The organism is Acetatifactor muris (assembly GCF_024623325.1).
Taxonomy (GTDB): Bacteria; Bacillota; Clostridia; order Lachnospirales; family Lachnospiraceae; genus Acetatifactor; species Acetatifactor muris.
The window spans coordinates 1-47718 of record NZ_JANJZD010000036.1; the positions used below are offsets into that span (position 1 = coordinate 1).

The 47718-nt window shown below is 50.4% G+C and carries 40 protein-coding genes and 1 pseudogene; 5 read left to right on the forward strand and 36 right to left on the reverse strand.

Annotated elements, in window-relative coordinates; translation table 11 throughout:
• The first annotated feature begins 715 nt into the window (after nt 1-715).
• Nucleotides 716-3880 (forward strand): phospholipid carrier-dependent glycosyltransferase, encoded by a 3165-nt coding sequence (locus NSB25_RS23575; RefSeq protein ID WP_172455260.1) that lies wholly within the window; start codon nt 716-718, stop codon nt 3878-3880.
• Between the two features lie 59 nt (nt 3881-3939).
• On the opposite strand, the gene NSB25_RS23580 is transcribed toward NSB25_RS23575, so the two are convergent.
• The 3 genes from NSB25_RS23580 to NSB25_RS23590 all read right to left on the reverse strand — a co-directional run bounded on the left by NSB25_RS23580 (nt 3940) and on the right by NSB25_RS23590 (nt 8251).
• Nucleotides 3940-5331: an MATE family efflux transporter gene (locus NSB25_RS23580; RefSeq protein WP_103241906.1), complete on the reverse strand. Its 1392-nt coding sequence runs from the start codon at nt 5329-5331 to the stop codon at nt 3940-3942.
• A 137-nt stretch (nt 5332-5468) separates the two neighbouring features.
• Nucleotides 5469-7460, reverse strand: coding sequence for an ABC transporter permease (locus tag NSB25_RS23585; RefSeq protein WP_103241905.1), 1992 nt, complete (start codon nt 7458-7460; stop codon nt 5469-5471).
• Nucleotides 7461-7477: 17 nt separating this feature from the next.
• Entirely contained in the window at nt 7478-8251 is a 774-nt protein-coding gene (locus tag NSB25_RS23590; protein WP_103241904.1) for an ABC transporter ATP-binding protein, read from the reverse strand.
• Nucleotides 8252-8610: 359 nt separating this feature from the next.
• Here NSB25_RS23590 and NSB25_RS23595 point away from each other — a divergent pair, with 359 nt between their 5' ends.
• Nucleotides 8611-8799: a hypothetical protein gene (locus tag NSB25_RS23595; protein ID WP_103241913.1), complete on the forward strand. Its 189-nt coding sequence runs from the start codon at nt 8611-8613 to the stop codon at nt 8797-8799.
• Nucleotides 8800-9052: 253 nt separating this feature from the next.
• Here NSB25_RS23595 and NSB25_RS23600 read toward each other — a convergent pair whose 3' ends face one another.
• The 4 genes from NSB25_RS23600 to nifS are packed head-to-tail and all read right to left on the reverse strand — an operon-like array spanning nt 9053 to nt 13315.
• Nucleotides 9053-10288 carry a tetratricopeptide repeat protein gene (locus NSB25_RS23600; protein ID WP_103241903.1) on the reverse strand — a complete coding sequence of 412 codons (1236 nt, stop codon included), beginning with the start codon at nt 10286-10288 and terminating at the stop codon, nt 9053-9055.
• 41 nt (nt 10289-10329) lie between these two features.
• Nucleotides 10330-11385, reverse strand: a complete 1056-nt coding sequence (locus NSB25_RS23605; RefSeq protein ID WP_103241902.1) for a sensor histidine kinase — start codon at nt 11383-11385, stop codon at nt 10330-10332.
• Entirely contained in the window at nt 11386-12105 is a 720-nt protein-coding gene (locus NSB25_RS23610; protein ID WP_103241901.1) for a response regulator transcription factor, read from the reverse strand.
• Between the two features lie 25 nt (nt 12106-12130).
• Nucleotides 12131-13315, reverse strand: a complete 1185-nt coding sequence (gene nifS, locus NSB25_RS23615; protein ID WP_103241900.1) for a cysteine desulfurase NifS — start codon at nt 13313-13315, stop codon at nt 12131-12133.
• A 173-nt stretch (nt 13316-13488) separates the two neighbouring features.
• On the opposite strand from nifS, the gene NSB25_RS23620 reads away from it, so the two are divergent.
• Nucleotides 13489-14874, forward strand: coding sequence for a putative polysaccharide biosynthesis protein (locus NSB25_RS23620; protein ID WP_103241899.1), 1386 nt, complete (start codon nt 13489-13491; stop codon nt 14872-14874).
• Nucleotides 14875-14963: 89 nt separating this feature from the next.
• Here NSB25_RS23620 and nrdR read toward each other — a convergent pair whose 3' ends face one another.
• Together nrdR and NSB25_RS23630 are read right to left on the reverse strand one after the other, a co-directional pair.
• Nucleotides 14964-15413: a transcriptional regulator NrdR gene (gene nrdR / locus NSB25_RS23625; RefSeq protein ID WP_103241898.1), complete on the reverse strand. Its 450-nt coding sequence runs from the start codon at nt 15411-15413 to the stop codon at nt 14964-14966.
• A gap of 111 nt (nt 15414-15524) precedes the next feature.
• Nucleotides 15525-15758, reverse strand: coding sequence for a PRC-barrel domain-containing protein (locus tag NSB25_RS23630; protein WP_103241897.1), 234 nt, complete (start codon nt 15756-15758; stop codon nt 15525-15527).
• A 230-nt stretch (nt 15759-15988) separates the two neighbouring features.
• Here NSB25_RS23630 and sigG point away from each other — a divergent pair, with 230 nt between their 5' ends.
• Complete coding sequence (sigG, locus tag NSB25_RS23635; RefSeq protein ID WP_103241896.1) at nt 15989-16768, forward strand: RNA polymerase sporulation sigma factor SigG; 780 nt, start codon at nt 15989-15991, stop codon at nt 16766-16768.
• Nucleotides 16769-16771: 3 nt separating this feature from the next.
• Here the strand turns inward: sigG and NSB25_RS23640 are convergent, their stop codons facing one another.
• From NSB25_RS23640 to priA, 27 genes are all read right to left on the reverse strand, one after another.
• Complete coding sequence (locus tag NSB25_RS23640; protein WP_146040170.1) at nt 16772-17293, reverse strand: VanZ family protein; 522 nt, start codon at nt 17291-17293, stop codon at nt 16772-16774.
• A 73-nt stretch (nt 17294-17366) separates the two neighbouring features.
• Nucleotides 17367-17711: a hypothetical protein gene (locus NSB25_RS23645; RefSeq protein WP_146040169.1), complete on the reverse strand. Its 345-nt coding sequence runs from the start codon at nt 17709-17711 to the stop codon at nt 17367-17369.
• A 35-nt stretch (nt 17712-17746) separates the two neighbouring features.
• Complete coding sequence (gene sigE / locus NSB25_RS23650) at nt 17747-18484, reverse strand: RNA polymerase sporulation sigma factor SigE (protein ID WP_103241893.1); 738 nt, start codon at nt 18482-18484, stop codon at nt 17747-17749.
• Between the two features lie 8 nt (nt 18485-18492).
• Nucleotides 18493-19332, reverse strand: coding sequence for a sigma-E processing peptidase SpoIIGA (locus tag NSB25_RS23655; protein WP_172455259.1), 840 nt, complete (start codon nt 19330-19332; stop codon nt 18493-18495).
• A gap of 140 nt (nt 19333-19472) precedes the next feature.
• A complete protein-coding gene (ftsZ, locus tag NSB25_RS23660; protein WP_103241891.1) occupies nt 19473-20651 on the reverse strand; it encodes a cell division protein FtsZ in 1179 nt (392 codons plus the stop codon).
• Between the two features lie 120 nt (nt 20652-20771).
• Entirely contained in the window at nt 20772-21503 is a 732-nt protein-coding gene (locus NSB25_RS23665; RefSeq protein WP_103241890.1) for a cell division protein FtsQ/DivIB, read from the reverse strand.
• Nucleotides 21496-22746 carry a UDP-N-acetylglucosamine 1-carboxyvinyltransferase gene (murA, locus tag NSB25_RS23670; protein ID WP_103241889.1) on the reverse strand — a complete coding sequence of 417 codons (1251 nt, stop codon included), beginning with the start codon at nt 22744-22746 and terminating at the stop codon, nt 21496-21498. Before murA ends, NSB25_RS23665 begins: the two co-directional genes overlap by 8 nt.
• An 87-nt stretch (nt 22747-22833) precedes the next feature.
• On the reverse strand, nt 22834-24009 hold the full coding sequence (locus NSB25_RS23675) for an FtsW/RodA/SpoVE family cell cycle protein (protein ID WP_103241888.1): 1176 nt from the start codon (nt 24007-24009) through the stop codon (nt 22834-22836).
• Nucleotides 24010-24026: 17 nt separating this feature from the next.
• The gene (gene murD / locus NSB25_RS23680) at nt 24027-25391 is read right to left on the reverse strand and encodes a UDP-N-acetylmuramoyl-L-alanine--D-glutamate ligase (protein WP_330406202.1); all 1365 of its coding nucleotides are present in this window, start codon (nt 25389-25391) and stop codon (nt 24027-24029) included.
• A 25-nt stretch (nt 25392-25416) separates the two neighbouring features.
• Nucleotides 25417-26373, reverse strand: coding sequence for a phospho-N-acetylmuramoyl-pentapeptide-transferase (gene mraY / locus NSB25_RS23685; RefSeq protein WP_103241886.1), 957 nt, complete (start codon nt 26371-26373; stop codon nt 25417-25419).
• A gap of 48 nt (nt 26374-26421) precedes the next feature.
• The gene (locus NSB25_RS23690; RefSeq protein ID WP_103241885.1) at nt 26422-28152 is read right to left on the reverse strand and encodes a peptidoglycan D,D-transpeptidase FtsI family protein; all 1731 of its coding nucleotides are present in this window, start codon (nt 28150-28152) and stop codon (nt 26422-26424) included.
• A gap of 77 nt (nt 28153-28229) precedes the next feature.
• The gene (locus tag NSB25_RS23695; protein WP_242982589.1) at nt 28230-30467 is read right to left on the reverse strand and encodes a penicillin-binding transpeptidase domain-containing protein; all 2238 of its coding nucleotides are present in this window, start codon (nt 30465-30467) and stop codon (nt 28230-28232) included.
• A gap of 9 nt (nt 30468-30476) precedes the next feature.
• Nucleotides 30477-30980 (reverse strand): cell division protein FtsL, encoded by a 504-nt coding sequence (locus NSB25_RS23700; RefSeq protein WP_103241883.1) that lies wholly within the window; start codon nt 30978-30980, stop codon nt 30477-30479.
• A 39-nt stretch (nt 30981-31019) separates the two neighbouring features.
• Nucleotides 31020-31970, reverse strand: a complete 951-nt coding sequence (rsmH, locus tag NSB25_RS23705) for a 16S rRNA (cytosine(1402)-N(4))-methyltransferase RsmH (protein ID WP_103241882.1) — start codon at nt 31968-31970, stop codon at nt 31020-31022.
• 36 nt (nt 31971-32006) lie between these two features.
• On the reverse strand, nt 32007-32438 hold the full coding sequence (gene mraZ, locus NSB25_RS23710) for a division/cell wall cluster transcriptional repressor MraZ (RefSeq protein WP_103241881.1): 432 nt from the start codon (nt 32436-32438) through the stop codon (nt 32007-32009).
• A 450-nt stretch (nt 32439-32888) separates the two neighbouring features.
• On the reverse strand, nt 32889-33659 hold the full coding sequence (locus tag NSB25_RS23715) for a GNAT family N-acetyltransferase (protein WP_103241880.1): 771 nt from the start codon (nt 33657-33659) through the stop codon (nt 32889-32891).
• A gap of 28 nt (nt 33660-33687) precedes the next feature.
• Nucleotides 33688-34545, reverse strand: a complete 858-nt coding sequence (gene lgt, locus NSB25_RS23720) for a prolipoprotein diacylglyceryl transferase (protein WP_103241912.1) — start codon at nt 34543-34545, stop codon at nt 33688-33690.
• A gap of 71 nt (nt 34546-34616) precedes the next feature.
• Nucleotides 34617-35714 carry a redox-regulated ATPase YchF gene (gene ychF / locus NSB25_RS23725; RefSeq protein ID WP_103241879.1) on the reverse strand — a complete coding sequence of 366 codons (1098 nt, stop codon included), beginning with the start codon at nt 35712-35714 and terminating at the stop codon, nt 34617-34619.
• A 131-nt stretch (nt 35715-35845) separates the two neighbouring features.
• Nucleotides 35846-36757 carry a ribosome small subunit-dependent GTPase A gene (gene rsgA / locus NSB25_RS23730; protein ID WP_103241911.1) on the reverse strand — a complete coding sequence of 304 codons (912 nt, stop codon included), beginning with the start codon at nt 36755-36757 and terminating at the stop codon, nt 35846-35848.
• Nucleotides 36758-36767: 10 nt separating this feature from the next.
• Nucleotides 36768-38939 carry a Stk1 family PASTA domain-containing Ser/Thr kinase gene (pknB, locus tag NSB25_RS23735; protein WP_103241878.1) on the reverse strand — a complete coding sequence of 724 codons (2172 nt, stop codon included), beginning with the start codon at nt 38937-38939 and terminating at the stop codon, nt 36768-36770.
• A 39-nt stretch (nt 38940-38978) separates the two neighbouring features.
• Nucleotides 38979-39728: a Stp1/IreP family PP2C-type Ser/Thr phosphatase gene (locus tag NSB25_RS23740; protein ID WP_103241877.1), complete on the reverse strand. Its 750-nt coding sequence runs from the start codon at nt 39726-39728 to the stop codon at nt 38979-38981.
• Entirely contained in the window at nt 39722-40801 is a 1080-nt protein-coding gene (gene rlmN, locus NSB25_RS23745; protein WP_103241910.1) for a dual-specificity RNA methyltransferase RlmN, read from the reverse strand. Before rlmN ends, NSB25_RS23740 begins: the two co-directional genes overlap by 7 nt.
• Nucleotides 40802-40887: 86 nt before the next feature.
• Complete coding sequence (gene rsmB, locus NSB25_RS23750; protein ID WP_103241876.1) at nt 40888-42294, reverse strand: 16S rRNA (cytosine(967)-C(5))-methyltransferase RsmB; 1407 nt, start codon at nt 42292-42294, stop codon at nt 40888-40890.
• A gap of 13 nt (nt 42295-42307) precedes the next feature.
• Nucleotides 42308-43006, reverse strand: coding sequence for a zinc metallopeptidase (locus tag NSB25_RS23755; protein ID WP_103241875.1), 699 nt, complete (start codon nt 43004-43006; stop codon nt 42308-42310).
• 107 nt (nt 43007-43113) lie between these two features.
• Nucleotides 43114-44058, reverse strand: coding sequence for a methionyl-tRNA formyltransferase (gene fmt, locus NSB25_RS23760; RefSeq protein ID WP_103241874.1), 945 nt, complete (start codon nt 44056-44058; stop codon nt 43114-43116).
• A 3-nt stretch (nt 44059-44061) separates the two neighbouring features.
• Complete coding sequence (gene def, locus NSB25_RS23765; protein WP_103241909.1) at nt 44062-44544, reverse strand: peptide deformylase; 483 nt, start codon at nt 44542-44544, stop codon at nt 44062-44064.
• A 127-nt stretch (nt 44545-44671) separates the two neighbouring features.
• Nucleotides 44672-46987: a replication restart helicase PriA gene (priA, locus tag NSB25_RS23770; protein ID WP_103241873.1), complete on the reverse strand. Its 2316-nt coding sequence runs from the start codon at nt 46985-46987 to the stop codon at nt 44672-44674.
• 182 nt (nt 46988-47169) lie between these two features.
• On the opposite strand from priA, the pseudogene NSB25_RS23775 reads away from it, so the two are divergent.
• Nucleotides 47170-47718: pseudogene (locus NSB25_RS23775) on the forward strand (hypothetical protein); the annotation flags it as partial.

The window sequence follows — 47718 nt, forward strand, 5'->3', positions numbered from 1 at the left end:
CAGAGGTAAAATCCAGCCTCTACGCAGACTTAAGCGCGGTACTTTCGCGCTTTAGTCGAAGTTGAGGCTTAGTTTACCGGCGCGTTACCCCGCCGAGGAAAGAGCCTCCGGCCTCCTCTGCCGTCCCTTTGCTTTCCCCCTGACTTGCCGCAGGAATCTGGACATTAGCGACAGGCCCCCTGTAAGTCATTGCAGGAAGCTTGGCCTCTGGCGGCAACCCCCTGTCGGTCATCGCGGGAATCACGGCCTCTGGCGGCAACCCCCTGTCGGTCACCGCGGGAATCACGGCCTCTGGCGGCAACCCCCTGTCGGTCATCGCGGGAATCACGGCCTCTGGCGGCAACCCCCTGTCGGTCATCGCGGGAATCACGAGCTGGCTCAACATCAGTATCCCAGGATTGTGGCTTGCAGAATTTCTTCAAAATAAGGCTTGCACATCCCCCTCCACTGTGCTAGAATCAGTCCAAAGCATAACAATTTCTCACCAGGGGAATTCCTCTCTGCAGAATTCCTGTTCACCGGCCGCTTCCGGGGCACAAGTCAGTCATTTTCGTTTCTTGTCGGAAACTCTATGCTTTTAACTTCAAAACCAAAATGAAAGAGCAGCAGATTTTCGGACAGAATTTGTCCTGTTCTCCTGTGAGAAAAGGAGGACAGCGAAAGAAGAATGGATGTTATTTCAAATATATTACTTAACAGTACTGGAGGATCTATTATGCTGTTCATTCACCTGTCTGCACTTTCCGGGATTCTGGTTTTGACATTCTGTTATTGGGGAATGCGCCGGAATCGGGAATATACCATATCCAAATATCTGCTTTTTTTCTTATTCTTTGCTTCTCTGGGCGTACGGCTGCTGGCGGCTTCTCTGTCAAAAGGCTTCGGTTCCGACACGGCTTGCTTTGCCTCCTGGGCGGACAGAATCTTTCAGACCGGACCTGGCGGTTTCTATTCTCCTGATGTCTTTACGGACTATCCTCCCGGCTATATGTATGTTCTGTGGATAGTGGGAGCAGTGAGAAGTCTGTTTCGCATAGAGTATTATTCCGCAGCTCATCTCATTCTGCTGAAGCTCCCTGCCATACTGTGCGATATGGTATGTGGTCTGTTGATTTTCAGGGAGGCTGTGCACAGGGGCCGAAAGCAGCAGGCGCCTTTCCTCTGTGCTGCCTGGCTTTTCAATCCTGCTGTCATTCTGAATTCTTCCGTCTGGGGCCAGGTGGATTCCTGCTTCTCTCTGGCCGTTATTTTTCTGTGTCTGTGTCTTGTCAGAAGAAAACTGCCCTCCGCCTGTGTCGCCTTCGGCACAGGTCTCCTGATCAAGCCACAGATGCTGCTTTTTGCGCCTCTGCTGGCAGCAGGCATTTTTGATGAGCTGCTTTCCCCGAGTGTCAGAAAAATCAGCTCACCCCTCCCATGCACGGACAATGGGAAGCACTTTGCAGAGAAAGAACACTTTGCAGACAGCAAAAAGCTTTCTCTCTGCGGCACGGTCGTGCTGAAAATGATGCGTTGTCTCCTGCCTGGTCTGGCCGTAATTGTGGGTATGGTACTTTTCTGTCTTCCTTTCGGTCTGGAAAATGTGTGGAAGCAATATTTCAGCACAGTGGGTTCTTATCCCTATGCGGCAGTGAACGCCTGTAATTTCTGGGGTTTTCTGGGCTTAAACTGGGTCAGTCAGGATACCGTCTTTCTGGGGATTCCCTATCGTATACTGGGCGGAGCCGCCATTGCCGCAGTGATTGCTCTGGTACTCCTGATCAGCCTGAAGAATCGCAGAACTTCGGAAAAATATCCCTTTCTGGGCGCCCTGCTGATCGTTGGTATCTTCATGTTCTCCGTACGTATGCATGAACGTTACCTGTATTCTGCACTGCCGCTTCTGCTCCTTGCCTGGATTCAGAAGCCGTCGCAGCTTACCTTCTTCAGCTACTGTGGTTTTTCCGTTCTGCATTTTTACAATACTGCATATGTGCTCTTTTTCTATGATCCTGCCAATTATGACCGGAAAGCGCCTGTCATTCTGCTGGTTTCCGCAGGCATGCTGGTCTGCACAGGAGTCCTGTGTGCTGCAGCCCGGACGTTTTATGGGACGCCCAAAAGGCCACAGCCTTTTCAGGTTAAAACCTCCCGGAAAAGAATTCCTCTGAACAGAGCGGATATCTTTGTCATGTTCACAGTTACCTTAATCTATGGTGGTTTTGCTCTGTATGATCTGGGCGACCGAAAGGCCCCTGGCACAGCCCTTGACCTGACACAGAATCAGTCTCTGACACTGGATTTCGGCGGTGAAGTCCCTGCTGTATTATCCTATTATATTGCCCCCTGGCACGACAGAACCTTTTCTCTGGAGGGCCAATGGGAATCCTCCGGCCAATGGACATCCCTGGGAGAAATCACCCTGCAGAATGTATTCTCCTGGCAGGACATTTTACTGGAGGCCGATGTATCCCGGCTTCGGTTCACACTCACTGAGTCACAGGCTTCGCTGCTGGAATTTACTTTTCTGGATGAACAGGGAGAAATCCTTGTTCCGGTCAACGCTTCGGATTATCCTGCGCTGTTCGATGAAGCATCCCTGCATCCCGCAGAAAGCAGCTTCCGAAACAGTATGTATTTTGACGAAATCTATCATGGGCGCACTGCCTATGAGTTTCTGCACGGGCTCACCTCCTATGAGAATACCCATCCCCCCATGGGGAAAATTCTCATAGCTCTGGGCGTGGCTCTGTTTGGTATGAACCCTTTTGGCTGGCGGATTGCAGGTGCTCTGCTGGGCATTGTCATGGTGCCGGTTATCTATCTCTTTGCCCGCCGTCTCCTGAAGGATACTTTGCCTGCAGCTCTGGTCTGTGTGCTGTTTGCCTTTGACTTCATGCATTTTACACAGACCAGGATTGCCACCATTGATGTATACATTACCTTTTTCGTTCTGCTCATGTATTATTTTATGTACAACTATGCCTGCCTGAGCTTTTATGATATCCCTCTGAAGAAGACGCTGCTCCCTCTGGGAGCCTGCGGTATCTGCATGGGCCTGGGCATAGCTTCCAAGTGGACAGGAGTATATGCCGGGTGCGGACTTGCCATAATCTTTTTCTCTTCACTGTACAGAAGATATCGTGAATATTTTCACGCAAAAAAGAATCCTGACAGCAGCAGCAACGGAATTTCCCACAGACAGATAATCGACAGATTTCTTCCCTGTGCCGGGAATACCATTTTGTTCTGTCTGGTATTCTTCGTCCTTCTGCCGGCTGTCATCTACCTGCTGTCTTACCTTCCTTTTCAGGATTACGCGGAAAGAGGACTTCTGGCCAGAATGCTGCATAATCAGACTACCATGTTCGGCTACCACAGCAACCTGGAATCTGTCCATCCCTATTCCTCTGTCTGGTATGAATGGCCAATCATCAGGCGCCCCATATGGTATTATTCCCGCATTGTCTCTCAGACCGCGAACGGGGGGCTGCGGGAGGGTATCAGCGCCTTCGGGAATCCGGCGGTATGGTGGGCCGGTATTCCGGCCTTCTTCCATATGCTTTATCTGTGGGCAAAGAAAAAGGACACCACTGCCGCCTTCCTGGTTACAGGCTATCTGGCGCAGTATCTGCCCTGGTTCTTCGTGACCCGCGTCACATTTATCTACCACTATTTTCCCAGTGTGGTATTCGTGGTACTGATGATCGGCTACAGCTTTATACAATGGAAAAAGAAGGTTCCCGGACCGGCGTTTTCTGTGGCCATTATCCTGTACGGCGGGGTGGCCCTGGCTCTTTTCGGACTGTTCTATCCTGTGCTGGCGGGGCAGCCTGTGGAGGCAGCATTTGTGGCTGACTGCCTCAGATGGTTCAAAAGCTGGGTGCTGACTGCCAGCTGAAATCCGGGTCTGCCTTCCCCGGAACAGGCGGCAGACAAAGGCATGGGGCACATTGCGTATTATGTCTCATCATTTTGCCCATGCCTGATGATACGCTTTCTGCTCCATCTCCCGGTCAGAAGCCAGAGGAAGGATATGATGTAATTGATCGCCCATCCCATGGGAACCGCATACCACACGGCTTCCACCCCCCAGCTCTCCGCAAAGCGGAAGGAGACGAACACTCTGATTCCCAGATTGACCAGATTCGCCAGGGTAAATACTCCCACATCACCGGCTCCTTTGAGCACGCCGTCCGTGATGGCTTTTATCCCAATCAATACAAAGAAGAAACGGATAAAGGTCAGATAAGTATCTCCTGTGGCAAAGGCTTTGCCCTCCTCAATAAACACGGCGATAATCCGGGTGTGAAACAGGCTCAGCACAGTCAGGATCAGCAGAGCAAAGCCAAATACAATTGCATAAGCTGTTTTGTACCCTTTTTTCACCCGCTCCGGGTTCCCGGCACCAAGATTCTGAGCCGTAAAGGTGGACATGGCATTTCCCGTGGCAATCATGGGTACGATACAGATGGATTCAATCCGCATCCCCGAAGTATAACCTGCCAGAACCGAGGAGCCGAAGCCGTTTACCACAGACTGCACCAGCAGCATTCCAACAGAGACAATGGACTGCTGCAGCATGGAAGGAACAGCGATTTTCACCATGCTTCCCAACATTTCGGGGCTGTAGAGAATCTTCCTTTCTTTTTCCCCGTTTTGTTCCCGGATTTCTTCTGATTTTATCTCTTCAAACCTGCCCAGCTTCTTCATCAGCAGCAGAAAAGAAATTACCGCCGACAGACCCTGGGCAATCACTGTGGCTATGGCCACACCTGCCACACCCATATGAAAGGCAAGCACCGTGAGCAGGTCCAGAAATACATTCAATATGGAAGAAAAAATCAGCAGATACAGAGGTGTCTTCGAATCTCCCAGCGCATTGAACACCGCCGAAAGCACATTGTACATAAATAAGAAAGGCAGACCGACAAAATAGATACGCAGATACAGCACGGCATCCGCCAGTATGTTCGGCGGAGTGTTCAAAGCAGTGAGAATCTGCCTGCACATGCCGAATCCAAATATACCCAGCACCACACTCACCACCGCAAAGCTAAGCAGCGCCGTGTATACGGAAGTCCTCATTCTGCCATATTCTCCGGCCCCCAGATATTGAGACGTAATCACCGAAGCACCGATTCCCCCGCCTATGGCAATCATAATGAATACAGTGGTCAGAGAATAGGAAGCTCCCACTGCCGCCAGAGCCGCCTCGCCCACACACTGTCCCACGATCATGGAATCCACCATATTGTAAAACTGCTGGAACAGATTTCCCATAATCATGGGCAGTGCGAAGAAAAACAGAGACTTTCCCGGTGAGTCCTTAAGCATGTCGTACTTTCTCATAATCTCCCTCCCCCAGCTGCATTTACCTCTGTTTTCACAGTTTGACCGTAACAGTCCCGTCTATAATATACCAATGATAAATGCATGTCAAGGAGAAAGGCGGCACTGTCATCCGGTGCTCTGTCCTGCGGTTGTCTTCAGGCGTTATTCTCCATCTTCCTCACAATTCTGTAGTATGCCGTGGAAGTCCTCCTGTAGGACAGACTGTACACCAGCGCAAACACCAGACAGCCTCCCACAGAGCAGGCCATCAGCAGACCCGTCTCAAAGAATCCGATAGCCCCCATCAGCATATACACCATGCGCATCCCCACTGCGGTATGACACATTGCCCCCAACAGCGGCAGGCCAAACACCATGCTGATCTGCTTTCTGATGGTACGGCGGATTTCTCCGTCCCCCATTCCCACCTGCTGCATAATCTCAAAATTCTTCTGATCTTCAAAGCCTTCTGTTATCTGCTTATAGTACATGATGATCAGCAGACAAATCAGGAAAATGGCGCCGAAGAATATCCCTATAAACAGCAGGCCTCCATACATGCTCTCTTGCTCCTCCATCCACTGCCTGCGGTCCACATATTCGGCAAAATCCGGCAGAGCGGACACCTGTGTCTCAAGTTCCCGGGAAAAAGCATCTATGTCCGCTTTCCTGCCTTCCGGGCAGAAGCCATATTGATATGACATCTGTTCGAGGCTGTTTATACCAAACAGCGAACTCACCTCCTGCAGCTGCGCCTGGTCTGCAAACACAATACAATAAGTCCACTCAAACGTGTTGTTGGAATGCTTTTGCCTGATTCTGCTTTCATACAGTTCCTCTTTCACAGCATACTCCATATCTCCGAAAGAAACTGTTTCATTGGCATAATCTGCTCCGGAGGAGAAAATCATGACCTCCTTTGGCCGGAGACTTTTCTGTGCATTCTCCAGCAGATTATATTCTTCCACCGTCATCATATATAATTGTTTCCGCTTTGCATACTCATCGGGAGCTTCTGTCTGAAATGCATCTTCCTTCTGGTATGCTCTTGCCTCCACAAAGGAATACTCCATCTCTTCTTCCAGCACTACCCCATGCCTTGCGGCCAGCTCCGCCGTCTCCTGCCGCAGGGCATTTCTGTCCACTTCTCCTCTGCCGAAAAAATTCACTTCAAATTCTCTGTTAAAATTCGAGGTCACAATAGATTCCATCCCCAGATAAACTGCCACTGTGCAGACCACAGTGATGATGACCATAGTGGAAAAAACACAGATATTGGACAGACTGGCAGCATTTTTCTTCATTCGGTAAAGCATCCCTGATACCGTAATAAAATTCTCCGAACGGTAATAAAATCCCTTTCTCTTCTTAAAAAAGCGCAGCACCGCGATACTGCCTGAGGTAAACAGAAAGTAAGTCCCCAAAATAACCAGGAAAACCGCCAGAAAGAAATTTATAAATATTCCGCTGTCCAGCTTTGCCTCCATGGCCATCCGATATCCCAGTATCATGGCAGCCAGCCCCACGATACTCCAGAGTCCAATCCAGCGGGGTTCCCTCTCTCCTTTTCTGGAATCTCCCATCAGCTCCACGGGATTTGCTCTCCCCACCTGAACCAGATTCACAGACAGGTTCAGTCCCATGATGAAAGCATAGAAAATTACAGTGTCCGCGATTGCCCGGAAGCTTATGGAAAACTTCACATCCACAGACATTTTCGCCAGATTCAGAAGCAGCAGAAAAATCAGTCGTGAAAATACAAGTCCCAGCCCAATTGCACCCACAAGCACAATAGCATATATTATCAGACTCTCCCAAAACATCATGATACCGATATGCTTCTTTTCCAGTCCCAGTATGCTGTATAACCCCAGCTCTCTCTTCCGCCGTTTGATAAGAAAACTGTTGGTATAATAGAGAAAGGGAATCATAATCAGTCCAAGCAGCCCGAAGCCAATCTGTACCAGCATCAATGCATATACCCCTTTGGGAAGTGTCCGCATGACATCATTCTTCAGAATCAAATCAAATACAAAATAAGTAAACATGGCGAAAATGCCTGCTCCCATGTAAGGGAAATATACAGAACCGTTTTTCCGAATATTAGTTGCCGCCATACGAGGCAGAAGTAACATATATTTCTTCATTTTTCCTCACTCCTTCTTCAATCCTCTGCCGTGTCTGTTTTTTCCGTATGAAGAATCGTCAGCGTGTCCGATATCTTCCGATACATTTCCTCATCACTGAGTCTGCCCCGATAAATCTGATTAAACACACAGCCATCCTTGATAAACATCACTCTTCCCGCGCGGCTTGCCGCCTGAATGCTGTGAGTCACCATCAGTATGGTCTGGCCATCCTCATTTACCCGGGCAAAAATGCGCAGCAGTTTGTCGCTTGCTTTGGAATCCAGCGCCCCGGTTGGCTCGTCGGCCAGCACCAGCTGCGGCCTGGTGATCAGCGCTCTGGCCACCGCTGTGCGCTGCTTCTGACCGCCGGATACTTCATAGGGATATTTTTCCAGAAGATCCGCAATATCAAGCTTTGCCGCCAGAGGCTTCACTCTTTCCTCCATGCTGTGCCAGTCACATCCGGCCAGTACCAGCGGAAGTAAGATATTATCCTTCAGTGACAGCGTATCCAGCAGATTGAAATCCTGGAAGACAAATCCCAGATTATCCCGACGGAACGCACACAGCTCTTTCTGTCGGATATCCGCCATGTTCTTGCCTGCCAGCGTGACCACCCCGGCAGTAGGTCTGTCCAGAGACGCCATGATGTTCAGAAGCGTGGTTTTCCCCGAGCCGGACTCTCCCATGATTGCAACATATTCTCCCTGTTCCACAGTAAAATTTACGTTGTCCAGCGCCTGAACTTTATTCCCTCCCAGGCGGGTGGTATATATTTTTTTCAGATTTCTTACTTCCAGTAATGCCATTTTAAGCCTCCTCCTGCATTTTCGTTTTCTGTCGTTTTACTGCCGGCACTGGCCAGATTCTGCCTGAGCTGCCATGCCGGCGACAGCTTTGCTGTAACTGTATCTATAGCATACAGAAAAAGATACTTCCCTGCAATCGAAGTGTCTTACATTTTGTGCTTTTAAGCTTACGGTTTTGTAAGGTTGGTTATATTTCCTCTTTTCTTATAATGACAGGAGCACATTTCATGTTAAACAAATGCTTTACACTTCAGGAAACGATTGCTATAATAATAATAGCTCCTCAAAAAATATTGAGCAGCAATTATTATAATAAGAAGGATACTTGTAAACCCGATTTTCAGAAAGCAGGTGAGTATATGCCAAGTGGCGCAGACATCATAAAAGATTACATTACAGAGTTTTCCAGATTACAGGATTGGATGATACCCATCAAGGAAGTTGCTCCTGATACTTATCTGTCGATGTACAGACGGTATATCGAGCTAAAGGTCACTTTATCGAGTCTGGGTGTCAGTCTTGCCGAACTTGACAGAATAAAGGAATAAATCAAATCTTCCTGACAGGTCATAAATTCATTTCTATAATCAAAGAAGAAATCCCTCATACTCCAATAAAATCGCTTAGGCTATTTCTGAGTATGAGGGACTTTTTATATAACAATTGGGCAATCTGTCCGAATTGTCATACTTCTATTTCTTCCAAAAGCTGTCACAAGCTGGTATTCCAGTCCGGATGAAACAGACTGTCTGGAAGAATGCTTCCCGGAAATGTGCTTTTTAAGTTTGCCAATCGCCGCTTCTACCGCCGACTCCATTTTCCGAAAAAACTCTTCTTATAATGCCGAAGCTCCTCCTTCACTTCTGGGTGGTCGCCTGCCTTCTGCAGGCAGGCAATAGCTTTTGGAATATCCACAGCGACTCCCAGGCCCTGTCCATAGATCATTCCCCGCAGGTAGTCCGCTTCCCAGTAATTCCAGTTCATTTCATTCAGAAAACGAAGCGCCTGACTATAGTCCTGCCTGGTACCCCAGCCATAAAAGCTGAGCTTTGCCAGATAGAATACACCCCAATTACTGCCTCCGTCATGGGCAAAGGACATCAGCTCGTAAGCTTTCACGTAATCCTGGGGAACCCCTTTCCCATAAAAATATGCTTTTCCCAGAAGATTATATGCCCTGACATTACCGCCTGGAATGTCTTTCTCAAAGCACTTCACCGCATACGCTTCGTCTTTCTCTGCGCCGATTCCCTCGTAATAGCAGCGTCCCACATCGGTCCAGGAACCCGGATTGCCGCCCTCTGCCGCCTCCTTAAACCAATGAAGTGCCTCCTCCTTCCTTCCGGCCTCCTCCAGTTCCTCCGCATAGATGGCCTGATGAATGGGATGGCCGTACTCCGCGCCGGTTTTCCAGAGGTCTCTCGCCTTCTCCGGTCTGGGTGCAATGATATCCTCATCCCCCTGCGTGTAATAGCGATTCAGATTGTTGGCGGCAAAATAGACGCCACCGCGAAAAGCCTTCCAGAACCAGTCCTCACATTTGGAAATATTCTCCTTCAGATATGCCTTATAGGAAGCCTGGTCAGGAAAGGAACTTCTGTCCCTGTTCTGGATTCTCAGAAAATCCCACCAGAAATAGGAATTGGCCACCACATACTGGCTGAAAGCATCTCCCGATTCGGCAAGTTCCAACGCCTCCTCAAAAGCCTCTTCCAGACTGGCGAAAGGCATTTTCTTCTCCACTTCAGGCGGCAGCTCCCCTGTGCGCAGAGCCACCAGCACCCCCAGTGCACTTCCCTGCTCCACAGATTTGTGCAGCAGCTCCACAGCACGGTCGTCATCCTCGGGGAATCCGTGTCCCTTCCACACATACTGATAACCGCACAGGCATCTGGCCAGCACACAGCTGGCGTCTCCGTCCCCTTCGGCGGAAGCTCTCTCCAAAAGGGCAAATGCCGCCCTTCCTCTTCCTGTCCGCTCATTGTAATAAATGTCCTGCAGAGCCTGTTTTACTTCACTGCTTAATTGTCTGCTCATCTTATTCACGCTCCCTTTCTGCTGTTTTACGATTTTTAACTTTATCTGAGATTCCGTTTTGAAGGTCCCGGGATTCTCAGCGCCACTTCTGTGCCCTCTCCTTCCCGGCTTTCCACCCAGACGCCGATTCCCAGATGGTCGAAAATCCGACGACACAGATACAGCCCGATTCCGGTGGACCTTTTGTCCAGGCGTCCATTATACCCCGTAAACCCTTTCTCAAAAATCCTGGGCAGATCCTCGGCGCGAATGCCGATACCTGTATCTTTGATAAAAAGCCTCACACAGCCTGCCTCCGCCTCCTCCGCCCGGATGCTTATTCCTCCCGCCCCGGTATACTTGATACTGTTGGACAAAAGCTGCTCCAGGCAGAAAATGAACCACTTTTCATCTGTCACAACTCTGAAATCCATTTCTCCCAGTTCCAGTGCCAGCCCTTTATTGATGAAAAGCACAGAATATTTTTTCACAGACTGTCTCACCAGAGCGTCCAGGGCATACTCTGTCAGAACCAGGTCGGAAGAGATCCCTCCCAGCCGCTGAAAGGTCAGCACCATCTCCACATACTGCTCTATCTTGAACAGCTCTTCTTTCATCAGAAATGTATCCCTGTCCTGCAGATTCACCCGGTCAAAAAGCAGCTTCATGGCGGCAATCGGTGTCTTAATCTGGTGAGTCCACATCATATAGTAATCCCGGGATTCCGATGCGCTCTCTTCCCACCGCTGCCGTTCTGCCGCCTTGCTCTCATAAACCAGGGATAAAAATCGTTCCTGTGCCTCCTGAAAACTTTCCGCATCCTCAATCCCCTCCGACACCGAATCGAACGCCCGCATCTGCATCTTCCCGGGCAATTCCCCGGTCTCTTCAAAGTACCGGAATGCTTCCTCCAGCTTTGCGCTTCGCCGCACATACCTGATTCCCTGCCGAAGGCTGACCGCAGCCCAGATCACAAACGTCAGAAGGGCCGCGTACAGAAGCTTCTCCAGATTCTCGATATGATACAGGCTTCCCACAGTCACGAAGAAGAACACAGTAGTCAGATACACAATCACATTGTTCCTTTTTTCCCGTAAATATCGAACCCACAATCTCATCTATGTCTCTCCGATTCTGTATCCAAGTCCCTTTTTCGTCTGTATCAGCGCGCCGGCTCCTGCCCCCTCAAGCTTCTTCCGAAGTCTCGTCATATTCACGGTCAGAGTATTGTCATCCACAAAACAGTCATTATCCCAGAGACGTTTCATAATCGCTTCCCGGGATACGGTTTTCTGTATATTTTCAAATAAAATCTGTAAAATCCTGAACTCATTTTTGGTCAGCTCCACCTTCTGTCCCTGTACAAGCACAGAGGCGTCCGCCAAGTCAAGAATCAGCCCCTGATATTCCATCACACTGGTCTGTTCTCTGAACGTATAGGTACGCCGGAGCATTGCCTGGACCTTTGCCGCCAGAACTTCCGCCTCAAAAGGCTTCACCACAAAATCATCCCCGCCCATATTCACAGCCATGACAATATTCATATTGTCTCCGGCAGAAGACACAAAAATAATCGGCACCTGAGAAATCTGCCGGATCTGCGCACACCAGTAATATCCGTTAAAAAAAGGCAGACCGATATCCATCAGCACCAGCTGTGGTGCGCAGGCAGCAAACGCCCCCAGCACATTGCGGAAATCCTCCACACAATGCACTTCATATCCCCATTTTTCCAGATTCTTTTTCACTTCTTCGGCGATGACAGCGTCATCTTCCACCACCAGCAGCCGGTAATTTCCCTGTATTTCAGCTCCCGGTGTCCCTTCTCCATTCTCCATGAACTCCCGTCCTCCCAATATGATTTCACTGGTCGCTCTTTCCCATCTCTTTCAGAAACGCCTTATACCGATAATTCATCTCCCGGAGCTTCTGTACCGTTTCCTTCAGCCGGTCTGCCGCTGTCTCTATCTCCTCCCTGGTGTTCTCCTCCGAAAGTGTCATCCGCAGGGAACCTCCTGCCTCTTCATCATCCAGGCCAATCGCCCGAAGCACATGGGAAGGGTCTGTCTCTCCCGAGGTACAGGCCGAACCGCTGGAAGCGCAGATTCCCTTCAGCCCGAGAGTCAGTACAAGGGCCTCTCCCTCCACAAAGCGAAACGAAAAGTTCACATTTCCGGGCAGCCGCCTTTCTCTGTGTCCGTTCAGTCTGCAGCAGGGTATCTCCTCCTCGATGCGCTTTATCAGGTAATCCCTGAGCACACGTTCTTTCTCCGCTTTTTCCTCCATCCTCTCCATGGCCCTTCTGACTGCGGCGCCGAATCCCACAATCCCGGGAACATTTTCCGTGCCGGCTCTCCGCCTTCTCTCCTGCGCGCCGCCGTGAATCAGCGGAAGAAGCTCTGTTCTTCCGCGAATGTAAAGCATTCCCACTCCCTTTGGGCCGTTCAGCTTGTGTGCACTGGCGCTGAGCATATCCACCTTCAGCGCTTCCACGTCCAGCGGAATCTGCCCCAGAGCCTGGACGGCATCCGTGTGGAACAGTATCCCTTTCTCCCTGGCAATGGCTCCGATTTCTTCAACAGGTTCAAGGGTACCGATCTCATTGTTGGCAGCCATGACACTGATCAGAATGGTATCAGGCCGAATGGCCGCTTTCAGCTTATCCACTTTAACCATGCCTTCCCTGTCTACGTCCAGATAGGTTACCTCATACCCTTTTTCCTCCAGATACTGACAGGTATGAAGAATTGCATGATGTTCTATCTTCGTGGTAATGATATGTCTCCCTTTTGTGCGACAGCTCTCCGCAGCCGCCTTCAACGCCCAGTTGTCCGCCTCCGTCCCTCCGGCGGTAAAATAGATTTCCTCCTGACTCGCTCCTATGGCGGCGGCAATCGTCCTCCTGGCTTCGTTTACAGCCTTTTTCCCTGCGCTCCCAAGAGAATACACGGCGCTGGGATTACCGTAATTTTCCGTATAAAAGGGCAGCATGGCTTCTACCACCTCCGGCGCCGTCCTGGTGGTGGCGGCATTGTCCAGATATATCATCTTCCTTTTCTCCTTTTTAGCTTCCTCTCCGTCTGTGGCAGTGCGGCCTGACGCCCGGAAGCTTATCGTGAAAATTCAGTGCAAGTATATCACCCGCCCCATGTTCTGTCAATTGGACTTCCGGAATATAATAGGGTAAATCGACAGTTCACCGAAAAGGTACCCCGACATCCATGAAAACCAGAACGAAACATCCCCTGATTGTGGGAACTTTTATCCTCACCGTCACAGGCATCATCAGCAGACTCATCGGCTTCCTGTACCGTATCTATCTCTCCCGTCTGTTCGGCGAAGAAGGCATGGGGATTTATCAGCTGCTCAGTCCGGTGCTGTCTCTCTCCTTTTCCCTCACGGCAGCCGGCTATCAGACCGCCATTTCCAAGCTGGTGGCGGAACAGACTGCCACCCGGAAAAGGCCTTCTCTGCGGCCGCTTGCGGCAGGTTTAAGCATTTCCCTGCCTCTGTCCCTGGTCTGTAACGCCGCTCTCTTCTTTTTTGCAGATTTCATTTCCGCAAATCTGCTGCGAGAGCCCCGCACTGCTTCCATGCTGCGCATTCTATCCTTTTCCGTGCCATTTGCCGCAGTGCATTCCTGTATCAACGGTTATTTTTACGGCATCAAAAAAGCCGGAATTCCTGCCGGTGCACAACTCCTGGAGCAGGCAACCAGGGTGGGCTGTGTATACATAGTATCTGCCTGGTTCCTCGCCCAGGGCAGAGCACTTTCCATCAATGTGGCCGTACTGGGCCTGACCGTGGGAGAATTGTTCTCCATGTTCCTGACAATCGCCGCCATATCCCCCTATGGTTTTCCTCTCTGGAAAAAAGGGGCTCTCCTGCGTCAGGCACAGGGTTTCCTCCCGCCTTCCTCCTCATCCGGCCAGATTCTGTACGGAAAGCTGTTGGCCATGGCGCTGCCCCTGACCGCAAACCGTATTGTACTGAACTTCCTGCAGAGCATCGAATCTGTGTCCATTCCCACACAGCTGAAGCATTACGGCTATGACACCATAACCGCCCTCAGCGTATACGGCGTCTTCACCGGTATGGCCATGCCCTTTATCTATTTCCCCAACGCCCTGACCGGCTCTGTGGCCGTTCTGCTTCTGCCCATCATATCGGAGAATTATGCTCTGGGCAACATGGATGCGGTGAAAAAGGCAACTCTCCGGACCATAAAATACTGCGGCCTCATGGGAATATGCTGCATGGGCGTTTTCGTTTCGCTGGGGCGTTGGGCGGGAACCACACTTTTCGACAGCCCTCTGGCAGGTTATTTCATTACCACCCTAGGCTTCATCTGCCCCTTTCTCTATCTGGATACTACCCTGTCCAGCATTCTGCAGGGTCTGGGACTGGCAGGGCACATTTTCGTCATAAATGTCCTCTGTCTATTGGTACGTCTGGGATTCGTCTTCCTGGCTGTGCCCCGTTTCGGCATCACAGGCTATCTCTGGGGGCTCCTGGTCAGTCAGCTGGCCCTGGGTATCCTTTATCTGGGCTGTCTGAACAGATTTCTGAAGAAAGCCCACAAAAGCGCCCGACACTTCTGCAATTAGAACACCAAAAGAGCCGATGTATTGCATCTGCATTTCTGTCAGGAATACACCGGCTCCAAAAACCCTGTTTATATTGTTCTCAAAATGCTCTACTCCAGCATCTTCTTCAGCTCATCCACAAAAGTATTCACATCCTTGAACTCCCTGTACACGGACGCAAAACGCACATAGGCCACTGCATCCAGATCCTTCAGCTTGTTCATCAACAGTTCGCCGATGACCTGGCTGGAAATCTCCTTGTCCTCCCTGCTGAAAATCTCATTCTCCACATCATCCACCAGCATGGTAATCTGCTGGGCGCTGACCGGTCTCTTATGGCAGGCCCGCAGCAGGCCACCCTCGATTTTCGCCCTGTCATAGGTTTCCCTGTTCTCGTCTTTCTTAATGATAATCAGCGGAATGGTCTCAATCTTCTCATACGTGGTAAAACGCTTTCCGCATTCGTCACAGGCCCTGCGACGGCGGATGGAATTATTGTCTTCCGTGGGTCTGGAATCAATTACTCTGGTATTCTCATGGCTGCAAAAAGGACATTTCATACTGTTTCTTCTCCATCTGTACTATCCGCTGCAGCAGTTCGACGGCATTTCCAAACAGCTGCGATGCGCTTTCCCTGCCACTTTACGTCATTTTCATTTAACGTACCATATTCAGCAGTGAATGTCAACGAGAATAATATCCGGCCCAATCTGTTTGATATCCCTGAAGGGAATCACGATATTCGGTTCACAGTTTAAGAATCCCAGAAGCTTATTGCAGCCCGGTACCATAATCTTACAGATACAGCCGCTGCAGGGGTCGAATTCCAGGTCACATACCCTCCCCAGCTTTCTGCAGTCCTTTATATTGATGACATCCTTACATTTCAATTCGGAAAAAAGCATCCCGAATGCCTCCCCTTTTTTATGCTCTTATTATTAGAAATATGCGGCTTCTCCTCAAATGAGTACCTCTCCAATAAAAATTCTCCACAAAGAATATTTTTCGTCTTCAGGCACATACTACCACTATAGCATTACACGGTGACAGCCGCACTGTCATTCAGACATCCCGCGGTGCCGTAACTGAACTGCTGCATCATAAGCACGATATCCGTGCAGAAACGAGGAAGGAAATGACACAGGGAAAAGTGGAAATCTGCGGAGTAAACACCTCAAAGCTTCCGCTGCTGAAATCAGAAGAAAAGGAAGCTCTTTTCCGGCAGATTGAAGCCGGCGACGAAAAGGCAAGGGAAGCATATATCGAGGGAAACCTCAGGCTGGTTTTAAGCGTAATCAAACGCTTTTCCTCCAGCAATGAGAATGTGGACGACCTGTTCCAGATAGGATGTATCGGACTCATCAAGGCAATCGACAATTTTGATACTTCACTGAATGTAAAATTTTCCACTTATGCCGTGCCCATGATTATCGGTGAAATCCGTCGTTTTCTGCGCGACAACAGCACCATGCGTGTCTCCCGTTCCCTGAAAGACACTGCCTATAAGGCAATCTACGCAAAGGATTCTCTGACCAGGAAAAATCTGAAGGAGCCCTCCATGGAAGAGATTGCCTCGGAAATCGGTATCTCCAAAGAAGATATCGCTTACGCGCTGGATGCCATCCAGAATCCCTTAAGCCTCTATGAGCCCATTGTCACCGACGGCGGCGATACGCTCTATGTCATGGACCAGATCAGCGATAAAAAAAATAAGGAAGAGACCTGGGTGGAACATCTCTCCCTCAGCGAGGCCATGAAACGTCTGAATACCAGAGAACATGAAATCATTTCTCTGCGCTTTTTCGAAGGCAAAACACAGATGGAGGTGGCGGAAAGCATCGGCATCTCTCAGGCACAGGTATCTCGGCTGGAAAAAAACGCTCTGCGCAGCATGCGTGCCTATCTCACAGCCTAACGCCTATCTTTTGCCACGAAAAAACAGGCGCCAGACAAGAAATCCCACAGCCGTCCCCAAAGTATTGGTCAGGATATCATCTATCTGGAAATATCCTCTCTCCGTGACCAGCTGTAAGGTTTCGATGGTCAGGCTGGTGACAGCCCCCAGAAGCACGCAGCTCCAGAAGCGCCTGAGCCTTTCGATCGCCCAGGGCCCCAGAATTCCATAGGGAATAAACAGCAACACATTTTCCACCACAAAAGCATTGTTTCTGTCATTAATCCCCCATGTGGAAAACAACTCCAAATCGATTCCATCCCCGCCGCTGCCGCTTTCTCTGGACAGAAAAGTGATGACAAGCATCAGTGAAAGATAGGTGCCGAAAGCGGCTACCGGCAGCATTGCAGCCGGTCCTTTCCCCCCGCGCTTTCTGATCTTATTCATGGTCCGGAAAAAGACAGCAAAAACAACCCCGCCCAGCACCAGACCGTAAGGCAGAAAACGCACCATGGACAACATGTCCCTGTATATATATTCAAGCATATTATTTTCTCCGCAGAAACACCCGGGAATCCCACTGCGCCACACGCACAGTTCCTGTCACAGACTCTTCCCATTAAAAGCTGTCCCAGTCTTCCCCCGAATGCTCCCATTTATCCTTCTCCGCCAAAAACCTGCCGTTCATCCACGCAACGGCCTCTACCACACCGTCCTCCGCAAATGAAAATTCCGCAGTCTCTTTCTTTTCCTCCGGTGTCTTATAAAAATTAAAAGGGTCCGGCCATATGGTGCAGCGCAGCTTTCTCCCTGCCCCGTCGTCACTGACACCTTCCAGGCGATAGCGCATCCCATAATGGCACCCTGTAAATTCTGTCTTCTTCAGAAATTCCATCGACAGTATATCATCACGTTGAATCACGTTCGTACCTCTGTTATCTGTCCGCCCGACTCTTCTGTTCACGAACATTATATCCTATTTTATTTCTTTTGCATAGGTTAAATATTGTTACTCATCTCTTTTTTCAGCTGGCGCATGATTTTCTTCTCCAGCCTGGATATATAGGACTGAGATATGCCAAGCAGAGAGGCCACCTCCTTTTGGGTCATCTCCTCGCCATCCCTGGTTCCCAGTCCAAAGCGCAGATTGATAATCTTCTTCTCCCGCTCCGAAAGCTTGCTGATTGCGCCCAGAAGCAGCTTCCGCTCCGCTTCATTTTCCATATCCCGGTAAATCACATCCTCGTCGGTTCCCAGAATATCAGAGAGAAGCAGTTCATTTCCGTCCCAGTCCACATTCAGCGGTTCGTCAATGGAGACCTCCAGTTTCGTCTTGTTGTTCCTCCGCAGATACATCAGAATCTCATTTTCAATGCATCTGGAGGCATAGGTTGCCAGCTTGATATTCTTATCGGGTTTAAAGGTATTGATTGACTTGATCAATCCTATGGTTCCTATGGAAATCAAATCCTCCACCCCCACCCCCGTATTATCAAATTTTTTAGCTATGTAAACCACCAGCCGCAGGTTATGTTCAATCAGAATGGCTTTCGCCTCATCGTCATATTCCGTTCCCAGGTCACTGATCACCTGACTTTCCTTCTCTACTTCCAGCGGCGGCGGCAGCACTTCGGCTCCACCGATGTAATGAATTTCACCTTTTTTATGCAGGAACAGACTGTCCCTGCGAATCATTTTGAATTGCATTTTGCCCGGTAGCATTACCTTCAGAATCATTACGCCTCTCAATCTGCCGCTTCCACGGCTCCCGTTTTATGATTTTTCTCAAAAAGTCCGGGATTTATAATTATTTCCACGGATTCCACCTCTGCACCATCTGTGCGGGAAACCTCCTCATCGCTGACAGCTATGTATACATCCTTAAATTTCAGTCTCATTCCTTCTGTATCCAGTTCCAGCTCAGGCAGAAGATACCCCCTCATGATTCCTCTCTTCTTCCCGATACTGTGATAGGGAATCACTCTGAATCCACCCGTATCCTCCCCCCAGAGTCTCTCGAACAGCGATTTTCCCACCACACAGACAGGTTTGCCGCTGATTGGTTCCATCAGGCTGTTGCCGGAGTCCATCAGTCCCACCGCTTTCACCCGGATTCCATTCCTGCACAGGGTAGCTGTACATAAATCCTTCGTCTTAAGCCCGAACCGAAACCGGCGCAGAATCAAAAATGCAATTCCACCTGCTCCCAGAATTCCCAGAGCTCCTGTCAGCACTTCTCTGGCCGGTTTCAGACTCCTGATGAGAAAAAGCAGTATTCCTCCCATTCCAAAAGAATACAGAAGCAGTCTCTCCAGCAGCTTCAGAAACATTCTCAGGCTCCTCACAGGGAATGTGACACAGAGCATTCCCGCTGTCCCCACGCAGATTCCCGCCACCAGCTTCAATATGCCGGAAGCCGTCCAGAAAAAGGGCAGCAGATAACCTGCGGCTCCCACAGCCGCTCCCGCCGCAAGTCTCCCCGGTGAGGCAGCGCGAATGGTACTTCGGTCCACCAATATTAATAGATACAGGTTCATCACAAAATTAATGATGAACAGACTGTCAACATACAGTTCATAATGCATTGGCATCATCCTTTTCATAATTATTATAAAGGGGCTCATTTCAGGAATTTGTCAAATAGAGGGTAAAAGCAGCAAGAATTTTTCGACAAAAACAGCCGGATGTAATGTCACCCGGCTGTTTTAAACTGAACTGATATGAATTATTTTCTCTGAAGAAAATCAGGAATTTTCAATGTCTTCTCCGTCACGGAGCTGCGGATATCCACAGGCTTCTGAATTCCCTGGACGCCATCGCCCTGAGGGACCCCAGGTGCGGCAGGCTGCACATTCATATTGAGACCTTTCAGCGAATTCGACGCACCGTGAGAACCGGGCTGCCTGTAGGACATACCGGCGCCGAATCTGGACTGTGCAGCACCTCCGGCAGCATCATCCTCCAGCCCCGTGGCAATCACCGTCACAGTACAGCAGTCCGTCTTCGAGTCGTCATACATCGCGCCGAAGATTATATTCACATCCTCTCCTGTCAGACTCTGCACATAATCGGCCGCATCGCTTGCATCCGGCAGCGTAATGTCCCCGGATACGTTGAGAATGACATCTGTGGCACCGTTGATAGTGGTCTCAAGCAGGGGACTCTCCACTGCCATCTTCACCGCCTCCAGAGCCTTGTCATCTCCTTTCCCTTCTCCTATACCGATATGTGCAATTCCCTTGTCCTTCATGACCGTCTGAATATCTGCAAAATCAAGGTTGATGATGGCCGGCAGATTGATGAGATCAGTGATACCCTGAACCGCCTGCTGAAGTACTTCATCCGCTTTCTTAAGCGCCTCCGGCATTGTGGTACGCCTGTCCACAATCTGCAGGAGCTTGTCATTGGGAATGACAATCAGAGTGTCCACATGTTCCTTAATCTTCTCGATTCCTCCCAGCGCATTTACCATACGCGTCTTCGCTTCAAAGCGAAACGGCTTCGTAATCACGCCCACAGTGAGAATCCCCATCTCTTTCGCCAGCTTTGCGACCACGGGCGCCGCGCCGGTTCCCGTACCGCCTCCCATGCCGCAGGTAACAAATACCATATCGGCACCTTTCAATGCTGAGGAAATCTCTTCCGCGCTCTCCTCAGCCGCCTTCTCGCCGATCTCCGGCTTCGCACCGGCTCCCAGTCCTTTGGTGAGCTTTTCGCCGATTTGCAGCAGCCTCGGTGCCTTACAGAGCTGAAGCGCCTGCTTGTCCGTATTCACCCCGATAAAATCCACTCCGTCAATCTGTTCGTCTACCATTCTATTTACAGCATTATTACCTGCGCCGCCTACACCAACCACGATGATCTTTGCAGCAGATTCAGCATCGTTTGTCTTAATCTCAAGCAAGGGTATCTCCTCCTTTTCCAACCTCAAACCATAATCATACTTACTATCATATAATCATTTCTAAAATTAATCAACTGTTTTCTAAAAAAATTTAGTGTCATTTCCACCTGCCCTGTGAGTTCAGCTCTCCGGTTTAAAGGCATATTTTCCGCTTTCCTCATCATAGGTCTGCATCTGCAGAATCCCGCTCTTTCCCTCAAGCTTTGCCAGAACCCCCGGAAGTATCATAAGCTTATCCTCCAGTCTGGAGGATTCACTTCCCAGTGCCACCCTGATCCCTCCAAAATATATGGTAATTTCGCCGGAACCGTTAAAGTATATCTTGTCCGATGTGAGACTGTATTTCTGCAGCAGCTTGGTGATGTCCAGAATCTGATTGAAGATTCCCTCGTTCTCCACCGCAAGCTTCTCTCCCGTCACCATATGGTCAAATTCCAGCCCCATGATCTGCGGCACTCCCACAGTTCTCACACTGGAGCTTTCCACCACGCACCCATCCTTGTCAAAATATACATAGGTGTCCATGTATTTCACATACCCTACCAGCGTCTTTTCATAGACAATAATCTTAACGGTATCCGGCGACAGAATATCCACATCCATGACGTCCACAAAGGGAACTCCCTCTATCCCCTTATTTTTGTACTTCGCGGATAAATAGAGAGAATTGTCCCCCAGCGGACCCTCCATAACAATATTTTTTATCTCTTCTTCCGTATAATGGACATTTCCTTCCACATAAACTGTCTTAACGGTATAGTTGATTCTGATATAAACGACCACACCGGTCAGCAGTATCAGGATAAGGCAGGCAGAGAAAATACCCGCTTTCATTCTTTTGCTTTTAAACACTTGTCACACGCGCTCCTAACTCTCTGAAATCCCTGCCGATATTTTCATAGCCCCGATAGATATAAGAACAACCGCTTACAATTGTCTCTCCCTCCGCCATGATACCCGCAACCACCAGCGCAGCGCCGCCTCTCAGCTCCCTGGCTTCCAGACTGGCACCGTGCAGGCTGTCAACCCCTCTGACAGTCACACTGCGACAGTCTTCCCTCTCAATACAGGCACCCATTTTATTCAGATCGTCCACAATACGGAAACGATTCTCAAAAATGGTCTCTTCTATGTGACTGCAGCCGCAGCTCAGCGTCTCCGCCGCCAGTACCACTGACTGCAGGTCCGTGGGAAAGCCGGGATAGGGAACCGTCACAAGTCTCACAGGCTTCGGCCTGCCTGGCGCCTGTACATAGATTCCTTCCGGCGAGGTACATACGCGGCCGCCCATCTGCCGGGCCACCGTCAGAACGGCGGCCATCTCCTCCTCGGGGGCCCGCTCCAGAAGCACATTGCCTCCTGCGCCGATACAGCCGAATATATAGGTACCCGCCACAATCCTGTCCGCGGGCACGGTAAACGCAGTCCCCCGCAGCTTTCTGCCTCCGTGGATAATAAGCCTGGAGCTTCCCACGCCTTCGATAAACGCTCCGCAGCACTGAAGGTATCGACAGAGCGTCCGAATTTCCGGTTCCAGCGCCGCCCCTTCCAGAATCGTATCTCCGCAGGCTGCAACTCCGGCCAGAATCACATTCTCCGTTGCCCCCACGGAGGGGAACGGCAGACGAATCCAGGCGCCGTGCAGGCCTGCAGTCACGGCCTGCAGTCTGCCGTCCCTCTCTGTAAATTCCACGCCCATTTGCCCCAGCGCCGATAAATGCATATCAATGGGACGTTCTCCGATTACACAGCCTCCGGGATGCTCCATGACGATCTCTCCGCATCTGCCCAGCAGTGCTCCCAGCAGAAACAGGGAAGAACGCATCCCCATCACCGCTTCCCGGCACATATCTCCTCTTTTCACCTGTGTGGAGTCAATGATCAGTCCCGTCTCCTGCCAGTATACACTGCAGCCAAGCTCCTTCAGCAGGCTGACCATGGAATACACGTCCGCTATCCTGGGACAGTTTCCAATAAAGGATTTCCCCTCCACAAGCAGTGTGGCGGCCAGAACAGGCAGCGAAGCGTTTTTAGAACCATGTATACGAACCTTTCCCTGCAGGGCAACCCCGCCCTGAATACGAATAGAATCCATAAAATACCATCCGGCTTCCGATTAATTGAACTATTCTATCGTATGTGGAAAAAGCGGCTTTCGTACCTTGTCCAAATATATTCTCTCCTACAGTTCCTTCAGCTGGATTCTGCGGGCCACACTTAACACAAGCCCGATCTCAATCAGCAGGAACATTACCGAAGAACCACCATAACTGATAAACGGCAGCGAGATTCCCGTATTCGGAATCGTATTGGTCACAACAGCTATATTCAAAATGGACTGAACAGCTATATGTCCCATAACCCCCACTACCAGCATGGCGCCGAACAGATCCGGCGCATTGTTGGCAATCACCATCATACGCCACAGAAGCATGATAAACATGACAATGATGGCAACGGCCCCGAAAAGTCCCAGTTCCTCACAGATAATGGAAAAAATCATATCATTCTGAGATTCAGGGATAAAGTTCAGCTTCTGAATGCTCTGGCCAAGGCCCCGTCCCCAGATGCCTCCGCTGCCGATTGCATACAATCCCTGTAAGGTCTGGAAGCCTGTATCCATGGAGTCACTCTCCGGATCCAGCCACGCCAGGATACGACCGAAGCGGAAATTTCCCGTATCGCCCTTGGCCGCGGAAGATACCGCCAGGAAAATGGCCAGCGTCGCCAGAGCCGCAACTGCCAGGGCCATAAGGATAAATTTCTTATAATCGGGACTGGCCACAAATACCATCAGCACCGCAATGGCCAGAACAATAATGGCTGAGCTCAGGTTTTTGGTGATCACATAGATTTCCAGTGCCACGGGAAGAGGAAGCGCCACCATCACCAGAAATCCTTTCATTGTGCGGACCGCTTTCCCCATCTTGCAGACCATCACTGCCAGGAACAGAATCAGACACAGCTTCGCCACCTCAGCCGGCTGCAGATTCAGGCCGATGCCGGGAATCCGGATCCACCGAGTAGCCCCATGGGACTTCACCCCCAGAGGTGTCTTCACCAGAGGCACCAGAGCCATGGACACCAGATAGCCCAGCAGCGCAAACCTTTCCCAGAAATGATAGGGAATATTGGCCACCACAATCATCAGCACCAGTCCGATAATAATGGCCGTCAGCTGCTTTTTCAGATAATACGCCGCATCCTCAAAGCTCTGAAACGCCGTGTAGGAACTGGCAGAGTAGATCATCACCAGTCCGAAGCCCAGCAGAAACAGCACGATAAACAGAAGGCTGTAATCAAAAAAATATTCGGATTGTTCTTTTTTCTTTCGCTTTGCTCTTCTCTGTACAGCCATATGCGCTCCCAACTTTTCTAATCCAGCCCCCTCACATATTCTTTAAAAAGGTTCCCTCGTACCTCATAGTTCGGGAACATCCCCCAGCTGGCACAGGCCGGTGACAAAAGCACCGCATCTCCCTCCTCCGCAAGACTGGTACAGAGCCTCAGACATTCCTCAAAGGTGTCTGCAAAACGAATCCTGTCAAACCCGTGCCTCCCGGCGCACTCCGCAATCTTTTCTCTGGTCTGGCCTATGAGCACAAGCCATTTTACTTTTGTCCCGAAGCTTTCTATCCATTCGTCATATTCGCTTTCCTTGTCATAGCCTCCGCCGATTAAAACCGTTGGTCTGCTCATGGCACGGATTCCCTGAATGGCAGCGTCCGGATTGGTTCCCTTCGAGTCATTATAATAGTCCACTCCACCTTTGGACGCCACGAATTCAATTCGATGCTCCACGGCGTGAAAGGTTCTGATGACACCCAGAATCGTCTCCATGGGCACTCCCATTCCCTCCGCCACGGCAATGGCAGCCATGACATTTTCCACATTGCACAGCCCCACCAGATTCATGTCTCTGTGGATATCCAGAACTTCTGCATCCTGTCCCTCCACAGCTTTCACCACCTTGTCACCCTTCAGATAATAGCCGTTTTCCAGTTTATGTACCGAAGAAAAATAAACCACCCGAGCCGGACACCTTTCCCCGAAGGCTCTTGTATATTCATTCTCGTAATTGAGAACACAGATATCATCCTTCGTCTGGTTCACCGCGATATTTTCCTTTGCCGCCACATAAGCTTCCATGGTGTGATGCCGGTTTAAATGGTCCGGCGTGATATTCAGTATCGCCGAGACTGCGGGGTGAAACTCCCGTATGGTCTCCAGCTGAAAAGAACTGATCTCACCCACTGTGACAGTATCTTCCGCAGTCTTGCGACATTCCGAAGTGTAGGGATTCCCGATATTTCCCACTACAAAGGTTCTCTCTTCCCCCAGGTGGGCCTTCATGATTTCTCCCACCAGGGTGGTGGTTGTGGTCTTGCCATTGGTGCCGGTAATCGCCGCCACCCGGCCCTTTTCCTTCCGGAATCCCAGCTCTATCTCCCCTATTACGACAGCACCGTTCTCCCGAAGCGCCTTCACCAGAGGAATATCCACCGGTACCCCCGGACTTAACACCACTGTCTTCATCTCCTTTGCAGCGGATTCCGGCAGCTTGCCCGCCACGCACACCGCCCGGCTCCCTTCCGGAAGAAGCGCCCGCATTTTCTCTTCTGTCAGCTTTTCATTGCTGTCGTACAGCACGACCTCCGCTCCCATATGTTCCAGAAGCCCCGCAGAACCGATTCCGCTGATACCGGAACCGATCACCAGACATTTTTCTCCGTCTCTCATTCTCAATCATCCTTCTTTCAGGCCATTACAGCATATTCAGCGCAGCCAGACACATCAGCGCCGTGATAATGGTAAACAATGCCGTGATCCTGGTCTCAGACCATCCGCAGAGCTCAAAATGATGATGCAGCGGAGCCATCTTAAAAAGTCTCCTGCCTCCGCTTACTTTGTAAAAGCTTACCTGCAATATCACGGAAAACACTTCCGCCAGATAGATGACACCCACAATCGCTATATACAGGGGCATCTGCATCATATAGGCACATCCTGCCACAAAGCCTCCCAGGGCCAGCGAACCTGTATCCCCCATAAACACCTGCGCCGGATGTACGTTGAACAGCAGAAACCCCAAAAGCGCTCCCGCCGCCGCGCAGGTCACAGGCTCTATGCCGGAGGCAGTTCCCAGGGCCACCACCGAGAAGAATACCGCCACCATCAATGTAACGCTTCCCGCCAGTCCGTCCAGTCCGTCTGTAAAGTTCGTCCCGTTGGCCGTGCCCAGCACAATAAAAAATAAAATCGGAATATTCCAGACACCGAAATCCAGATATCTTCCCGGAAAACAGGGAATCTTCATGGCAAGACTTACGTCGGTATAGCGAATCAGATACCATGCGAAAATTCCCGTGACGCTCAGCTGTCCCAACAGCTTCTGCCATGCTGTCAGTCCCAGAGAACGCCTGCACACCACTTTTATGTAATCATCCATCAGCCCTATCAGTCCGAATCCCACCGTCAGAAAAAGTACCGGAGCAATCCTGGGATAGTCCTCCGCAAAAATCACAGAGGTAGCGGCCACACTGGCCAGAATCAGGATTCCCCCCATGGTGGGCGTACCCGATTTCTTCAAATGGGCGGCCGGACCGTCGTCTCTGACTGTCTGACCGCATTTCAGCCATCTCAGAAAAGGAATCAGTATCGGTCCCGACAGAGCGCTGATGCAGAAAGAAATCATCACTGCTGTAATGCTGATTTTACTCATCGCTCTTTCCTTTCACTTACGAATTTTCCGCAGCGGTTCCCCCAGCGGTCACGCTCCATCTATGCCCAGATACGGCAGAATATTCTCATACAGCTGACGAATAATAGGCGCCGCAACCTGTCCTCCATAATAGACACCCTGAGGATTATTCACAATTGCAAGAGCGATTACCTGCGGGTCATCCGCCGGGGCAAAGCCGATAAACGAGGCAATGTACCGCCCGCTGCCCCTGGGAAGTGTCTGACTGGTGGCTGTCTTGCCTCCCACTCTAAAACCCTCCACCTTACCGTTTTTACCGCTTCCTTCCGCCACTACCATCTCCAGAATTTCCCGCATGGTAGCACTGGTTTCCTCGGACACAATCCCTGTGGTCACGGGATATTCGAATACATCCACCACATTCCCCTCCGCATCCAGCGTCTTCACGCCGAAATGCGGTGTGATGCGATTTCCCCCGTTGATTATGGAAGAAGCTGTGGTCAGAAGCTGAATGGGCGTAATCTGGAAGGACTGACCGAAAGCCACCGTGGCAAGTTCCACATTTCCCATGTCTTCTTTCCGATGCATAATGGTGCCTGCTTCTCCCGGCAGGTCAATGCCCGTCTTCCGCTTCAGTCCAAACTGTTCAAAATAGGCGTAGTAACTGTCCAGACCCAGCCGCATTCCCACCGTAATCAGCGCCGGATTGCAGGAATTCATCATAGTATGGGTAAAATCCTGGCTCCCGTGTCCCCCCACCTTATGACACCTTATCTTCCTGTCATCTACAATGATGAAGCCGGGACAGCTGAAGGTACTCTCCGTGGTCACCACTCCGGCCGACAATCCTGCCGCTGCCGTGATGATCTTAAATGTCGAGCCCGGCTCGTATGTATCGTTTATGCAGCCGTTACGCCAGATACCGTTTAAGAGGTTCTGTTTTTCCTCCGCCGTGAGATTCTCAGGCGTTCCCTCCGGCAGTTCATAGGGATTATTCAGGTCGAATTCCGGCACACTGACCATGGCGAGGATTTCCCCGTTCTGTGGATTCATCACCAGTATGGACACGCTTTCCGCCTGCTTTGTGGCCAGAGCCTGACTGGCAAGCTGAGTGGCATAGGACTGAATATTCATATCCATGCTGATGCACAGGTCAAGACCTGCCACCGGTTCAATCCGTCTCTCCCCCGCCGATTCCACCTCGATTCCCTTCGCATCTGTCACCGTGAGAATCGTTCCTGCCTTTCCTTCCATGTATTTATCGTATATGACTTCCAGCCCGATGATACCCTGGTTGTCACTGCCTGTAAATCCAAGTACTTTGCTGGCCAGATCATCATAGGGATAATATCTCTTGTAATCCTCATCCACCTTCACCCCGGCCAGGTCATATTCCCGTATCTTATCCCCCAGCGCTTTATCCACATTACTTTTGATGCGCTCCATGGAGGAGTATTTTTCCACCCTCTTTCTCACATAATCTTCTGTTAAATCCAGTTCTGTGCTGAGAATCTCAATGACCTTTTCAGGCTCTTCTATCTGGTTGTAGATCACGGATACAGTACAGACTGTTCTGTTATCCGCCAGCACCACTCCGTTTCGGTCGATAATGCGTCCTCTGGCAGCCTTGATACTGCGTTCTCTCTCATGCAGATCCGTGGCAAGCCGGGAATAATGGTCTGCGCGCCAGACACACAGATATACCAGCCTTCCAAACAGGATTACAAAGATACCGATACAGACCAGAAAAATCACCAGTATCTTTTTCCTGTGAAATATTTTGTTGTCATCCGTCAGCATGCAAAGCCTCATAAAAGTATGTTACTATACTTTATTCCGCCGCTGACACAGTTATGAATCGAATTTGTACCAAATCTTCACGGCAGAGAAGGATTCACCGGAATATCCACATTCGGCACCGACTCGCCGCCTTCCACGGGTATCCCCGTCTGTGCGTCATACCTTCTCCCCGTCTCCGGGTCGACCCGATATCCCGTCTCCGGGTCAACGGGATAATTCATCCATGGCGGCTGCGATGCACCATCCCCGTTATTTCCTGTGTTATCTCCAGGCACAGTGCCGTTGGGATCTCCTCCCTCCGGTTCATTTTCACCTTCCAGGGCGTCTCCTTCCGGTGTCTGTGTATACTGACTGGTAATTTCCAGCTGCAGCGCGTTCAGTTCCGCGATTTCCTCCTCTGTGAGTTCTTCCGTCATGAAAATATTCAGATACGGCAATGCTTCCATCAGGATACTGCGCACGAGCTTTGTGGCCACTCTGGCATTGTCCTGTTTGTCCGCGTTCAGTCTGTCCACCACCACATAGATTGCAATCTGCGGATCTTCCGCAGGCACACAGCCGATAAAGGACACCACATACTCTGTATCGGAACGCTTATGGGTATTGGGATCAATGGTCTCCGCCGTACCCGTCTTCCCTCCTATGGAATAGCCGGGAGGTTTTGCCGTCTTGCCCGTGCCGTAATCTACCACTGCCTTGCAGTACTGTCTGATTAGTTCAGAAGTTGATTCCGAAACCGTCTGCTTCAGCACCCTGGGTTCAATATTCTGTACAGTGGCCCCGCTGGCATTGGTAATCTTATTCACCATGTGAGGTTCATAATAGTACCCTCCGTTCACCAGAGAACAGAACGCACTGATCATCTCGATCATAGTCACATTGAAGTTCTGCCCGAAGCTGTTGGTAGCCAGGTCTGTGGGCCCCATCCTGTCCGGCTTATAAATCAGACTCTCTGTCCGGGCTTCTCCCGCCAGATCAATGTTGGTTTTCAGTCCGAAGTTGAATATTTGCTGAAATTTGCAGAATGCTTCATTTCCCAGTATCTGCGCAATCTTCATCATGGACACGTTACAGGATTTGGCCACCGCCTGCTCCAGGCTCAGCCACCCGCACACGCCGCCATGGCACTTTATATGATAACCGCCGATTTCCAGCTCACCCACGCACTCCAGGCTGGTCTCCGGGGTAATGGCGCCTTCTTCCAGTGCGGCGGCCACAGTGAAGGGCTTTGCTGTGGATCCCGGTTCATAAGTATCCGTGATACAGTAATTTTTCCACAGATAGTTCAGATTCAGATACAGCTGTTCTTCATCCATGGCGGCCAGAGTCTCTTCCGTAATCACGGTGTCTGTCTTCTTAATCTCAAAATAGCCTGCCGCATTGGTGATCTGCTCCACCATTCTGGAGCCCAGCAGGCACTGGGGATTCCGCACATCGTTTAAATCATAGCCCGGATAGCTGGCCATGGCCAGAACCTCGCCGGTGTTGACCCACATCATCACACAGCCCACATTCTCCGCGCCGTTGCCAGCCCTCGCCACATCCTTATTTTCCTCGTTGAATTTCTTCAGGTGTTTCTCCACAATCATCTGTACATTGGCATCGATGGTGGAATGGATGTTATAACCGTCAACTGCAGACTTTACCGTGCGCTCCAAAGCCAGATCGTCATTCAGGTAACCATACTCCCTGCCGTTAATCCCGTTCAGCACATCATTGTAATACTCTTCCAGACCGTATCTTCCCACATTGTCTCTGTCAGAGAATCCGATTGCGTCCGCTGCCAGAGAACCATACGGATAGATTCTCTTGTACTCCTCCTCAAACCAGACCCCTCTTATCTGAGAGTCTTCTGCCAGCTGCGCTTCCTGAAAGCCGCTGATCTGTTCATAGGTAAGCTGCTTCAGCGCCACATACCAGGAAGAAGTCTTATGTGTGGTGACATACTCTCTTATTTTCTGCATATCCAGTTCGAAGTGTTCGCCCAATGCCGCCAGTGTGGGCTCCAGATATACCTCTTTGTCCTTTACCTTTGCGGTCATTACTTTGGCATCGATAATCAGATTATACACTTTTTCGCTGGTGGCCAGTCTTGTTCCCTTTGCATCCACGATATTGCCGCGCCGGTAGGGAATGACTGTCGACGTGTATCCCTGCTGAGCGAGCACCTGTTTTTGGTATTTCGTGTTGTTCTCCCGAATAATCCATATCATCCGGCCGCTCAGCACCGCAAAGGCCAGCAGAATCAGCACATACAGCACCACCAGCTTTTTCTGCATTTTTATGGAAAATTTCATACTGTTAGCAACTTTCACATGGCACCTCTACTGATTTTCATCTGACACCTGACGCATATAGTCTCTGCTCTCATTTTCATATTCAACAATCTGGCCTTCCCCTGCATATATCATGCCCAGCTCTCCCAGAGCAATCCGCTTGATTTCCTCCAGGTCAATGCTGCTGATAATCCGATTATAGTCTTCATCATTGGAAACCTTCAGATAATTCAGCATGCTTTCTTTGCTGGCCACATCTTCTGTCAGATTGGTCAGAGCTGCCCTCAGCTGCACATAATTCACCAGGATATATGCCGCCGCACAGAGCGCCACAGTGAGAAATACCACATAACCTGCACTCATATGTCTGGCTTTATCCCTGTTCTTACGTACTTCATGATGCGGTTTCTTTACCGGAGCTTCCTGTCTCCTCTGTGGTTCCAGTCTGCGTGCGGTATTTCCATATATGTATATATGATCGGCTCTTTTGCTGTCTGTTCCATTTCTTTTATCATATGCGGTTCGATTATAATTCCTTCTGTTCCGACTCATTTATGTCCTCTGCTTTCCATGTTAAATTTCAGAACCGCTTCATTCCATTGTCTTTTGGAAAATTCTGAGTTTTGCACTCTTAGATCGGCTGTTCTCCGCAAGCTCTTCTTCTCCGGGAAGTATGGGCTTTTTTGTCACCACAGTTCCTTTCGACACCTTTCCGCACACACACACCGGGAAGTCAGGCGGGCATACACAGGGGGTCTCATTTCTCCTGAACGCTGTCTTTACAATGCGATCCTCCAGAGAGTGGAACGTGATAATACACAGTCTGCCTCCCGGATTCAGCATGTCGATCAGTTCATCTAAAGAATTCTCCAATACTTCCAGCTCACCGTTGCATTCAATCCGGATCGCCTGAAAAGTTCTCTTGGAAGGATGTCCTTCCCGGCGCATTCTCGCCGGAATGGCATCTCTGATGATTTCATTCAGCTCAAAAGTAGTTTCAACAGGCTTTACAGCCCTTGTTCTGACAATGTTCCTTGCAATATTTTTCGCGAAACGTTCTTCTCCGTAATCCCTGATAATACGGTACAGTTCATTTTCCGAATAGCTGTTTACCACTTCCCTGGCGCTCAGGGCCTGTCTGCAGTCCATCCGCATGTCAAGCGGTGCATCATAGCGATAGGAAAATCCCCTTTCCCCCTTGTCAAACTGCCAGGAGGATACTCCCAGGTCAAGGAGAATGCCATCCACCTTCTCCACACCCCGGACGTTGAGAACCGATTTCAGATTACGATAGTTATCCCGGATGACAGTGACTCTGTCCCCAAACCCGGCCAGCCTTTGGGTGGCCGCATTAATTGCGTCTTCATCCTGATCTGTTCCGTATAAATGCCCTGTAGTGAGTCTGCTGCACACCTGGAAGGCATGTCCTCCCCCTCCCAGCGTGCCGTCCGCATAAATACCCTCCGGCTTAATCCGGAGTCCCTCAATGGTTTCCTTCAGGAGTACCGAATAGTGTCTGAATTCCGAATTTCCTTTTTCCACTTACAGCACCCCTTTCCTTCTCCCTGCTGTTCTCTCTTAAATGGTCAGTCCAAGGCTGAGCATTCCCTGAGATATGGCGTTAATGTCTACCTGACTGCTGTTCTCATTCCACTTCGCAAGGCTCCATATCTCAATGCGCCCTCCCGTTCCGGCCAGAACCACGTCTTTCTCCAGTCCGGCAAATTCCCGGAGGTCCTGAGGCATCAGAATCCGCCCCTGCTTGTCCACTGTGACATATTGCGCTCCCGACAGGAAAAACCTTGCAAACTGTCTCGCCTCCTGGTTGATTAACGGCAGTGATGCCAGTTTCGCCTCGAAATCCTTCCAGTCTTCATTGGCATACACAAACAGACAGCCATCCATTCCCTTTGACACCACAAACTCATCTCCCAGAATTTCACGGTATTTTGAAGGAATGCTCAACCTGCCTTTTGGGTCAATTGTATGATTGTATCTGCCCATGAACAAAGTCAATCACCACCAATCAGCAGCGGGTAACAGGCCCAAACAGGTATTGTATGGATTTTCATCCCACTTTTTGGTATTTAATGCCATCTTTATCCCACTTGAAAACAATTTTAATATAACTTTAGAGATTTGACAACCCGAAAATTTGTGCGGACAGGACAGGATAGAAAATCATTTCCTCCAAAAAAGACGCGAAAGCGCAAAATACAGTGTATGCTTCATACTTTCTCTACCAGATATAGATACAGTCATTCGAAAATTTTCTTAATTATTTTAATAAGCATTGCAAATATATATTGTTTTTACGTCTTTTCTGTCACAATAAAAAACACATCAAAAAGGCCTGCTTCATGCAGGCCTGAAATTACCACACTTTTCATATATAATCTGTACAGGAATCCGGAAAACTGTTGACCAAATGTATAAAGAAACCAGAAGAACTGCCGAATCTTACCGGTTCATCTGCCGTACTGTCTCAGCCGGTTTTACTGTCATCTCCACCCATGCCGGCATAAATCCGCTTTTAATCGCACTTTTTGCCGATCTTATATTGGACCATGCACAGCAGTAAAATGGTACCTTATCTCGTTGTAATATCTCAAATGCCAAATTACTTATCAGCGAAGATGCCACGCCTTTTCTGCGGTATTCAGGCAATACATCCACACCTATCTGCCACATGCTGTCACAGTCAGCAGAAGCCCCCGCCAGTCCAATGAGTTTTCCATTGTCACAGGCGCCGATGCCAAGCACATCCAATTCCTTTCTGTCTGCACATAAAGCATTTCCCCACTCAGGCAGATATAATTCACCAAAATCGTCATGGGTAAATATTTTAAGTTCATAGTCACAGCTGATACGCGATAACCTGTTCCTGTCGGGCAGAAAATATTCGGCCATAAAGCACACCTTCTGTCCCATTTTACTCATTTCTTCATCCAGCCAGTGCATGTTCGGCGTCTCAAAGCAATGACAGAACTCAAATTTCCCAATATACGCCTCGACAATCTCTCGATACTCCTCTCTTACCGAAGCGACAATGTTGGTTCCATAGGAAACCAGGTTACAGGCGACAGGCTCTTTGTAATACTTTTTTGCCATCGCACCAATCACTGACTCCACGATTACATTTTGTTCCTGTACAAAATCTGTTACAGATGCATTGATATCGAAAGCGGATTGCTGCATGGCAATCCGCATAATCTCATGATTATTATACATTCCTATTCCCTCTGTGTGACAGTTTAAATCAAGATTTATGCTTCATCTTTATCCGGACCAGGATATCTGCACCCACTGCAAAGACGAACATCAGCAGCGCCAGCACCTGAGACACCGGCACTGTGGTGCCGGGGATAAAAAGGGTATCTGTACGGATACCTTCTATGATGAATCTCCCCAGTCCATAGCCGCCCAGATAGATCAGACAGAGTTCACCGTGGAACTTCTTATGCTTTCTGAAGCAGAGCAGAGCGGCAAACACCAGAAGATTCCACACACTTTCATACAAAAAAGTTGGGTGTACATTGATATAATTTGCTCCCTCCGGAATATGCGCGGCTATATTGTCCGATATATCTCTTGCACGCACCGCGTCAACAGGAAGCTGCATGGAAAAAAGGCCGTCATAATATTCCCCGAATACTTCCCGGTTCATAAAATTCCCCCAGCGGCCCACAGCCTGTCCCAGAATCAGTCCCGGAATGGCCGTATCTCCCATCAGGAGCGGATTCTTCTTTTTTACCTTACAGTAGACAAACAAAGTGATAAACGCGGCAATCACAGCGCCGTATATGGCCATGCCGCCGTTCCTCAGCCTGAAAATACCCGCCAGATCGTCCTTATAATAGTCCCACGCAAATATCACATAGTAAATGCGGCCTCCTATAATGGAAAAAATGACAGCATAGATGGCGAAATCCCAGTAGTCATCCGGATTCTGGCCTGTAATTTTCGCCATATAGACTGCCATCAGAAGCCCGGCAAGCACGCCCAGCCCGATAATCAGTCCATAGAAAGCTATATTAAATCCGAATACACTGAAAGACTTCGGCACGTCATGCAGATATATTCCCAGATTTGGAAACGCTATATCGCCTGTATTCATGTAAACCTCCATTTTCCGTTCTGCCCTGAAGATCTAAGCTCTGCCTGGTCCCACAGACTGCAGAACCTTTGTCACACGTTAAACCGGAACAATATCACATCCCCATCCCGGACAACATAATCCTTCCCCTCAATCCCAACCAGTCCCTTTTCTCTGGCTGCTGCCAGGGAGCCCTGTTCCAGCAGGTCACGGTAATTGACAACTTCCGCCTTGATAAACCCTCTCTCGAAATCGGAATGAATTTTGCCTGCCGCCTGAGGTGCTTTCGTGCCGATTTTGATGGTCCATGCCCGCGTCTCATCCTCCCCTGCGGTCAGAAAGCTCATCAATCCCAGTGTGCGGTAGCTGGCCTTGATGAGTTTCTCCAGACCGGACTCCTTCAGGCCCAGATCTTCCAGGAACATTGCCTTCTCATCCTCGTCCAGCTCCGAAATCTCCTGCTCAATCTGCGCACAGATGACAAAGACCTCTCCGCCTTCCTTCTCCGCGAATTCCCTCACCTCCGACACCTTTGCATTGGAGGCGCCGTCGTCCGCCAGATCTTCCTCCGCCACATTGGCCGCATAGATTACAGGCTTGCCGGTCAGCAGATTATATTCCTTCAGCAGCAGACTTTCATCCTCGTCCCCGGCCTCCATGGTCTTGGCCGGACTTCCGCTCTCCAGATGTTCCTTCAGACGTTCCAGCAATGCAAGCTCCTTCGCACAGGTCTTGTCCATCCGGGCGGCCTTCGCCGCTTTTGAAATTCTCCTCTCCAGCACCTCCAGATCGGAGAAAATCAACTCCAGATTAATGGTCTCAATATCCCGCAGCGGATTCACGCTGCCGTCCACATGCACCACATTATCATCTTCAAAACATCTGACCACATGGACAATGGCGTCCACTTCCCGTATATTGCTCAAAAACTGATTCCCCAGTCCCTCCCCTTTGGAAGCACCTTTTACCAGACCGGCAATATCCACAAATTCTATCACGGCCGGGGTCACCTTCTTCGACTGGTACATATCTCCCAAAAGCTTCAGCCGTTCGTCCGGAACCGACACAATTCCGATATTGGGGTCAATGGTGCAGAAAGGATAATTGGCCGATTCTGCCCCCGCCTTTGTCAGTGAATTAAATAAAGTACTTTTTCCCACATTGGGTAAGCCGATGATTCCTAATTTCATTTCTGATAACACCTGTTGGAAACTCCTTCCGGTTCAGGGGTTCCCGCCTTTCTCTATATTTTGAGTACACAATCCGGCTGCTGCTCAGCCCTGAAACAGACTTCCGCATCCAGCCCGGACTGTCGCCATCTCTAATTCCGTCTGCCGCCCCTGTATCGTACTTTATCCAGCTCTTCATACAGGAGGCGGTAATTCTCATAGCGGATTTCGCTGATAAGATTCTTCGCCAGCGCTTCCTTCACTCCGCAGTTTTGTTCGTTAATATGGGAACATCCCCCGAATTTACAGAACTTTTCGCAGGAATCAAACTCATGATAATATCCTGCCAGCTGCTCTTTTTCCAGCTCGAAAAGTCCCAGCGAACTGAAGCCGGGCGTATCCAGAATATATGTATTCTCCCCAATATCAATCAGTTCGGAATGCCTGGTGGTATGCTTTCCTCTCTCGATTTTCGTGCTGATTTCGCCTATCTCCATGACAATCTCGGACTGCAGGCAATTAATGAGAGAAGATTTCCCCACACCGCTGGGACCTGCCGCCACAGTGATTCTGCCGGAAAGCAGTTCCCTAAGCTCCCTGATACCCTTTTTGTATTTCGCACTGATTGTCAGGGTCCGATAGCCGCAGTTCTCATATATCTGCCGGTACTTTCCGCCCTCTCCGTTCTCATCCAGGTCTTCCTTGCTGAAACAGATTATACAGTCAACCCCCTGCTGTTCCATCATGATCAGAAATCGATCCAGGAGATTGAAATTGGGCCGCGGTTTCACAATGGAAAATATCACCACCGCCTGGTCCGCATTGGCAACGGCAGGGCGTATCAGCTCACTGTGCCTGGGCAGCAGCTCCCTCACATTGCCCAGCCGTTTCTCTCTGTCCAGCACATCCACAATAACTTCATCCCCCACCAGGGGCTTTCGGTTATCCTTTCGAAAGATTCCCTTCGCCTTGCACTCATAAGTCTCCGATTCCGGACCTTCGGCATCGGAGACCACTTTTACATAATAAAATCCGCCGATTCCCTTAACTATTCTTCCCCGCATAATCCCGTTCCTATTCCGGCACAAATTCAATTCTTCTGGTGAAGGAACGTTCCTCCGGCGTACCGGGGACAGCCACCTCTTCTCCTGTGACCGGATCCTGAGAGGTAGAACCGCCTACGGTCACGGTATAAACCATAGTCACTGTCCCTCCGGAAGCAGTGAGTCCGTAATAATTGGCCGCCTGCGGGAAGCTTGCCGTCTTCGTCTCCAGAAGCACCTTGCCGTCATCTGTCACCAGTGTGACGGTGACTTCCGTTCCTGCCACATAGTCCGGCGCTTCCTCCGGGGTAGGCGCCATTATGCTGGCGTTGCACTTATAAGTCGGTGCCGCATCTGGCTCCGGTCCCTTACTCACCTGAATATCAATCACCGTTTCCGGGGCCACATAGGTATTGATGGAATGACTCTGGTAGCAAATCTGTCCTTCCGGATATTCAGAATGGTATACATAGGCTACATCTCCAATCTGCAGCCCTGCCTCCAGCGCAATCGCAATTCCGTCCTGCTCCGAGAATCCCACCAGCTTCGGCACCCACACCGGCTCTTTTCCCTGGCTTACCGTGACCGTGATATTACTTCCCTTTGCGGCCTTTGTCTCCGCAGAGGGGACCTGGGAAATCACCATATTCGTCTCCACTTCCCCGGAGTACTCTTCCGCTTTGGTCACTTCAAAACCCTGACTTTTCAGTCTGCTGCTGGCGTCTTCAAAGCTTAAGCCCACCACCGAAGGCACCTCCACCCCCTGGGGGCCGGCGCTGGCCACAAGCTTTACCGTGCTTCCCACTTCTATCTCGGTTCCCGCTTCCACATCTGCACTGATTACTTCCCCCGGGGCAATCTCATCTGATTCCTCATATTCCACCTCAGATTTGACACCCAGGTCCGTCAGCGCGTTTCTGACTTCTTCCACACTCTTACCCTTTACCTCCGGCATTTTCACGGTCTTTTTTTCCTCTTCCTCCGTGGAATCCGAAGAATCTGCAATGATGGGACTGTTGGAGGAGCTCTCCCCTCTCTCCTCACGGTTTCCGAAGACCTTCACCGCCAGAATAATTGCCACCACACAGAAGACCACCCCGCCCAGCAGAGCCAGAACAGTAGTCACCCGCTCCATTCTGGGATTATAATCGTAATCCTCCCCGTCCTCTGTTTCTTCCTCTTCCTCCTCTTCATACATCCCTTCCGCATCGGAACGCAGATGCATGATATTGTCCCTCTCTCCATAGTTCTGGTGATTCTGGCTCTGATGATTCTGGCTCTCCTGATACGCAGCCCTGCGCTTAATCTGCGCCCGCTCGCTGTCGGAAATCATCCTGGTCCCCCGCTCCATGTCAGGGTCGTTGCGCACCACAAAGTCCTCGTCCGGATTCATCAGAGACTGCTTCAGATCCGCAATCAGATCCTGCATATTCTGATATCTGCGATCCGGCGATTTCTGACAGCATTTCAGAACAATGGATTCCACACTGCCCGGAATTTCGGGAACATATTCCTTCGGCAGCGGAAGTTCCTCCTGAATATGCTTGATGGCAATGGCTACTGTGGTCTCTCCGTTAAAAGGCACTCGCCCGGTCAGCATCTCAAACATGGTGATACCCAGAGAATAAATGTCACTTTTCTCATCACTGTAACCACCCCTGGCCTGTTCCGGAGACGTATAGTGCACAGATCCCATCACATTGGAGGTAATGGTATTGCTTGTGGCTGCTTTCGCAATGCCGAAATCGGTCACCTTTACCTTTCCGTCCCTGGAAATCATGATATTCTGCGGTTTGATGTCTCTGTGAATGATGTGATGATTGTGAGCCGCCTCAATTCCCATACTCACCTGTATGGCAATGCTGACTGCCTCCTTGAAGGATAATCTGGCCTTTTTCTCAATATACTCTTTCAGGGTAATTCCATCCACCAGCTCCATGACGATATAATAAATGCCGTTCTCTTCCCCCACATCATAGACATTTACAATGCTGGGATGCATCAGTCCCGCCGCCGCCTGGGCCTCCGTGCGGAACTTGGAGACAAAGCTTTCATTTTCACTGAATTCCTGTTTTAACACCTTTACAGCCACGAAACGATTCAGCTTATGACATTTTGCTTTATATACATCCGACATTCCACCGGTACCAATTTTCTCCAGTATCTCATATCGGTCACCTATCATCATTCCAATCTTAACCATACATGTTCTCCATTCTTTCACATTACCCCAAACATGCTTTTATATCCGCCTGTTCTCTCTGCACCTTTCAATCAGAATCACACTGATATTGTCTCTGCCGCCATTTTCGTTGGCAGCCAGCACCAGGTCCTGTGCCCCTTCCACAATATCTCTTGCGGCCTCCAGAATCATACGGATTTCCCCGTCCTCAAGCATATTGGTCAGACCGTCCGTGCACATTAAAATCATATCGCCGTCTTCTATCTGCACCTTGAAATAGTCCGGGCTCACCGCAGCATCAGCCCCTACCGCCCGGGTAATGATATTCTTGTCAGGATGATTCCTGGCTTCCTCCCTGCCCAGTCCTCCCCTCCGCACCATTTCCTCCACCCAGGAATGGTCTCTTGTAATCTGCCTGATACAGAGATGATTCACCACATACAATCTGCTGTCTCCCACGTTCGCCACATGCAGCACCCCGTCCTCCTCACAGGTTGCCGCCACTACCGTGGTCCCCATCCCTTCCAGTTCCGGCGAAGCATATGCCTGCTCCCTGAGCCGTGCGTTTGCACTCCGAATCGCACAGTCAAGAATACGCACAGGATCCCTCTCCGTCGAGTCAGCTATGGTTTCAACAATCGTTTCCACTGCCGCTCTTGAGGCATAATCCCCCGCGTTATGACCGCCCATCCCGTCCGCAACCAGAAATAGATTCGGCAGGTTTCCCACGGGCTGCTCTGATGAATATACATAATCCTGATTCAGTTTTCTCTTTCTGCCTATATTCGTTACGGAAAACGTTTTTAACACGTTTCTTTTCCTCCCAAGTCCCGCAGGACAGACATATGCTTACGTCGCAGCTGTCCGCAGGCTCCGTCAATATCTCTGCCCATTTCCCTTCTAATAGTACCATTTATTTTATTTTTTTCAAGCACATTTTGAAATGCACGTACTTTCCCTGACTCCGAACGGGCAAATTCCCGCTCTCTCACAGGGTTTACCGGAATCAGATTGACATGACAGTGCAGCGGTCCCGCCAGTCGGGAAAGCCGCTGCGCATCCTCCTCAGAGTCGTTGACTCCGTCCGCCAGGCTGTATTCAAATGTAATTCTTCTGCCTGTGCGCTCAAAGTAATATCTGCAGGCCTCCATCAGCTCCGCAATGGAATACCGGTCGGCTATGGGCATCAGTTTTCTTCGCTTTTCGTCCGTGGGAGCATGAAGAGAAAGGGCCAGCGTAATCTGCAGTCTCTCTTCCGCCAGCTTCCGCATTTCCGGCACCAGCCCGCATGTGGAAACGGTCACATTTCTCTGGCTGATATTCAGACCGTTTTTATCTGTGAGAATTCGTATAAAGTCCAACAGGTTATGGTAATTATCAAGGGGTTCCCCCGTTCCCATCACCACCACATTGCTCACTCTCTCCCCGGTCAGCAGAGTGATGGCATAAACCTGATCCAACATTTCCGAAGGCGTGAGATTGCGCTCCAGTCCGTCCAGGGTGGACGCGCAGAAACGGCACCCCATTCTGCAGCCTACCTGGGAGGAAATGCAGACACTGTTTCCGTGTCTGTACTTCATCCAGACACTTTCCACCACATTCCCATCGGAAAGTGCAAACAGGAACTTCTTCGTCCCATCCGCAGCCGATTCCTGCACACGCACCGCCTGCAATGCGGTGAGACTGTACCGATTCTCACATTCTTCCCTGAATGCTTTGGGCAGATTTGTCATTTCGCCAAAGCTTCTCACCAGCTTCACATGCATCCACTGATACATCTGCCTTGCGCGGAATGCCTTTTCCCCTCCGGCTGTAAGCAGTTCTTCCAGCTCCTCAAGCGGCAGTGATTTTATGTCTGTCTTACCGTCGTTTTCTCTTCTCATCTCTGTCTGCTGTCTCTTTCCCGAATTTACATAAGGGCGCATCCCCCGGCCGAACTGCCCCACCGGTGTATGCGGCCATGATTTCTTCATTTCTTTCTACGGAAACGCGCTATGAAAAAGCCGTCCGCTTCCATATAGCCCGGCAGAAGCTGAATGCATGCATCTCTCTGTGCGTCTGTAAGTCCGATGCCGCATTCCTCTCCCGCCCGGCACAAAATATTCTGCAGATGCTTTTTCTCCCCAAGCAGAGACTTCGGCAACACCCCTGTCAGCGATACCGGTTCCAGTCCCAGCACCTCTGTGATAAAGCGCACCATGTCCTCATTCTCCTGCCTGTGAATGGTACAGGTGCTGTACACAAGTGTCCCACCCGGCTTCACATAGGGCACACTCGCCCGGACAATCCGCTTCTGCAGCTCTGTCAGTCCTTCCGCACTCTCCCGGGTGACACGGTATTTGATATCTCTCTTCTTGCCCATGACACCCAGACCGGAACATGGCACATCCAGAAGAACCACATCCGCCTTCCCCACCAGTTCTTCGTCTGTCAGTGTCCCGTCATGCACTTCCGTCTCTATATTCTCTGCCTTCATTCGGCGTATATTTTCCTCTGTACGACAGATCTTCTCCTCCGAAATGTCTCTGGCAAGCACCTTCCCTGCCCGGGCTTTCTCTGCCGCCAGAATGCTTTTCCCGCCCGGGGCGGCGCAGACATCAATGACGAAATCCGTTTCCCCGATTTCCGCGGCTTCCACCGCCAGGGCCGAGCTCACATCCTGCACGGTGCACAGACCCTCTTCAAATCCGGGCAGACTGCTGAATTCCCCCCGGGTCAGCAGATACACATAAGGAAGATATCTGCTCACCGTAAGCTTTGCCCCTGCGCTTTCCATCCGGCTCAGCAGCACATTCCTGTGTTCATCCGACAGTCCGGAGGGAAGCCGAAGTGAAACCGGGTGTATCTCCATTAATCCTTTTAAAATTGTTTCCGTTATCTCCCTGCCATATTCATCCTGCCACAACTCTACCAGCCACTCCGGCATGGAATATTTTACTGAAAGGAACTTTACCGGTTCCTTTTCTTCGTCAGGCAGCGGCAGGTTCTCTTTCTCTTTGGATATGGTGCGCAGTAGACCGTTTACAAAGCCCTTCAGATTCCGGAATCCCCTTTTGGCCGCCAGCTTACATGCCTCGTTGCAGACGGCGCTGTCAGGCACAGAATCCATATAGAGCAGCTGATAGACACTCATGCGGAGCAGACACCGTATCAGCGGCCGCATCTTACGCACAGACAGACTGGAGCGGCTGTCCAGATAATAATCCAGTTCCAGCTGCCTCTCCAGCGTCCCTTCTGTCACCCGTTTGACAAAAGCCTTATCCCTGCTGTCCAGGTAATCATATTTATCCAGCACCGCTTTCATCAGCCTGTGAGAATAATCCTCTTCCCGCTCCAGAGACAGAAGCATATCCAATACAAGTTCCCTTGTGTTCACAGGTAAGCCCCTCCTAATCGTCCCGTCTGCGGTTGCCGCCGAACAGCAGAATCAGACGCAGAAGCTGCAGAATAGCCGAAGCTGCCGCCGCCACATAGGTCATGGCCGCCGCCGTCAGCACCTTTTTACAGCCCTTTGTCTCCTCTGTTCCAAGCAGTCCGTATTGCTGAATCTTGGCCACTGCTCTGGCGGAGGCATTGAATTCCACCGGCAAAGTCACCAGCTGAAACAGCACTGCCAGTGCAAAAGCCCAGATGCCAATCTCAATCAATACCTGACTCCAGCCCAGAATCACCCCCAGCAAAATCAAAGGCAGACCCAGTCTGCTGCCGATATTGGCAACCGGAACAAGCGCTGACCTGAAATTCAGCGGCATATAACCTTTGGCGTGCTGAATGGCATGACCGCACTCGTGAGCCGCCACACCCACCGCCGTCACGGACGGCTGATTGTAATTGTCATGAGAGAGGCGCACAGTGTTGGTGCGCGGGTCATAATGGTCGCCTCCCGAATGATTCAGGCATTCGATCTGTACATTATACAGTCCTTCGTTGTTCAGAATACGCCTGGCCGCTTCGGCTCCCGTTATTCCGCCGGCATTGCGGACTCTGCTGTATCTGCTCATGGCACTGTTCACCATCGCACTGGCTCCCAGACAGATCAGCATACCGATAATCACCAGAATATAAGTAGGATCCCAGTAATAATACATACAAGCTCACTCCTTTCTCCTCAGAGTTTACGTCGGCATAATTCACATTCTTTCCCTGTTTTGCGCATTTTATTTGCCTGCCGTATACCGGAATTCCGCAGAATAGCTCACGCTTTCCGTCCCAGCATCTCTCCGGGCTGCATTTTTACTCCCAGAAGGAAATCCCGGGCCTTCATCCTTTTCTTTCCTTCCAGCTGCAGCTCGTCTATCACAATAGCTCCGCTGCCGGCAGCCACCTGAATGGAATCCCTGTCCACCTTAAGAATTTCACCGGGCCTGGGCCCAGAGGAATTCGCCGCCGGCGTGGGACTCGCATGCCAGATTTTCAGCTGTTTTCCCCGATAGCCGGTATACGCGCCGGGCCAAGGCGTCATGCCTCTGATTTTTCGGGCTATGGCCTCCGCGTCCTCTGTAAAGTCAACTTCTCCCATACTTTTGTCAATCAGCGGCGCATAACAGCTAAGCGTCTCCTGCTGCTTTTCCGGAGTCAGTCTGCCCTCCTCCAGAAGCGCCAGCGCCTCTGTTATCGCCTGACCGCCCAGCTTTGTCAGCTTATCATGAAGCGTCTCATAATTGTCCTGCTCCTCAATGGGTATCGCCTTTTTATACAGCATGTCTCCGGTATCTATGCCGGCATCCATCTGCATGACAGTAATCCCTGTCTCCTTTTCCCCGTCCATGATTGCGTGCTGAATGGGCGATGCCCCTCTGTATCTGGGAAGAAGGGACGCATGAATATTCAGACAGCCCATGGGAGGGATATCCAGTATCTCCTGAGACAGAATCTGTCCGAAGGCAGCCACCACATAGACCTGTGCCGGATATTGTCTCAGTTCCTCTACAGCCTGAGGTCTTTTCACCCTGCGCGGCTGCATCACCGGAATACAGTGCTTCATGGCACATACCTTCACCGGAGACGGCACAGGCTCCCCGCTCCGGCCTTTCGGCCTGTCCGGCTGGGTCACCACCGCGGTAATCTCATGCCCCGCTTCCAGCAATGCCTCCAGAGCCCCCGCGGCATAGTCCGGCGTTCCGAAAAAAACAATCCTCATTCTCTATTCTTCCTCCTCGTCCTCCGCCGTTACATCCTGCAGCGGTCCGTTCACCTTCTCCACATACAGATGCCCTTCCAGATGGTCCAGCTCATGGCAGATGGCACGTGCCAGAAGCTCCGTGCCCTCCAGAACAAATTCCCGCATATTTACATCCAGAGCCACCGCCTTTACATAATTGGGACGGGTGACCTCCCCCGACTTGCCCGGCACACTCAGACAGGCCTCCTGCCCGGTCTGCTCCCCGCTGCTCTCCACAATCCTGGGATTGATGAGAATGTGCGGATCCTCTCCCGTAGTGTCAATGACCACAATCCTTTTGAGCACTCCCACCTGGGGAGCAGCCAGTCCCACACCGTTGGACTCATACATGGTATCCAGCATATCTTCAATCAATTCCCTGGTCCGCGGAGTCATCTCCGTCACCATTTTACACTTCTTCGTCAGTACCTCTTCTCCCATTTCCCGTATGTTTCTGATCGCCATTTTTCTTTCCTTTCCGTCTTCCTGTACCGTTTTATTCCCGCCGACATTTTCATCCGGCACACATGACTCACTCTGTCCGCCGTCCTGTAACTGTTCAGACCGGTGGCCGAACAGTTGCGCTGTCCCTTCACATCATATTCACGGGGTCAAAATCAAACTGCACCGATTCGTTTACCGGCTGTATTTTCTGTATCTCTTCCTCCAGCAAATCTTTCACCTGTACCAGTTTACCATAATTTGCGCATTTCACATAGAATACAAATCTAAAAATATCATTAATTTTTCCAACACTGGCAGGCGCAGGACCGATAAGCTGCAGTTCCGGCATTCTTTCACGTCCTTTATATCCCCTGGATTCCCGGGGATTCATCTGTACCTCAAACATCTGTCTCACAATTCCGGCCAGCCTGCCTGCAAATGCTCTTCCCCGTTCCTCTTCTCCGGCAAAAATCTGTACCGCCAGCATATGCGCCGCCGGAGGATACCCCAGCATTTCCCGGTAAAGTATCTCTTCTTTATAAAAGCCTTCATAATCCTGCTCCGCTGCGCGCAGAATGGCATAATGTTCCGGCTGATAGGTCTGAATCACCGCTTCCCCCGGAATCGTCCCCCTTCCCGCTCTGCCCACCGCCTGAGTCAGAAGCTGAAAGGTTCTCTCACAGGCCCTGTAATCATTGCTGTTCAGAGACAGATCTGCAGCCAGCACTCCTACCAGCGTCACCTGTGGAAAATCATGTCCCTTTACAATCATCTGTGTGCCGATAAGAACATCTGCCTCTCCGCCGGAAAAAGCAGACAGGATCCGTTCATAACTGTCTTTGGTTCTGGTGGTATCCGCATCCATGCGCAGAATGCGCGCCTTTGGAAAAATGTCTCTCAGCTTTTCTTCTATCTGCTGTGTTCCGGCTCTGAAGCCGCTGATATACCGGGATCCGCACTGTGGACAGATCTCCGGTGCCGCCGCGTCATACCCGCAGTAGTGACAAATCATCCTGCTTTTGCCGGCCCCCGCGCCATTTCCCGCACGCATTCCCCTGTGCTCCGACAGGGATACGTCACAGTGAGGACATTTCACCACATATCCGCAGGCTCTGCAGGACACAAACCCCGCATAGCCTCTGCGATTTAAGAAAAGAATACTCTGTTCTCCCCGACTGATTCTGTCCGCAAGCAGTTCCTGCAGCTTCCCGCTGAAAATGGAGCGGTTCCCTTCCCGCAGTTCCTTCCGCAGATCTACAATGTGCACCGCAGGCAGATCCCCCCCTGTCAGACGCTTTCTCAGGACAAAGAGCTTGTATTCTCCTGACTCCGCTCTGTAATACGCCTCCAGCGACGGCGTGGCGGAGCCAAGCAGCACACTGGCGCCATGAAGTCTCGCCACCTCCAGAGCGGTCTCCCTTGCATGATATTTGGGGGATGACTCACTTTTATAACTGTTCTCATGTTCCTCGTCAATCACGATGATGCCCAGATTGGGAAATGGCGTAAACAGCGCCGACCGGGGACCGATGATCACATCAATCTCCCCTTTTCTGGCACGTTCACACTGATCAAACTTTTCTCCCGGAGAGAGCGTGGAGTTCATGACACTGACCCGGTGGCCAAAACGCCTGAAGAACCGGAGCAGCGTCTGATAAGTCAATGCAATCTCCGGTATCAGCACAATGGCCTGCTTTCCCCGGTCCACCATCTCCTCGATAATCTTCATGTACACTTCCGTCTTGCCGCTTCCGGTAATCCCGTGCAGCAGATAGGTATCAGGCTTCCCGGCATCAAAATCCGCCAGCACTTCCCCCACAATTCCAATCTGTTCGGCGCTTAAAATCCTGCGTCTCTCTTCCTGTTCTTCCAGCCGCACCGGATTGCGCAGCGACTGTGTGCTGAGAATTCGAACCGCCCCCGCCTTCTCCAGACTTTTCACAGTCTGAGCCGATACGCCCAGCTTTCCGGTTACCCATTCATAGGGAATCGTCTCCTGTTCCGTCAGTTCCCGCAGAAGCCGTTCTTTTGCCACCTGCTTTTTTCTGATGCTCTCCCCCAGCAATGACAGGATTTCCTCCCTGTTCATCACACGCCGTATAGTCCTGTGTTCCAGTTTCTTCACAGTTTTCCTGGCGGGAAGAACGGTCTTCAGCGCCTGTATCATGGTGGATCCATAATTTTTTCTGATCCATCCCGCCAGGGCAATCATTTTGTCTTCCACATCTGCATCTCCCCGGCTGACCGCCTGAATTTCCTTTATCCTGCCGGGGTCAAATTTGCAGGTGTCGCCTATGTCAACCACATACCCTTTTATCAGCCTGTTGCCGTTCCCGAAAGGCACTGTCACGCACATTCCGGTCTCCAGCCTGTCACGAAGTCTGTCGGGTACTCTGTATTGGAAAGGCTTATCCAGTTTTTCATGGGAAATATCCACAATAATATCCGCATAAAGCTCGCCCATGAGTTACCTCCCGATTATATATATAACTTCTCGGAATCTTCAGCCCTGATTTTATAAGGCTTTCAGACCCCTATTTCAAAAAATCACCCACTTTTTTGCAAAAAACACTTGACAAATCACTCAAAATTTGCGGCGAAGCCGATTGATTATATTTTATTTCAATCGACTGGAGGCGATTTTTGATGTTACCTTGTAACCCCGGCGGTCATGCCGCCTATCAGGATACTTTTGTATCCGAGTTCCTTAAATTTTATCCCGATCCCTTTGTGCTTCCTAAAAGCACCTGGGATTATATCGTGCAGTTCTGGTATCTCGATCTTTCCCAGACCGATTCCATTATGCAGGACTGCTACTCTGTTTTTGGGCCAGAGCCTCGGCTCCCTTCCTGTATGCTGCGTTCCTATCTGCTTGCTTTAAAATTGAAGGTGACTTCCGTTACGCTCTGGTGCCGCATGCTGAAAGAAACCCCTCTTTACGCCATCCTCAGCGGCTTCCCCTTCGGCGATACCCCTGGTGTCGGGACTTTTTATGACTTCTTTTCCCGCATCTGGAAAGATGACTCTCCCAATCTCTCACCGAAAGACCGATTTCCTAAAGTGAAGCCGCCTAAGGGGAAAAAGAAAGGCGATAAGACTCCTTGCGATTCTTCCAGCACAGCTTCCAAACTTCTTCCTCTGCTGGAACGTTGGCCCTTAAAACCACAAAATCCTTTTTCTCTCGTTTTCCGGCTT

Bases quoted from the DNA above. Each gene is read 5' to 3' on its own strand.
- NSB25_RS23630 (WP_103241897.1), bottom strand. From the start codon at position 15,758: ATGCTTTTTTCCGAATTGAAATGTAAGGATGTCATCAATATAAAGGAC.
- NSB25_RS23605 (WP_103241902.1), bottom strand. From the start codon at position 11,385: ATGAGATTGTGGGTTCGATATTTACGGGAAAAAAGGAACAATGTGATT.
- priA (WP_103241873.1), bottom strand. From the start codon at position 46,987: ATGGGCGAGCTTTATGCGGATATTATTGTGGATATTTCCCATGAAAAA.
- NSB25_RS23600 (WP_103241903.1), bottom strand. From the start codon at position 10,288: ATGAGCAGACAATTAAGCAGTGAAGTAAAACAGGCTCTGCAGGACATT.
- nifS (WP_103241900.1), bottom strand. From the start codon at position 13,315: ATGATATATCTGGACAATGCCGCCACCACCAGGACGGCGCCGGAGGTG.
- ychF (WP_103241879.1), bottom strand. From the start codon at position 35,714: ATGAAATTAGGAATCATCGGCTTACCCAATGTGGGAAAAAGTACTTTA.
- rsgA (WP_103241911.1), bottom strand. From the start codon at position 36,757: ATGCGGGGAAGAATAGTTAAGGGAATCGGCGGATTTTATTATGTAAAA.
- nrdR (WP_103241898.1), bottom strand. From the start codon at position 15,413: ATGAAATGTCCTTTTTGCAGCCATGAGAATACCAGAGTAATTGATTCC.
- pknB (WP_103241878.1), bottom strand. From the start codon at position 38,939: ATGGTTAAGATTGGAATGATGATAGGTGACCGATATGAGATACTGGAG.
- NSB25_RS23675 (WP_103241888.1), bottom strand. From the start codon at position 24,009: ATGGCTGTACAGAGAAGAGCAAAGCGAAAGAAAAAAGAACAATCCGAA.
- NSB25_RS23585 (WP_103241905.1), bottom strand. From the start codon at position 7,460: ATGAAGAAATATATGTTACTTCTGCCTCGTATGGCGGCAACTAATATT.
- NSB25_RS23715 (WP_103241880.1), bottom strand. From the start codon at position 33,659: ATGTATAATAATCATGAGATTATGCGGATTGCCATGCAGCAATCCGCT.
- NSB25_RS23690 (WP_103241885.1), bottom strand. From the start codon at position 28,152: ATGCTGACGGATGACAACAAAATATTTCACAGGAAAAAGATACTGGTG.
- NSB25_RS23590 (WP_103241904.1), bottom strand. From the start codon at position 8,251: ATGGCATTACTGGAAGTAAGAAATCTGAAAAAAATATATACCACCCGC.
- murA (WP_103241889.1), bottom strand. From the start codon at position 22,746: ATGGATTCTATTCGTATTCAGGGCGGGGTTGCCCTGCAGGGAAAGGTT.
- fmt (WP_103241874.1), bottom strand. From the start codon at position 44,058: ATGAGGATTGTTTTTTTCGGAACGCCGGACTATGCCGCGGGGGCTCTG.
- NSB25_RS23580 (WP_103241906.1), bottom strand. From the start codon at position 5,331: ATGAGAAAGTACGACATGCTTAAGGACTCACCGGGAAAGTCTCTGTTT.
- mraY (WP_103241886.1), bottom strand. From the start codon at position 26,373: ATGAGTAAAATCAGCATTACAGCAGTGATGATTTCTTTCTGCATCAGC.
- NSB25_RS23595 (WP_103241913.1), top strand. From the start codon at position 8,611: ATGCCAAGTGGCGCAGACATCATAAAAGATTACATTACAGAGTTTTCC.
- rlmN (WP_103241910.1), bottom strand. From the start codon at position 40,801: ATGAGAAGAGAAAACGACGGTAAGACAGACATAAAATCACTGCCGCTT.
- def (WP_103241909.1), bottom strand. From the start codon at position 44,544: ATGGCGATCAGAAACATACGGGAAATGGGAGAAGAGGTACTGACGAAG.
- sigE (WP_103241893.1), bottom strand. From the start codon at position 18,484: ATGATTCTGAAGGTAATGCTACCGGGCAAAATGCAATTCAAAATGATT.
- NSB25_RS23700 (WP_103241883.1), bottom strand. From the start codon at position 30,980: ATGAGTCGGAACAGAAGGAATTATAATCGAACCGCATATGATAAAAGA.
- lgt (WP_103241912.1), bottom strand. From the start codon at position 34,545: ATGAATACAGGCGATATAGCGTTTCCAAATCTGGGAATATATCTGCAT.
- NSB25_RS23640 (WP_146040170.1), bottom strand. From the start codon at position 17,293: ATGCTTGAATATATATACAGGGACATGTTGTCCATGGTGCGTTTTCTG.
- NSB25_RS23755 (WP_103241875.1), bottom strand. From the start codon at position 43,006: ATGTATTATTACTGGGATCCTACTTATATTCTGGTGATTATCGGTATG.
- NSB25_RS23610 (WP_103241901.1), bottom strand. From the start codon at position 12,105: ATGGAGAATGGAGAAGGGACACCGGGAGCTGAAATACAGGGAAATTAC.
- murD (WP_330406202.1), bottom strand. From the start codon at position 25,391: ATGAGAGACGGAGAAAAATGTCTGGTGATCGGTTCCGGTATCAGCGGA.
- NSB25_RS23655 (WP_172455259.1), bottom strand. From the start codon at position 19,332: ATGCATTATGAACTGTATGTTGACAGTCTGTTCATCATTAATTTTGTG.
- NSB25_RS23575 (WP_172455260.1), top strand. From the start codon at position 716: ATGCTGTTCATTCACCTGTCTGCACTTTCCGGGATTCTGGTTTTGACA.
- sigG (WP_103241896.1), top strand. From the start codon at position 15,989: ATGACACAGGGAAAAGTGGAAATCTGCGGAGTAAACACCTCAAAGCTT.
- NSB25_RS23620 (WP_103241899.1), top strand. From the start codon at position 13,489: ATGAAAACCAGAACGAAACATCCCCTGATTGTGGGAACTTTTATCCTC.